Raw genomic sequence first — 56,069 nt, 5'->3', positions numbered from 1 at the left:
CGCCACCTATATCCGCAATTCCGTCATCTTCGGGGCCGGATTGTTCGTCGTGCTGTTCGTGGTGCAGGTGCCGTTCTATTTCGCCGCCATCTTCGCGCTGGCAGGCGCCTATCTGCTGCCGCGCATGTATGTGATGCGCAAACGCAAGAAATACCAGGACCAGTTCCTCACCGAATTGCCCAACGCCATCGAAGCCATCGTGCGCGGGGTCAAGACCGGCCTGCCGCTCAACGATTCCATGCGCGTCGTGGCCAAGGATACCAAGGAGCCGGTCAAGTCCGAATTCGGCCGGGTGCTCGACCAGCAGAGCTTCGGCTTTTCCATGACCGACGCCGTGCAGGTGCTGCTCGACCGCGTGCCGCTGCCGGAGGTGAATTTCTTCGTCGTGGTTATTTCGGTGCAGCAGCAATCGGGCGGCAACCTGTCCGAGGCGCTGGGCAACCTGGCCCGCGTGCTGCGCAACCGCAAGAAGATGAAGGAAAAGGTCAAGGCCATGTCCTCGGAGGCCAAGGCGTCCGCTGGCATTATCGGCGCCCTGCCCATCGTGGTGTCCACGCTGGTTTCCATCGTTTCGCCGGCTTATCTGCTGCCGCTCGTCAACACTTCGGTCGGGCAGCTCTGTCTGGGCATTGGCGTGCTGATGATGGCTACGGGCATTTTCGTGATGAACCGCATGGTGCAGTTCGAAGTCTGATCGGAAGGAGGCAAGATCATGGACATCGTCGATCTTCTGACCCGGAGCGACTTCCTGATCGCCGTACTGGCTGCCATCTCCGCTGCCGCCGTGGTCTTCACCTTCGGCTCCTCGCTCATCGTCAAGCGGGAGCTGAAAGGCCGCATCAGGCGGGTAGCGCTGGAGCGTGAGCGCATGCGGGCCGAGGAAATGTCGCGCCTGCGCGGCACCGGCGCACAGGATGGGCGCGCCTTGATCCGCGGCGGCCGTGAAGTCAAATCCTATATGAAGAGCGCTGTGGATCGCTTCGATCTGAAAAAGGCGTTCCAGGACGACAACACCATGGACCAGCTGGCCATGGCGGGCATGCGGGGGCAGGGGGCACTAACCGTCTTTCTGTTTCAGCGCTTCGTGACCCCGATAGTGGTCTTTCTCGTCGCCGCCCTTTATTTGCTGGTCATCGCGCCCGGCGATCGCCCCGCCTATCTCAACCTGGTCTACGCGATCGGGGCCGGCATCGTCGGCGCCTATCTGCCGGTGCTGATGCTCAAGAACCGTACGCAGAAGCGCCAGCAATCGATCCGCCGCTCCTGGCCCGATTGCCTGGACCTGCTGCTGCTTTGCGTCGAGGCCGGCATGTCGATGGAACACGCCTTCAAGCGTGTCGCCCGGGAAATCGGCGTGCAGAGCGCCGAACTTGCCGAGGAACTGACCCTCACCATGGCCGAACTGTCCTTCCTAGAAGATCGCACCCGCGCCTATGAAAATCTGGGCCGCCGCACCGGGCTGGATGGCGTCAGGGCGGTGATGACCGCGCTGATCCAGGCCGACCGTTACGGCACCTCGGTGGGTCAGGCGCTGCGCGTCATGGCCGAGGAAGGCCGCGAGCAGCGCATGATGGATGCCGAAAAGAAGGCCGCCGCCCTGCCGCCCAAGCTGACAGTGCCGCTGATCCTGTTCTTCCTGCCGGTGCTGTTCATCGTCATCCTTTCGCCGGCCATGATCCAGGTTTTCACCGGCACGGTCGCCTCCACGATGAGCGGTGGCTGAAGGTTCAATATGCTGCCCCTAAAATATCCGGCTGCAAAACCGGCGCGCGCCTGGCTGATCACCACCGGGGCCCTGCTGGCCATAGCCTTGCCCGGTTCAGTATGGCTTGAGCGTCTTTGGAATTGGACCCTGCCGCCTTATGGCGTGAATACGCTGGTGGCGCTTGCGGTCGTGATCGGTCTGATACCGGCATACTTCGTATTGCTGCGGCAAGAACCACCGGAGCCGGGCGATCCGGATTATCCGGATCAGTAGCTCAGCTCTTGTCGATGAGATCCCAGCGGTTCTGCTGGGTCAGCAGGGCGCGGATATAGGCCATGTTGGATTCCACCTGCGCAGCGGGCAGGTCGGCGCCATAAAGGGCGCGGGCTTCGCTGAACCGGCCTTGCAGGCCCACGACCAGCGCCAGGTTCTGCCTTGTCTGGGCAGAGGCGCCACGCATCTGCACCGCGCCGCGCAAATGCTGCTCGGCGCGGGCGAGGTCATTGGTCATGGCGTAGGAAAGGCCCAGATTGGCCTCGATGGAGGCCTGGCCGGGTGCGATCAATGCGGCTTGCGCATAGATCTTGCGCGCCATTTCGTGCTGGCCCATCTGGTCGAGCGTCGCGCCCTGCACCAGAAGCGCATTCCAGTCCGGCGCGTCGGGGCGGATGGCCTTGCCGATCACACTCAGCGACTGCTCGAACCGTCCGGCTGCCGTCAGAGCCTTGGCATAGGCAATGGTGACATTGATGTCGCCCGGATAGGCCAGCGTCGCCTGTTCGAGCGCCGCGATGGCCTGCTCGGACTGTCCAGCGCTGCGCAGGGCAGTGGCATATTGCACGACGACGACGCGATCCTTGGGATTGCGCCGGTAGCGTTCGGTCAATTCGGACAGGCTCGCCTGGCTCGGCGCGATGACACCACCATGGTCGGATCCCGCCATCTGCCCGCGATTGGAGGCGCAGGCCGATAGGGCGAGCGCCGCCACGCCTGCCAGCAGCAGGGGGCGCATGATCCGGGCGATGCGGCGAGTCTGCGACACGATAAGCTCCCGCCGGAATGCGGTTTTCCGGCTTTACCAATCCGCTGAACAATAGATCATTAACCCTAACGTCCGGTTAAACCGGTTGCTGCAGCGAGGCGTGGCCCCCCAAAACCGCGATGCACTTTTCGCCTCGATGCATTAGAAAAGAAGTCAGACAAAGGAGTTCGTCATGGCCAATCCAACCGCAATGCCTCTCATTTTCGTCACCGAGGGGGCGCTGGACGGCGCGGGACTGGACAAGGGCCAGCACGCCTGGGCTCTTGCGCATGGATTTTCCGGGCAGCGCGGCAAGTTGCTCGCCCTGCCGGGCAAGCATGGTGACATTGCAGCCTGGCTGTTCGGGGCCGGGCAGGAGGAAGGCCGTGCGCCCTTTTTGGCTGGATTGGCTGGCGCCGGCCTGCCGGAGGGCACCTATCGGTTCGAGGGCGATTATGGCGACCCGACGCTGGCCGCCATTGCTTTCCGCCTCGGGGCCTATCGCTTCGACCGCTATCGCGACGCCAAGCCCAGCGCCAATCTGATCCTGCCCGAAAAGGCCGACGAGGAAGAAGTCGACCGGCAGGTGGAAGCGGCCAGTCTGGCGCGCGATCTCATCAATACGCCCGCCAATGACCTTGGCCCCGACGCGCTGGAAAACGCGACCCGCGACTTCGCCCGCCGCAATGGCATGGATATTCGCGTCACTTCTGGCGACGACCTGCTCAATGCCAATTTCCCGATGATCCACGCCGTTGGCCGCGCCAGCGCCCAGCCGCCGCGCCTCATCGATCTGTCCTGGGGTGATGAGGCGCACCCCAAGGTGACGCTGGTGGGCAAGGGCGTGACCTTCGATACCGGCGGGCTCGACATCAAGTCGGCGGCCGGCATGTTGCTTATGAAAAAGGATATGGGGGGCGCGGCCAATATTCTGGGCCTGGCGCATGTCATCGTATCGGCGAAATTGCCGGTGCGGCTGCGCGTCCTGCTGCCTGTGGTGGAAAACGCCATTGCCGGCGCCGCTTTCCGGCCCGGTGACGTGCTACGCTCCCGCGCGGGGATGAGCGTGGAAATCGGCAATACCGACGCCGAGGGGCGGCTGATCCTGGCCGATGCCCTCGCGCTGGCCGACGAGGAAAGTCCCGACCTCCTGATCGACATGGCAACGCTGACCGGCGCGGCTCGCGTCGCCCTGGGCCCGGACCTGCCACCTGTCTATTGCACGGACGCCACCCTTGCCGGACGTCTGTTCGAGCTGGGGGCAGGGCTCGAAGACCCGCTCTGGCCCATGCCGCTCTGGTCGCACTACGAGAGCCAGCTGAACTCCAAGATAGCCGACATGAACAATACCGGCTCGGGCGGCTATGCCGGTTCAGTCATCGCTGCCCTGTTCCTGCGGCGCTTTGTCAGGAAGGCAGGCACCTGGCTGCATCTCGATATTTTCGGCTGGGCGTCCGAGGCGCGTCCGGGCCGCCCCTTTGGTGGCACCGATCAGGGGATCAGAGCGCTTTACGCCCTGATCCGCGAGCATTATTCGGCCTGATCGGCCTCATTGCTCTCCGGCGGGGCGTCGCTGCCGCCGCCGGTGAGCAATTCAATCGGATTGGGCAGGATGTCGCCCGGATTGGGGAGGAGTTCGCGCGGCACCACCTCGTCCACCGCTGTCATCTGCTCGACGGCGATCTCGGTGGCGGGGCCATGGCTCTTGGGAAACAGCAGTGGTGCCATGGCAAAGCCGACAAGGACTAGGGCCACCATGCCCCAGCCGGCCCATTTCTTGTGCTTTTCGATGAATTCGCCGGCCACCGGGCCAAAGAAATAGAACAGACCGCAGGGGATGAAATAGCGCATGCCGCGCCCGATCAGCCCATAGATCACGAAGGTCCAGATATCGAGCCCGGCGACGCCGGAGGTGATGGTGATCACCTTATAGGGAATGGGCGAAAGCGCGCCGATCAGGATCATCAGCGGGCCATTGTCGTTAAAGCTCTGGCGCAGCGCCTCGAAGCCGCCGCTGGCGCCATAGAAATCGATGATCGGCTTGCCGATGGAATCGAACAGGAAATAGCCGATGGCGTAACCGGCAAGCCCGCCCGTTACCGAGGCGATTGTGCAGATCGTCGCCAGCCGCCAGGCCCGCAGCCGGTCGGCAACGATCATGGGCGCGAGCATGATTTCCGGGAAAATCGGAATGATCATCGCTTCGAGGAAACACAATGCCGCCAGAATCGGTTCGGCGAAGCGATGCTTGGTTGCCAGTTTCAGTCGATCGTAGAAGCTGATCTTGGCGGGCGTTGCGGTTGTATCGGTCATCTAGTCTCGGGACAAAGTCGGATCGGACACTATGCTTGGACCGGTTTGCGCCATCACACCAGTGAAATTTGCGTGTCAGTAGCCGCGCTGGCGATCCACCACATTGACCAAGGGCTTGCCCGCCTCTGCATCGAGGATGACGCGCGAGAAATAACGCACCCCGCTGGTGACGGTGGAAATGGCCGCGATATGCGGCGTGACATAGCAGTTTTCGAGCGCCCATAGCGGGCTGCTGTCCGGCAGCGGCTCGATTTCGAACACATCGAGGCTGGCCGCGCCCAGTGTACCGTCGCCCAGCGCGCGCACGATGTCGGCTTCCTTCTGGTGCCCGCCACGGGCGGCATTGACGATAACCGGCCCGCCCTCCAGCCGGTCGCGGCGCAGCTTGGCGAAGGTCGCATAATTGAGAATGCCGCGCGTTTCTGGGGTCAGCGGCAAAAGATTGACCAGAATGTCGGTCCCGGCGAGGAAGTCGTCGAGCGCCTCGGCCCCGGCATAGCTGGTGACGCCTTCCACCTGCTTGGGAGTGCGGCTCCAGCTGCGGAGCGTGAAGCCGAGCGGCGCGAGGCGCTGTGCCGCATCCTGCCCCAATACGCCCATGCCCATGATGCCGACGCTGGTTTCCGCCGCGGCGGGCGGGTAAAACTGGCTCCAGCGCCGGGCCTGCTGGTCGGCGCGAAAGCGGGTGAACTGGCGGTGATGCATGGTGACATGGGCCACCACGTAATCGCTCATCCGCTGGCTGAGATCGTCGTCAACGAAGCGCACGATGGGCGCGTCGGGGAGGCGCAGATGCTGCATGAGCGCGTCGACGCCCGCACCCAGCGACAAGACGGCTTCGAGGTTGACGAGGTCATCGAATGCGTCCGGCGTCGGTTTCCACACAAAGACATAGCGCACCGCCGCCGGATCGAAATCATCTCCGCGCCGCACCACCGGATAGGGCGCGAGCTGTTCGGCAAAGGCGCTGGCCCAGCCAGCTTCATCGACATCGGAAAGGTGCAGCAAGAGCATGGGAATTCCTCAAGAAAAAGGCCGCGCTTTTGGCGCGGCCCGATGATCATTGTGTCAGCGGAAGCCTATTGCCCGACCGCCGGTGCAGTGGTCTGGTCGGTGGCGCCGCCTTCGGCAGGCGTACCTTCGACAGCAGTTTCACCCTCGGTCGTGGCTGGAGTTTCGGTGACCGCGGCGGGCGCAGTGACGGGAGCCGAGGCATCTGCCGGGGCGGTTACCTCTGCAGGAACCGCGTCGCTGGCCGGAGCTTCTTCTTCCGTTGCCGCGTCATCGGCGGCGGGCGCTTCGGCCGTGGGGAAGGGCACCGGGCTACCGGACAGAGTCTGGAGATAGGCCAGGATGTCGGCGCGCTCTTCGGGCGATTTCACGCCGGCAAAGGCCATCTTGGTGCCCGGGGCGTAGCCGCGCGGATTTTCGAGGAAGGCGTTCAGATTGTCATAGGACCAGACCTGGCCCTCGCTCTTCTGCTGCAGCAGAATATCCGAATAGGCGAAGCCGTCGGCATGCGCCTTGGAGGCATCGACGATATTATACAGGTTCGGGCCCTGCTTGTTGGGCTCGCCCTCGCCGAAATTGTGGCAGGACTGGCATTTGCGCACGGCGCTGGCGCCACGATCGGCGCTGGCGCTGGCCAGCAGCGCGGCCAGCGGAACGGAGGGAACCTCCTCCACCGGACCGGCGGAAGCGACGGCCTCCGGTTCGGGAAGGGCGTAGCCGGGGCCGCGGCCTTCAATAGGGCTGTAAATGGCCTCGGCCAGAAAGCCGATGCCCATGACGAACAACAGGGTGCCAAGGACGGCGCCTAGAATTTTGTTTAGCTCGAACGAATCCATTTGGTCTCTCTGCCTGTCCATCCCCTGCGGACATTGAACGAGGCTGGCCAAAAATCCGACCCCCGAAATAGGGAATCTGCCTCAACCGGCCAACCCGACGCGCGCGGAAGATAGTATCAAGCCCCACAAGGCGCAACAGGTCAAACCATCGGTGCGACACTTCGAGCCGACCGCATGGCGGTAAAATCTCTCCGGCGACGAGATTTTAGGCGAGAAGGCCATGAGAGCTGTGCTCGAATGGCGGGCGGACCGCATGGCGGTATAATCTCTCAGACGGAGAGATTACAGGCGACGAGGCCATGAGGCTGGGGGGCTTGTCCGAAGGACGAGCAGCGCCGGTGGCGCTGCGAAAACCCCGGCGGGCGACGAAAGCCATGCTTGACCGGCAGCGAGAATGGCAGGCCGGCCGCACAGTGATAAAGTCTCTTCGGCGGGAGAATTCCGTAGAGCGGCCACAGAAGCGGCTCCGATTGACACTGGCCTGCCCGCGCGTCAAAACGCGGCTGCCAATCGTGCACGGAACCTTTCTCATGACCAAAAAGATTGCCTTTCAGGGCGAACCCGGCGCTTTCAGCCATGCTGCGGCTCTGAATGTGTTCCCCGATGGCACCTTCCTGCCCAATGTGACCTTTGAAGAAGCCATGGCCGCCGTTCAGTCCGGCGCCGCCGACCGGGCCGTGCTGCCGGTGGAAAACTCGCTTTATGGCCGCATTACCGACATCCATCATCTCCTGCCCGAAAGCGGCCTGTACATCGTCGGGGAGACTTATCTGCGCATCGAAATGAACCTTTTGGCCGTGCCCGGCGCCAGCCTCGAGGACATCAAGGCGGTGCAATCGCAGCCCCCGGCCCTGGGTCAGTGCCGCAAATTCATCGCCGATCACAATCTGCGCACCATCAACGGTTCCGATACGGCCGGCTCGGTGCGCGAAGTGGGTGCGCGGGGCGATCGCAGCGTCGCCGCCATCGGTTCGCGCCTCGCCGGCGAGATCTATGGGCTCAATCTGTTGCAGGCCAATATCGAGGATGCGGGGCACAATACGACACGGTTCCTGGTCATGTCGCGTGACAAGCAAGAGGCGGCGAGCGGGGGAGACAAGGTCAAGACCACCTTTATTTTCCGCGTCCGCAACGTGCCCGCCGCGCTCTACAAGGCCATGGGGGGCTTCGCCACCAATGGGGTCAATATGACCAAGCTGGAAAGCTATATGGTGGGCGGCGCATTTACCGCTACCCAGTTCTACGCCGATATCGAGGGCCATCCCGACGACATCGGCGTGCAGCACGCTTTCGACGAGTTGAAATTCTTCACCGACAAATTCCGCATCCTGGGGGTCTATCCCGCATCCGAGGCGCGTTGACACGCGCCTTTCCCCCGCTATCGTCCGCCCATCATCATTAAGGAAAAGCCATGTCGCACGCCCAGCTCGCCCAGATCATCGACGCCGCCTTCGAGCAGCGCGCCGAGATCAATTTCGCCACCAAGGGCGAAATCCGCGATGCGGTCGACAGCGCGCTGCGCCTGCTCGACAGCGGCGAGGCTCGCGTCGCTGAAAAGGTCGGCGGCGACTGGCAGATCAATCAATGGCTCAAGAAGGCAGTGCTGCTCTCCTTCCGCCTCAATGACAATGAACTGATCTCGGGCGGCCCGGGCGGCTCGTCCTGGTGGGACAAGGTGCCCTCCAAGTTCGATGGCTGGAATGAAAGCCGCTATCGCGAGGCCGGTTTCCGCGCCGTGCCCGGCGCCATCGTGCGCGCCTCGGCCCATATCGGCAAGGGCGTGATCCTGATGCCCAGCTTCGTCAATCTGGGCGCCTATGTCGATGAAGGCACCATGGTGGACACCTGGGTGACGGTGGGCTCCTGCGCCCAGATCGGCAAGAACGTGCATATTTCGGGCGGCGTCGGCATTGGTGGCGTGCTGGAGCCCTTGCAGGCCGGCCCCGTCATCATCGAAGATAATTGCTTTATCGGCGCCCGTTCGGAAATCGTCGAAGGCGTGGTCGTCGGCGAAGGCGCGGTCATCTCCATGGGCGTGTTTATCGGCGCCTCGACCAAGATCGTGGACCGCAGCACCGGCGAAATCCATATCGGCAAGGTGCCGCCCTATTCGGTGGTGGTATCGGGCAGCCTGCCCGGCAAGCCGCTGCCGGACGGCACCCCCGGTCCCAACCTTTACTGCGCCGTCATCGTCAAGACCGTGGACGCCCAGACCCGTTCCAAGACCGGCATCAACGATCTGCTGCGCGATTGATCGCCTGCCGGCGCTGGTCGAGCCCGCGCCGGCGTCCTATCTTCTTGCCGTTAATGGCCTGATTCCAGGCCCGGAGGGGGACAGATGGACACTATAATTGCACTGCTGACGACGCGAGAGGGCCGCATCGGCCGCCAGCAATGGTGGATCGGCGTGGTGGCGATGATCGTGGTTTCGATCATTGCCTCCATCGTGCTGGGCATTTTGAGTTTCGGCAATCAGGCGCTGCTCGGCTGGCTCGCCGTTCTGCTCAATCTGGCGCTGCTCTATCCGGCCTATTGCATCGGCATCAAGCGCCGCCACGACCGCGACAATGACGGCACCGATCTCAAGATCCTGCTTGGCGGCTCCGTGATCCTCAATCTGTTGCAGGCCAGCGGCATCGGCGCCGACATGGTTGATGTCGGTGGGGGAATCATCATGCCGGTGCCGGCCCTGTGGCTGGGCCTCGTCAATCTCGCCTATGCCGTTTTCGCTATCTACATGTTCGTCCAGCTCGGCTTCCTCAAGGGTACGAGCGGGTCGAACAATTACGGCCTCGACCCGCTGGACGGCGCCGCCTGAACCTGATCGGAGCCTTCGTGACCATAGACCCGCTGCTGCTGCTCGAACGTCTCATTGCCTGCCCCTCCGTGACCCCGGAGGCGGCGGGCGCGCTCGACCTGCTCGAAGCTGAGCTCACCGGCATCGGTTTTGCCGTCAAGCGCCTGCGCTTCGAGGGGGATGGCTCCTATCCGGTGGACAATCTCTTCGCCACGCGCGGCGAGACTGGCCGCCGCCTGCTTTTCGCCGGGCACACCGATGTGGTGCCGCCCGGCGACGTGGCCCATTGGACCACCGATCCCTTCACCCCGCGCATTGCCGATGGCAAGATTTACGGGCGCGGCGCCGCCGACATGAAATCGGGCATTGCCGCCTTCGTTGCCGCCTGCGTCGCCATTCCGCCCGAGGCGGGGATTATCCAGCTCGCCATCACCAATGACGAGGAAGCCGACGCCATCAATGGCACGGAAAAACTGGTGCGCTGGATGCACGACAATGGCCATGGCTTCGATTTCGCCATTGTCGGGGAGCCAAGCTCAACCGAAAATCTGGGCGACAGCATCAAGATCGGGCGGCGGGGCTCTTTTTCCGGAAAGGTGACGGTGACCGGTACGCAGGGCCATGTCGCCTATCCGCACAAGGCCAATAATCCCCTGCCGGTGCTGGCGGCTATCGCCACTGCACTGTCGTCCGAGCGCATCGACGCGGGCACGGCGCATTTTCCGGCAAGCAATCTCGAACTGACCAGCATCGATGTGGGCAATCCAGTTTCCAATGTCATTCCGATGAGCGGCATTCTGCGCTTCAACATCCGCTACAACGATCTGTGGACGCCCGAGACGCTGGCTGGCTGGGTGCGGACCCGCATCGAGGGCGTCGAAGCGAACCAAACGAAGATCGATTTTGAGATTGCGGGTGTGCCTTCCCGCTCCTTCCTGTCCCCTCTCGGCACCGACATCGACACGCTTTCCGCCATTCTGGCCGAGCGCAATGGCAAGACGCCCGAATTGTCGACCGGCGGCGGGACGTCGGATGCCCGCTTCCTTGCCCAATATGGGCCGGTCGTGGAATGCGGCCTCGTGGGGCCGAGCATGCACAAGGCCGACGAGCATATCGCTGTGAGCGACCTCACCGGGCTCACCGAGATTTATACGAGTTTCATGCAGCGCTTTTTCGCCGGGGGTCCGGCGTGAAAATCTGGCAGATCCTGCGCGAGGCTTTTACCGGCTGGCTGCTGATCCTGCGCGGCGAAGCGGGCTGGGAAAACCATTTCCGGCTCAATGCGCCCGGTCTGGTCACGGCTTTGGCCCTCTATTACGTCTTTGCCTTCCTGGCCGTCATGCTCGCCTCTTTTCAGGTCGGCGTGCCGACGCTGGGCGGGTTCCTGGACATCATGGTGGTGCAGTCGCTCTGGCTGCTGGCGCTGCTGATCGGCGTCTTCGTCACGCGCAATTTCCTCAAGGCGGAGGGCTCGTCGCTCGGCCTGCTGGTGCCTGGCATCTATGCGCTGATCGCCTATCTGGTTCTGGGCTCGCTGGTATCGCTCACCTTCGGCGTGCTGCTGCCGCTATTGTGGATCGGGCTGGTCTGGATGCTCTATCGGCTCGGGCGGGCCGCAGCGGGCTGGAGCATCGGCGTATCGGCGGCTTTCGCTCTGTTGAGCGTCGTGCTGCTTGTCGGCCTGCCCATGAGTCTTTACATGCTAGCGGCAACTTTTGCTCCCATTGCCTGAGACGAGATTTATTCCTTGCCCCAGTCCAGCCCGACATTCATCGACGAAGCCCTGAACGCCGCCCGCGGCTGTTGGGCACTCGTTATCGGCCGCCGTGACGCCGGGGCCTGGTTCGATTTCTCCCAGCGCGGCCTGGTCGGCAGCCTGATCGCGGTGGTGCTGGCGCTGTTACTGGCCGGGTTCGGACCGATGCTGCTCGGCGTTCGGGTGCCGGCCGGCGCGCCCACCCAATCCATTTTCATGAACGCCGCCCTCTTCGTCGCCCAGGCCGGCATGGCTTTCATCGTGCTCAAGCAAATGGGCCGGCAGGATGGCTTCGTGCCCTATCTCGTGGCCAGCAATTGGGTGACGCTGGTCTCGGGCGTGCTGCTGCTGTTTTCGCTGCTGCTCGGGGAAGCAGGGTTGATCGTGCTCCTCGCCATCGTCGTCGTGGCTTTGACCACCTTCATCAATATCGGCCGCTTCGTCGTGACGTTGAAGCCGATGCAGATCCTGCTGCTGTTCATTTCCCAGGGCGTCGGGGTGTTCCTGGCCTTGGGCATTCTCACCCTGATCCTGCCCGTGCCCATGCCGGCGGCATAGGGGGCTTGTGGATCAGCGGGATGGGTCGACCGGACAGGGCGGGCAATGACGATGGCGGGGAGAATTCCCGCCACGAGGGCATTCACACCATGCTGAAACGCGTTAGTAGTCGACGCCGGTGAGGTAAAGCCCGCTGGCCGGGGCCATGGCGCCGCAGCGCGCCCTTTCGGCGGCGTCGAGGGCGGCGCGGAAATCGGTCGGACTCCACTTGCCTTCGCCGACGAGCTTGAGCGATCCGACCATCGAGCGCACCTGATGGTGGAGGAAGGAGCGGGCGCTGACCGAGATGGCGATGGTCTCGCCATCCCCTGCCACGTCAAAGGCGTCGAGCGTGCGGATGGGCGAGCTGGCCTGGCATTCCGCCGATCGGAAAGTGGTGAAATCGTGCTTTCCAAGGATGAGTTGCGCCGCTTCCTGCATCGGTGCCACCGCGAGCGGCACCGGCACGTGCCAGACCTGATTGCGCTCCAGCGCCGCAGGGGCGCGCCGGTTAAGGATGCGGTATTCGTAATGGCGAGCTTTGGCCGAGAACCGGGCTTCGAACTCCGCGCCGACGGTCTCGCATTCGATCACCGCGACCGGATGCGGTCGCAAATGATAGTTCAGCGCCTCGCGGATACGGAACGGGTCCCAGTGCTTTGAGAGATCGAAATGGGCGACCTGGCCCAGCGCATGCACCCCCGCATCGGTGCGCCCGGCGGCCTGCGTCGCCACGATCTCGCCGGAAAAGCGCGCAATCGCCTCCTCCAGCGCCTGCTGCACGCTCATTCGATCCGTCTGCCGCTGCCAGCCGCAAAACGGAGTGCCGTCATATTCGAGCGTGAGCTTGAAGCGCGCCATCAGCTGACTTTGGCCGGCAATGGTCCCGCGCCGCGCAGGAAAGTCGCGGCGTCCATGGCCCCTTTGCCTTCGCGTTGCACCTGCACCAGCCGCACTGCGCCGGAGCCGCAGGCAATGGTGAGATCGTCGCCGAGCAGCGTTCCGGGCGCGCCCGAACCGGTGGCGAGCGTCGAGCGCAGCGCCTTGATCCGCACTGATCTGCCGGCCAGGTCCATTTCGAACCAGGCGCCGGGAAAAGGCGACAATCCCCGGACAAGATTATGCACCGCTTCGGCGCTGAGGGAAAAATCGATGCGCGCCTCACCCTTGTCGATCTTGCTCGCGTAGGTAGCGCCATCTTCCGGCTGCGGGGTGAAGTCGAGGCTGCCCCGCTCCAGCGCCGCCAATGCCCGCCCCATCAGGTCGGCGCCCAGCCGCATCATCTGGTCATGCAATTCGCCCGCGACCATGTCCGGGCCGATGGCGATGATCTCGGTCGGGCCCATGGCGCCGGTATCGAGCCCTTCATCCATCTGCATGACCACGATGCCGGTCTGCCTGTCGCCCGCCATGATGGCACGCTGGATCGGTGCGGCCCCGCGCCAGCGCGGCAGGAGCGAACCATGTAGGTTAAGACAGCCATATTCGGGCGCGGCGAGAATGGGTTGGGGCAGCAGCAGCCCATAGGCGACCACCACCGCCACCTCCGCGTCCAGCGCGGCGAACTGGGCCTGCTCTGCCTCGCCCTTGAGCGAGCGCGGCGTGAAGACGGGAATGCCGAAGGCGTCCGCCGCCTCATGGACCGGACTTTTCCGCTCCGCCTGGCCCCGTCCTGCCGGCTTGGGCGCGCGGGTATAAACGGCCACGACCTCGTGCCCGGCCGAAACGATCTCGGTCAGCGTCGGAACGGAAAATTCGGGCGTACCCATGAAGACGACGCGCATGCCCATATTCCCTGGATTTTTCTGTATTGGCTCCGGCATTCATTGCCCGGGTCGTCCGGGCCATCCAATCGGGGCCGCATGGATCGCCGGAACAGGCCCGGCGACGACGATTTTGTCCTCAGCCGGCTGCCCGCTTGGCAGCCTTGTCGAATTTCTTGATCACCCGGTCGCGCTTCAGCCGGCTCAGATAGTCGATATAGAGCACGCCATCGAGGTGATCGAGTTCGTGCTGGATGCAGACGGCCAGTCGACCATCGGCGTCCTTGGTCACCTCCTGACCGTCCAGATCGGTATATTTCACTGTGACGGAGCTGGGGCGCTCGACTTCGTAATAGAGCTCGGGAATGGACAGGCACCCTTCCTCGGTAACCTGGATTTCCTCGCCGAAGGCGGTGATTTCCGGATTAATCATGACCAGCGGGGCCGGAGGCTCGTCTTCCCCGGCGAGGTCCATGACCACGATGCGCTTCATCACCCCGACCTGCGGCGCGGCAAGACCGATGCCCGGTGCGTCATACATGGTGTCCAGCATGTCCTTGGCCAGCGCCTTGATCTCGTCATCGACCGCGATAATCGGGTCGCAGACGGCGCGCAGGCGTGCATCGGGAATGACGAGAATGGGGCGGATGGCCATGGCAGAAAGTCCGGCGGAATGGGATTGCACCCGATATGGCGATTTATGCTGCCGTGGTCAACAGGAGCAGGGTGCAAACGCCATCCAACAAGAACATTTTGCGAACATCAGAATCGGGCTAACATGACGCTATGAGTGAACTCGATCGCATTGTCTTTACGCTCGGCGCGGTGCCGGTCAGCCTCGCCATGCTGTTGGTGGCGGCGGGATTTCTGCTGCTGGCGGCCATTGTCGTCTATCTGGCCCTCTCGGCGCGGGCAAATGCCGCGCGCATCGAGGCTATGGCCAGAGATGCGGCCGATGGCCTGCGCAGCAATTTCCTCGAACAGCTTGCCGGCCGGGATACGCGCATCCGCGAGCTTGAGGGGCAATTGGACCGGGAGCGTGGCCGCAGCACCGATTTGCAGACGGAGCTGGCGGCGATGCGCACCCGCCTCGATGAACAGGCCCGCCAGAACGAGGCCAATCTCAAGCGCTTCACCGATGCGCGCCAGCAGATGACCGATGAATTCAAGGCCATTGCCGGCGACGTGCTGCGAAGCCACAGCGAGACCTTTTCCAAGCAGAACCGCGAACAGGTCGACGTGCTGCTCAAGCCGCTCCAGGACAAGATCGGCGAATTTCACAAGGGGCTGATCGAGGACCGCTCGGCCATGAGCGAGCGCATCAGGGCGCTGGCGGAAAGCAATTTGCAGATCACCACCGAGGCGCAGAATTTGACACGAGCGCTCAAGGGCTCCTCGCAGACCCAAGGCGCATGGGGCGAGATGATCCTTGCCACCATTCTCGAGCAATCGGGCCTGCGCGAGGGCGAACAATACAAGACCCAGCAAAGCCATGGCGACGAGGATGGGCAGCGGCTGCGCACCGATGTCGAAATCCTTATGCCCAATGGCGATGTGCTGGTGATCGATTCCAAGGTTTCGCTCACCGCCTTCGAGGCCTTCGTCAACAGCGAGGACGAAGGGCGGGACCAGCATCTGCGCGCCCATATCGCCTCGGTGCGCACCCATATTGCGACGCTGGGCGACAAGTCCTATCACCGCGCCGCCCGCTCGAGCCTTGATTATGTGATGATGTTCGTGCCCATCGAATCCGCGCTCGCCACCGCGATCCAGAACGATGCCAAACTGGTGGAATTCGGCATGTCCAAGGGCGTGATGCTGACCACGCCGACCACGCTGATGACCGTGCTGCGCACGGTGCGCAATGTGTGGGACATCGAAAAGCGGCACCAGAATGCCGAGGAGATCGCCGAACGAGCCGGGGCGCTTTATGAGAAGGTGGCCGGGTTCCTAGCGAGCATGGATCAGGTGGGCGACGCCATCGACAAGAGCCAGCGCGCCTATGCCAAGGCCAGGGACCAATTGACTTCCGGGCGCGGCAATGTGGTGCGACAGGTGGAAATGCTGCGCGAACTGGGCGCCAAGACCAGCAAGGCGCTGCCCGCAGGCTGGGACGGGGGGAGCGATGACAAGCCTGCCTTGCGGCTGGTCGGCGAGGAGCCAGGCGACCTCAACTGATTGACCGTTTGTGAACTTGCGCCGCGCTGGCGCGTTTCTCCTTCATGCCTGTGCATAAAGGGAGACGATCATGGTTCACCATCACGGCCATACGGGGCGGCTCGTGCCCCAGGAAACCAATTTCGACAATGCCGACAATCCCGGCATTGCCCAGCCCTATAGCCAGAGCGAGATCGAAGACCTGCTCTATGGCGACGATCGGCCATTGGCGGAGCGGGTGGCGCGGCTGAAGGAAATCCGCAGCGAGGCGCTGGCCCGGGAAAGCGGCGATTTCGGCGACGAAGACCCCGCCGCCATGCTTGATGAGCTCGACCGCGCCATCGAGGCGCTGGAAGGCGATGCGGCCAATCTTGATGAAACCGGCGACGCCGCCGCGCTGATGTCCGCCGATCCTGCAGATCACCTCGATGCCCTCTCGCCCGACGACGTCGATGCCCGTCAGGTCCTGACCGGCGAGGACGATCTGGACGAGGATGAATGGCCCGAAGATGACGACAATGTCTGGCAGGGCAGCGAGGAATTCAAACCCGGCCTCAATTGACCCGGTCAGATCTCGGTGCGGGCCTTAAGTGCTTGATTAAGCGTGCCTTCGTCGAGGTAATCCAGCTCGCCCCCGACGGGGACGCCATGGGCGAGGCGGGTGATTTTGACGCCGGTTCCGGCCAGGCGGTCGGTGATGTAATGGGCGGTGGTCTGGCCCTCGACATTGGCATTCATGGCGAGGACGATTTCGGAATAATCGCCGGCCCGGGCGATGAGTTTGTCGAGGTTGAGGTCGTCCGGACCCATGCCATCGAGCGGAGAAAGAACGCCGCCCAAAACGTGGTAGCGCGCCGCTCCGACCCCGGCGCGCTCCAGCGCCCAGAGATCGGCAACGTCTTCCACCACAATGAGAATTCCGCTGTCACCGCGCCTGGGATCGGCGCAGATCGTGCAGGGGCTGACCGTATCGATATTGCCGCAAATCTCACAATTGCGCACCGCCGATACCGCCCGGTCGAGCGCGGCGGAAAGCGGCAGCATCAACTGCTCTTTCTTCTTGATCAGGTGCAGCACCGCCCGGCGCGCCGAGCGCGGGCCAAGGCCCGGCAAGCGTGCCAGAAGCTGGATCAGTTGTTCGATTTCTTGACCGCCGTTTGGCATTTTTCGTCACCGCACCGGCGAATTGGTTAGCACATTGCCAGCGCCGGGCGCCGCAACAAGGGGAAAGCCGCTCAGAACGGGAATTTCATGCCCGGCGGGATGGGCAGGCCGGCGGTGACCTCGGACATGCGGCGCTGCATTTCGACCTCGCTCTTGCCCTTGGCGTCATTGAAGGCGGCGACGATCAGGTCTTCGATCACTTCGGCGTCTTCCGGCTTGAGCAGAGCGGGGTCGATCTTGATGCCGCGCACATCGCCCTTGCCCGACAAGGCCACGACGACCATGCCACCACCGGAGCGGCCTTCGACCACCAATTCGGCCAGCTCGTTCTGCATGGCCTCCATCTTGGCCTTCATCTCGCCGGCGGCCTTCATCATGCCCATGATATCTTTCATTCGTCGTCCTCTTCAGGTGGGGGCGGGGGCAGGTCAGCCATGGCGGCGGCATCCTCGCGCACCGTCACATTGACCAGTTTGGCCCCGGGAAATGTTTCCAATATGGCCTTGACCAGCGGATCGTCATGCGCGGCGTCGGTGTCGGCCTGTTTCTTCTGCTCGGCTTCCTGACGGATGGTCAGCCCTTCGGGCGGCCGCGTCGAGACCATGACCAGCCAGCGCTGGCCGGTCCAGGCCTGCAACCGGGCGGAGAGGGTGGCGATCATGCCGGGATCGGCGCCATCGCTGAGGGCCACTTCGATGCGGCCCTGCTCGAAGGAAACCGGACGCATCTGGCCCTCGAGCGCCAGCTTGATCAACACGTCGCGCTTGGCGGCGGCCAGCGCGATCAGATCCTTGTAGCTGGCAATGGTTGCCAGCGCCGGCTGCGCCACGGCAATCGGGGTCGTGGCGGCGATGGGCGTGGTCACAGGGATAGGGGCGGACTGCACTGCTTCGACCCGCAGGGCCGATGCGCCACCGGTCGGGCCGGAAGGACCGCGCGGCGGCAGCGCCGGGGCGCTGGGGGCGGCGGCGGGCAGGTTGCCCTGCTGGGTGAGCCTTGTGATCACTTCGTCGGGGCTGGGCAGGTCGGCGGCATAGGCCAGCCGGATCAGCACCATCTCGGCGGCCTGCAAGCCATTGCCGGCGCGGGCGACCTCTTCATTGCCCTTGAACAGAATTTGCCAGGCGCGGGTCAGGGCGCGCATGGTCAGCCGGCCGGCAAGGTCGCGGCCCCGGCTTTTCTCGTCGGGGGTGAGCGCGGCGTCATCGGCGGCGGCGGGCACCACCTTGATGCGGGTGACCAGATGGGTGAATTCGGCGAGATCGGCCAGCAGCGTCTGCGGATCGGCGCCAAGGTCATATAGATCGCGCAGGGCAGTGAGCGCTTCGGCGATGCGGCCGCCCATCAAATCTTCGAACATGTCGATGATCCGCGCCCGGTCGCCCAGACCCAGCATGGTTTTCACCGTCGCGGCGCTGACATTGCCATTGCCATGGGCGATGGCCTGGTCGAGCAGGCTGAGACTGTCGCGGGCCGAACCCTCGCCGGCGCGCACGATCATGGCCAGGGCGTCGGGCTCGAAGCCGATCCCTTCCTGCCCGAGTATCTTTTCGAGATAATCGGACATGATCCCGGCGGGGATGCGCCGCAGATCGAAGCGCTGGCAGCGCGACAGGATGGTGATCGGAACCTTGCGGATTTCCGTGGTGGCGAAGATGAATTTCACATAGGGCGGCGGCTCTTCCAGCGTTTTCAGCAGCCCGTTGAAGGCGGCCGTCGAGAGCATGTGCACCTCGTCGATCACATAGACCTTGTAGGGCGCCGAAACCGGGCCGTATTTGACCGAGTCGATGATCTCGCGGATGTCGCCGATGCCGGTATTGCTGGCGGCGTCCATTTCCACCACGTCCACATGGCGGCCCTCGATGATGGCGCGGCAATGCACGCCCTCGCGGGACAGATCGAGCGTGGGGTGTTTTCCGGTCTCGTCCTCATAGTTGAAGGCGCGGGCGAGGATGCGGGCGGTGGTGGTCTTACCCACGCCGCGCACACCGGTCATGATGAAGGCATGGTGGATGCGGTTCTGCGCAAAGGCATTGCCCAGGGTCTGCACCATGGCGTCCTGTCCCACCAGGGTGGAAAAGTCGCGCGGGCGATATTTGCGGGCCAGCACAAGATAGGGCGATGTCTGGTTTTCAGCCATGCCGGAATGTCTCGCGCCCTGCTTTGGGGAATCTGCCTTCGTTCATGGCCGCACTTTAGGGCAAGCCTTGTGCGACCGCAAAAGCCAACAGGGCTTTGCGGGGCTTATCGGCTCACTTGTGAACAGATTGAGTAGGAGGCTGGCAAACGACCCGTGAGGATCTCGTTGGGGCTGCTTCCTTCCGGACCTGACCCGGTTGGCGAGGAACACGTCCGCGCCAACCTCCCGAGGGGCTATATGCGGATTTTGCGGGCCGGATGCAAGAGGCCAGTGCCGGAGCGGGGGATGGGAAGGGGACATTCTGGTTTTGGGCGAGGTGAAGATATAAGTTGCCGGACCACAAGTTTTCGATCGAAGCGGTACAGGTCACGGCGATGAAGATTTCGGTGCAGACGCTCAGCGTGTCAGATCGGCGTTTAGTCGCGGAATGGGCTGCCATATGCGCTGAGCGCGTCCTTTATTTGTTCGAAGCCGAACGCCCCGACGATGAGCGCCCTCGCGCCGCGATTGCTCGGACACGGGCTTTTTCCCGTGGAGAGTTGAACACCGCGTCGGAAATACGTGGACGGTTCGGCGGTGGCAGCGCGGGTCGCGATGCAAAGTCAGCAGCGGCCGCCGCGGCGGCGAGAGCGGCCGGTCAAGCATCGGCAATCTGCCACATGGGCGCACACGCCCTGGGGGCCGCTGCATACGCCGTGAAAGCGGCCAGCCTAGCCGCTTCAGATCAGGCCGAAGCCGCCGAAAAAGAGATTGCTTGGCAACTCGGACAGGCTACGGCGGAAGTGCAGGCTGCACTTTTGCAGCTTCCGCCAGTTGGCGAGAACAAGTCTGGCCCGCTCGGCCCGGGTCTCCTGGCTTCAGGTCAACTCGGTGAAATTATCTGCCAACTCCAAACCGGGCTTGCCAAAATCGGTGCGAACTGACCACACCGCGAATGGCAAGTATGAGGTATCGACCATTGGCGACGGGATCACCGAAATGAGGTCGATATCGGCCCGGTCGTTGTGGGATGGAAAGGGGACTGGCAGCTTTTAGCCATTGTCGGCAGAAAACGGCAGTGATGAGCGTGCCAGCATCATCCGCGATACTGGTCGAAACGTCGCTCAGAAAAACGTCGAAAGGCATTTTTGAGAGGCAGATGCCGGGCGCTTTGGGCGCCCGGCTCGGAACTTCACCTTAGCGTTCGCGGAAGTTCTTCGGACTGCCAGAGACCGAGGCCAAAGCCATCGGGGTCCAGAAAATCGGCGCTCCAGCCCCCTGGCGCTTCGCTGACCGGTGTGACGATAGTAACGCCCTTAGCCACAAGGTCCGCGACTACGTCATCGATGCCGCCATCGTCTACGGTAAAGATGATAGCCGGGGTATTCCCGCGAACGCCTTCCTGCTGAAAGAAGATTATCTCAAGGCCACTCTCTAACGAGCCCTGAAGCCAGAAGGGTTCTGCCCCTTCCATGCGCTGCAGATCGAGCCCGAAGCTCTCGTTATAGAATTTTTCCGTGCGCGCGATGTCGCTGACATAGTAGACAACGCTGGCGCTTTTCGGTCTGAAGCTCATGAGGAGCCCTCCTTTTCAGTTTACATTGCTTATTGCCGCCGATCCGCATTTTGTGAGCGCCGCACGATAAATAAATGTCCGTCTGGATCGTGGCTGGCAAAGGTGCCGCCCACCCGAAGCAGTTTAGGCAGCAAAGCATCGCGAATACGGCCATAGGCTATATCAATACTGAGGCCCGGCAGATCGGTCGGCATTGAAACGCCTGCCGCCACGGCACGGCGTTTCAATGCCACGATCCGTTGGCGCAGAGCCGTATCGGACAGTCCCAGTAGGTACGCAACTTCACGCCGGTTGTGGCCCGACAGGGTTAGTGCCGCGACGGACTTGAGCGATTTCGGTAGACAGGCCATGAAGGCAACAGTGTCGCCCGGCTCGCTCTTGTCCGGCAATTCTGCCTGGTATTGCCATTGTTTTTCCCGCCGCTGGCGGCGGATCGCGGCGCGGGCAGCCATGCGAGCTTGATTACGCACTGTGCCTGCCAGCCAGCGCACCGTCTCTACAGCATTAAAATCGGTGCGACCTGCGATCACGGCGGCAAGCATGGCTTCCTGCACAATATCCTCAACCAAGCCTGCGTCGCGACACTCCCGGCGTGCAATGGAGTGCAACTTCTTATAGAGGCATGTGCGCACGGAAAGAGCTGCTCCAAACTGGATTCGACGACGGTCAATAAGCCGACAATGATGGCCATCCAAGTCCAATCAGGCGGGTCTTAGTGCCTTGAGCATACGCCTCGCCGTATACAACAAGCAGAATGGGGAAAGTGTGCGCCGTTCTGACTTGCTTTTGTCTTGCGTCGGAAATCGAATTGGGGCGGCAGCTTTTGTTGAAATGCGCGAATGCAATGAACGGCTGGGATGAGGTCGATATCGGCCCGGCAGCTGTGGATGAAAAGGGGAGTGCCCGCTTTGTTCTGCTGCCCCGACATCGCACATTCGCCACGCGATTAGAGACGTCGGAAGGTACTGAACTGGAATTTTTGGACAGAATCCCAAGGCGTCACGTGGTCGTGGCGGCGGGTGTCAACTAACTTGAAATTGTCGCCAAGCAACGCAATCAAGCTTGCCGCATCGTGCCGAACGATAGGCAATCCGCTGCACTTTTCTGGCCCATCCGGTGCGAACGTGCCGAAAATGACGCGGCCGCCGGGGGCCAGCGCGGAGGACATGCGTTCGATATAGGCTTGCTGCTGCCGGGGCTCGGTCAGGAAATGAAATGCAGCCCGGTCGTGCCAGATATCGTAATTCTGGGGCGGGGACCAATCGACTGCGTCGGCGACGATCCACTTGACGTGCTCCGAATGTTGGCCGAGGCGTGCCTTGGCGACATTGAGGGCCTCGGGCGACAGATCCAGCACGGACAGGTCGGTGTGACCGGCGGCGACGAGGAAGTCGACCAGACGCGATGCGCCCCCGCCAATGTCGATTATCGCATCTGTGGGCCTGGCACCCACGAGCTCCATGAGAGCAACCGATGGCTCGGGACGTTCCTGGAACCAGCTTACCTGCTGCTCGCTCTTGCTCGAATAGACGCCCTGCCAATGCGCTTGTCGGTCCTGCATTATGCCACCTCATTCCAAAGGGCGGTGATGATGCTCACGGCTGCCGGCCCTAGCGAGACCATGCAGACGGGCAGAGCGCCACCAGACCAAAAGCACACACTTCCATAGCAATCTCCCGACCGCGCAGCACTCTGACGGTGATCAGGCGGCAATTCAACAGACAAGCGTGCTCACGGCAGCGTCCAAGACGATCAGAAGCGTCCCGGAACGACCGAGATGGGGATCGGATGCCAACGTACCACCATCGACCCCATCGCAGACATTCAAGATTGAAGATATCATCCCTGAAAGTCACCCTTGGGGGCAGCCGACGCCGGAGCTAGAAGCTGGAGGACCAGTCATCCGGCGGCGCGATCAACCTGATCCAGGCGGGCATCAAGCCCTTTGCCCCTGGTGATTCCCATGATCCCCATTTGCTGTGATGCTGGAGGGGGTGCAGTTGGCGAGGAGGCGCCTTGCGATAGGCTGGCGACCGGCCGCATCGATTGATAATAAGGGGCAATGTTCAAGCTACGCACCTCCACCAACCAAGATTTAGCGCGAGTCCTGGATATCTGGCGCAGTGCCGTGGACGCCACTCATGATTTCCTCGCGCGCGAGGATCGTGTGGCTATCGAAGCCGAAGTCGTGTCCTTCTTCCCCCACGTGAATTTCGTTCTCGCCAGCGATGAGGCCGACGTGCCGCAGGGCTTCATGTTCCTGCACGACGGGCACCTCGAAGCGCTGTTCGTTGCGCCTGAAAAGCACGGCTTGGGCATTGGCAAGTTGCTCATCGGTTCGGCATTGCGTGACAATCCGGGCCTTACCACCGATGTGAACGAGCAAAACCAAAGCGCCCTTGGCTTCTACGAGCACCAGGGCTTCGAGCGCACTGGTCGCTCTCCAGTGGATGGCCAGGGGCGTCCATATCCCCTCATTCACCTTCGCCATCGCTGACCATGTTCCTGCCCTTTCCAGCGTAGAACGCCTCGCCCCTGCCTGGCAGCATTTGGGATGCCGCCAAAGCTCTCGGAACGTCCACAATAGGGGGCGACACCTGTCACCGGAGACATATCCAGCCACGTTGGGCGGGCGGTCTCAGCGCTGGCGGCCCGCGACCGGCGCGTCGCGCCACTGGCCCGGCGCCAGCCCGTCGAGCGTCCAGTCCCCGATCCGCCAGCGCACCAGCCGCAGGGTGGGAAAGCCGATGGCCGCCGTCATCCGCCGTACCTGCCGGTTGCGCCCCTCGCTGATGGTGAGCGATAGCCAGCTGTCGGGTACGCTTTTGCGGTAGCGCACCGGGGGCGTGCGCGGCCAGAGATCGGGCGGATCGATGCGCGAAACCCGGGCCGGGCGGGTGGGGCCATCGTTAAGCTCGATGCCCCGGCGCAATCGGTCGAGCGCCGCTTCGTCGGGCTCTCCTTCCACCTGCACCAGATAGGTCTTTTCCAGCTTGAAACGCGGATCGGCGATGCGCGCCTGCAATTTCCCGTCATCGGTAAGCAGCAAGAGACCCTCGCTGTCCTTGTCGAGCCGCCCGGCGGGATAGACGTTCTTGACCGCAATATGATCGGCCAGCGTTTCGCCCTCGCCGGAAAACTGGGTCAGCACGTTGAACGGCTTGTTGAAGAGGATGAGGCGGGCCATGGCGACACGCATCCGGCATGGCGGCGTTTTCGTCAAGCCCGCCGGCATTGGCTGTTTCGTGACGATGCCGGGCAAAGGCCGGCCTTGCCCGAACCGGCCCGGATGGTTATCCCCTTTTGCAACAGACCAGTTCGCGCCCATCGAATGAGGAGCCTATTTTGGCCAAACGCCGCCACCGCACCTCCCTGCGCACATCGAGCCAGGACGTCGCCGTTTCGCGCAAAGCGCCCGATACGGCGCAGACGCGCAGCGCCGCCTACCGGCTGGCCTTCGCCGACGACGAGTTCATGACCTCGGAAGACACGCGCGGCATCCGCTTCCAGCTCGAATATCTCAAGCCCGAATTCCGCCTGCGCGAACACGGGATCAATTCCACCGTGGTCTTGTTCGGCGGTGCGCGCATCCCCGAGCCCGGCAAGCCGGCCTGGGCCGCCAAGAACGAAACGCAGAGAAAAAATCTCGAAGCGGCCTCGCGCTATTACGAGGAGGCGCGGCGCTTCGCCCAATTGGCCAGCCAGACGGCAGCCTCGATGGATTTCAAGGAATATGTGGTGGTCACGGGCGGCGGGCCCGGCGTGATGGAGGCGGGCAATCGCGGCGCCGCCGATATGGGCGCCCCCTCGATCGGGCTCAATATCGTGCTGCCGCACGAGCAGGCGCCCAATCTTTATGTCACCCCCGACCTCTCGTTCAATTTCCACTATTTCGCCACCCGCAAGATCCACTTCCTGTTGCGGGCCAAAGTGGTGGCGGTGTTCCCCGGCGGCTTCGGCACGCTGGACGAATTTTTCGAGACCCTGACGCTGATCCAGACCGGGCGCATGGACAAGGTGCCGGTGCTGCTGTTCGGCAAGGAATTCTGGACCAAGGTGATCAATCTGGAGGCTTTGGCCGAGGCTGGCACGATCGCGCCCAATGATCCCGACCTGTTCACCCTCGTGGACACTGCCGAGGAAGGCTGGGACTGCGTGCGCAAGCACTATAACCTGCCCGAAATGGGCGCGCCGGCCTGGATCGGCGGCTGAGGCGGCGCCTCGCCTTCAATAGCTTTTTTCCGGTAGCGGGATGAATTCGGTTTCGTCCGGCACCGGGCCGAAGCGGGCCTGTTTCCAGTCCTCCTTGGCCTGTTCGATCCGCTCCTGGCTGGAGGAAACGAAATTCCACCAGATATAGCGCGGCCCTTCGAGCGCAGTGCCGCCGAGGAACATCATGCGGGAGGGCGTCGCGGCGGTGACGGTGATGGCGTCGCCCGGCCGGAAGACCAGCAGGCGCGGGCCTTCGAAGGTGTCGCCGGCAATCCTGACGCTGCCGCTGACCAGATAGATGGCGCGTTCCTCATATTCGATGTCGAGCGGCGCACTCATGCCGGCGCCCAATTGCACCTCGACATAGAACCAGTCCGAAATGGTGGCGACCGGGGCGCTCTGGCCGAAGGCGCGCCCGGCAATGACGCGGGCGGAAAGCCCCGTATCGGTGACGAAGGGCAAGGCATCGGCGGAAAAATGCTGGAAGGACGGATCGATCTCTTCCTTGCCCTCGGGCAGGGCGATCCAGCTTTGCAGGCCCAGAAGCGTATGGCCGTCGGCGCGGTCCAGCTCGGGCGTGCGCTCCGAATGGGCAATGCCGCGCCCCGCCGTCATCAGGTTCATGGCCCCCGGGCGAATGTCCTGCACATTCCCTTCACTGTCGCGATGGGTGATCTTGCCGTCGAAGAGATAGCTGACCGTGGCCAGCCCGATATGGGGATGGGGTTTGACGTCCATGCCCTGTCCGGCCAGAAATTGCACCGGGCCGAAATGATCGAAGAAGATGAAGGGCCCCACCATCTGCCTTTTGCCATGCGGCAGGGCGCGGCGGACCGGAAAACCCCCTCCCAGGTCGCGCGTACGCGGCACCACCACAAGCTCCAGCGCGTCGCAGCTCTGCGTGTCGCCGGCAATGGGATCGTAATCGGGCAGCCAGGTCATGGTGATCTCCTTTCGCAGCGGATTTGACGCCGATCGGGGAGGGATGTCGAGGCGGCACAGATTTGTGACCGGGGGCGGGTGATTTCCATGACGGTGGAGTTCGCTGAACCAGCAGTAACCCCCATCCCGGCCCTGCGCTCAAGGGGGAGCGCGCAGGGGCCGAGGCTTCCGGGTGGTGAGGCGCAAACAGAACAGGTTGTGGGCTGACGGAGCTGATTTACCCCGGGCGCTGGGTGCTGCGGCCGCTCTGGTTGGATATGCCGCTGATCGTGGCGCGCAGGGCGGCGGGTTTGACCGGCTTGGTGATGACGGCGATGCCGCGATCCTCGGCCAAAGCGCGCACGGCGGGGCTGCGATCGGCCGTGACCAGGGCGGCGGGCAGGTGTCCGCCCAGATTGTGCCGCAGCCATTCGATGGCATCGAGCCCGGAGGTCTGGTCGAGATGATAATCCATCAGCACCAGATCGGGATACCAGCCTTCGAGCAGGTGTTCGCGGTCGATCTGCTTGAGCGAGAGGGCGGTGCGCACATCGCACCCCCAATGGACGAGCAGGCCCTCCATGGCCTCGAGGATGGCGCGTTCATTGTCCACGCAGAGAATGCGCAGGCTGAGCGTGCTGAAATCGGGCTCGGGGGCCGGTGCGTCGGGCCGGGCGGCGGGGCGCGCATGGCGCAGGGCGGGCAGGTAGATGGAGAAGCGCGAGCCATGGCCTTCGCGGCTGTCCAGTTCCAGGGTCAGGTCCAGCGCGCTCACCAGCCTTTGCACGATGGACAGGCCCAGCCCCAGGCCCTGCGCCATGCGCGCGCCGCGCTCAAGCCGGGAAAATTCGGCAAAGACCAGCCGGTGCTGGTCCTTGTTGAAACCGATGCCGCTGTCGATGACGTCGAGCCGCCAGCGATTGCCGCGCCGGCGCAGGCCCACCAGAACCTTGCCGCCAATCGGGGTATATTTGATGGCGTTGGAGACCAGATTTTGCACGATACGGCCCAGCAGCGCCCGGTCGGCCAGGATCGTGGCCCTGGTCGGCACGATGCGCAGGGAAATCGAGCGCTCCCGCGCCATGGGCGCGAATTCCACTTCGGTTTTCTTGAGCAGATCCTGCGCTTGCATCGGGGCGGGCGCCGGTTTGAGCGCGCCGCTATCGATGCGCGAAATATCGAGCAGGGCGCTCATGATGTCTTCCACCGCCGTCAGCGAGGCTTCGATGGAATTGGCCAGTTCGGCAAAGGCAGTGGACTTGGCGCGCTCGATCAGCGTCGAGGTGTAGAGACGGGCCGCATTGAGCGGTTGCAGCAGATCATGGCTGGCGGCGGCGAGAAAGCGCGTCTTGTCGTGATTGGACGCATCGGCCTTGGCGCGGGCGGCTTCCAGTTCGCCATTGACCTGCCGCAGCGTCGCCGTGCGCTCCTCGACGCGCCGCTCCAGGCTCTGGTTCATCTGCTCCAATTGCTGCTCAGCGCGCACCCGGGCCGTGACATCGGAAAAGCTGACCACCAGCCCCCCATCGGCCAGGCGGCTCGAATGGAATTCCAGCACCTGGCCATTATTGCCCTGGCGCTGGGTCACGGTTACGGGGGCCGCGGTCACTTCATTGATGCGCTGGATGGCCAGCCGCGCCGCGTCACCCGGGCCCAGATCGCCGCGTTCGGCCATGAAGAGCGCGATGTCGAACAGCGCGGTACCGGGACGAACCAGGTCGGCGGGCAGGGCGAGCAGGCTATTATAGCGCTGGTTGGATGCGGTCAGCCGCAGCCCGGCATCGAACACAGCAATGCCCTGGGGGACATGATCCATGGCCAGCTTGAGGGCCTCGGCCCGCTCTTGTGGGTGCAGCGTCATGAAACGGTTCGAAGGGCCTTATGGGGGTGATGCAATATGTATCGGCCCCCCAAACCATCAGTGCAAGACCATCCTTGGCCCCATTGATTTTGCTCGAAAAGCCCGGCAATCGTTAATTCTGGTTAACCTAAAGCCGCGCCAGGGCGGCGTGATTCAGCGTGAAGGGGCCTGCAATGAGCGGCTTTTTGAAGGAATTCCGGGATTTTGCCGTCAAGGGCAACATGATCGACCTTGCCATCGGCGTCATTATCGGCGCCGCGTTCGGGGCCATCGTGTCCTCCATCGTCGATGACATTTTCATGCCCCTGATCGGCATCATCATCGGCGGCATCGATTTTTCCGGCATCGTGCTGCAAGTAGGCGAGGCCAAGGTCAATCTCGGCCTGTTCATCAATGCCGTGGTCAAGTTCACCATCGTCGCCTTCGTGCTGTTCCTCGTGGTCAAGGGCATCAATTCGCTCAAGCGCGACGCCGCCCAGGAGCCGGTGGAAACCACGCCGGCCCCCAGCAAGGAAGAAGTCCTGCTCACCGAAATCCGCGACGCCCTACGCGCGCAGAACAAGGTCTGAGACGAAAAAGGCCGGCTTGGACCGGCCTTTTTTGCGCGCCGGTGTTAGGAATAATATCACTAGACAGGAATAAAATCCTGAGCTATCGTGGCAATCGTTAGGTGTTTCCGCCTACGAACTGTCCTGATGGGACGATGGGATCACCTAGGGCAAACTACATGAGAGCAGGATTCGGGCAGTAGGCTGTTTCTGGTGTCCGAGCAGACCGACGAATCCGGATTTTCAAGGCGTGTCAGGCTGATGCGGCTGAGCGTTTCGTTGTGACAAGTCGAGCAAGACTGGAGCGGGTTTTCAGGCCCCGGGCCTCTGGCTTCCGGGTGACATCGTGCTGAAAGGGACTAGGTATGAATACGCATTCCTATTATCACGCCTTTCTCAACCGGGACCGTCTGGTCCATGTCGTCGATGCGGATCTGGGGATCTGCGAGGCGCTGAGCGTGCTGTTTCGGCTCGAAGGCTTCCAGACCAGTTTCTCACGCGACGCCGCCAGCGCCATAAATGCGATGGAGCGACGACATCCCGATGTGGCGGTGATCAATCTGGTGGTGGGCGAAGACAGCGGGCTGGGCCTCTTGCGCCGGGTCAAGTCGCTGCGCACCGGGGCGCCGGTGATCATGCTGTCCAATAATCCGCAAGTGGATGCGGCAGTTACCGCCATGAAACTGGGCGCCACCGACGTGCTCACCAAGCCCATCGACAGCGAACACCTGCTCACAATCATCCGCGACGCGCTGCGCCGCGACGTTCATCTCGGGGCCATGAGTGACGGCCGCCGCCCGGTGGAAGTGCGCGGCTTTGCCCAGCTCACCCCGCGCGAACGCGAAGTGCTGCAATTGATCACCAATGGTCAGTCCAACAAGGAGGCCGGGCGCGAGCTGGGCATTTCCCCGCGCACCATTGAAGTGCATCGCGCCCGGGTGATGGAAAAACTGGGCGCCCGCAATACTGCCGACCTGATGCGCATTGTTTTGACGTCATAGCGTCAGCTATCGCTCCAGCGGAGCGATTGTCCTAGGCACCGGCGCCGGAAAGCAGGGCGGCGAGTTGATCGAATTGTTCGGGCAGCCCGAGAGCGGATCCCTGCAAAGCCTCTTCGAGGGCTTCGGCGGACGGATAGCGTTCGTGGAACTTGACCCGCGTCTTGCCACCCAGATCCTCAAACGTCACGCTGGTGACAGCGCCTTCTTCGCCCTCGTCATTGGTCCAGACAATGCGCACGTTCTCCACCACATCCAGATATTTGCCATAAAAGCTCATTTTGTTTGTGTCGCCGGTGCTGAAGTCCAGCCGGTATTTTCCGCCGGTGCGAACGTCCATTTCGCACGACACCAGTTCGACACCCGCAAGCGATTTCGGCATCCACCAGCGCTGGAACGGCCTTGGCTCGCTCCATGCCCTGAACACCACGGTCGGCGGTGCGTCGAAAATCCGAATGAAGGCCAGTTCGCGGTCACCAATCCGCTCGGCCGATGTGGAATTGGGCGTGCCACCGGCGCCGCTAGTTTTCTCGTCCATCGTCGTCCTCCTGTTTGATTTCGTTGATGATGCCGTCCAATGCATCGAAGCGAGCCTCGAAAAGCCGCCGATACCCCTCGATCCATTCCGCTTCTGCCTTGAGATCACGCTTGCCGAGCCGACAGGTGCGCACCCGCCCGATCTTCTCGGTGATGACGAACCCTGCCTGTTCCAGAATCTGAACGTGCTTTTTCATGCCCGTCAGCGTCATCTTGAACCTTTCGGCCAGACTGCTGATCGAGGCGTCCGCTTGCCCAAGCTGATGGATAATGCCCCGGCGGGTAGCATCGGACAGTGCGGCAAAGGATCGGTCGAGATTGGGATTTAAATACTGAACCATAAAGTTCAGTATGATCCTGCAGCATCAATGACGCAAGCGCATTCGCGCTTCGCCCTACGGCGTTCGCGACCAGCGTCTAGGTTCCGGCAATGACGTTTGGGGCCGAGACGGAAATGCCGGCCTTGGCAATCAGCATCAGGCCATGCCATCGAACGCCGTCACGGCAAAGTAGCGGGAACAGCCGCACCCGGGTCGAGGCTTTTACCCGCCCAGGCTAGGCAGGGTCAGATCGCCCGAGGTCAGTTTGCTAGCGGTGATGGCGGCGTCGGCCTTTTCGCGCGGCAGTTCGAGGGCCGTCCAGACGCTGACCAGCGCGTGGCGCAATTCGAAGATCATTTCATCGGTGTGAAGCGGCGTCGGGGTGATGCGCAACCGCTCGGTGCCCTTGGGCACGGTGGGATAATTGATCGGCTGGATATAGATATTGTGCTTGTCGAGCAGCATGTCGCTGGCGGCCTTGACGGCCCGGGCATCGCCCACGATCAGCGGCACGATATGGGTCTCGGTCTCCATGACGGGCAGGCCGGCATCGGCCAGGATCGCCTTGGTCAGCCGGGCCTGGCGCTGATGCATCTGCCGTTCGTGGCCATTGCCCTTGAGATGCTCGATCGAGGCGCGGGCGGCGGCGCAGAGCGCCGGGGGCAGGGCGGTAGTGAAGATGAATTCGGGCGCATAGGAGCGCACCGCGTCGATGATGGCGCGATTGGCAGCGATATAGCCGCCCATGACACCGAAGCCCTTGGCCAGTGTGCCCTCGATGACGTCGATGCGGTCCATCAGCCCGTCGCGCTCGGAAATGCCGCCGCCGCGTGGACCATAAATGCCCACGGCATGGACTTCATCGATATAGGTGAGCGCGCCGAATTCCTCGGCCAGATCGCAGATCTCCTGAATCGGGGCGATATCGCCATCCATCGAATAGACCGATTCGAAACAGATCAGCTTGGGGCGCTTGCGATCCACCTGGCTCAGCAATTCGCGCAGATGCGCCACGTCGTTATGGCGGAAAATCTTCTTTTCCATGCCCGACTGGCGCACGCCCTGGATCATCGAGGCATGGTTGAGCTGGTCCGAGAAGATGATGCAGCCCGGCATCAGCCGGGCAATGGTGGAAATGCCCGCCTCGTTGGAGACGAAGCCCGAGGTGAAGACCAGGGCGGCTTCCTTGCGGTGCAGATCGGCGAGCGAACGCTCCAGCTCGACCAGCGGGCGGTTGGTGCCCGAAATATTGCGGGTGCCGCCGGCGCCCACGCCCATGCTGCCGGCCGTTTCCTGCATGGCCTGGATGACTTTTTCATGCTGACCCATGCCCAGATAATCGTTCGAGCACCAGATGGTGATCTCGCGGGCATTGTCGGCTTCATCGCGATAGAGCGCCTTGGGGAATTTGCCGGCAATGCGTTCCAGATCGGCAAAGACCCGATAGCGCTTTTCCGCCCGCAGTGAGTCCACCGCATCTTCGAAAATGCCGCGATAGTCCATGAAAAACCGCTCCTTCGCTTACGTCCGAGAGGGGCAGAGGCCAGACCGGGCGAATATGAACGTTTCCTAATCCCGCCGCCGCCGCGTTGATATAGGTCAATTCGACGCGCGCCGTGAGGCTAAACCCTTGCCGAGACAAGGGCCGGAAGACAATATTGAGAGCAATTCTAAAGTTTGGCAGGCGATCTGCCAACCCGACCTCGCACCGCTCCACCCGAAAAACGCCGCCCCCCCGCGCCCCCGAATTAACCGGGCGATACGCAAAATGTTGATCGATTCGCGCTTGTGCGCTTAGATCAACTTCCCCTGGAGGGGGGATCAGGGGGGAGTTTCAGGGTGAAAAGCTTTTCGTCTTCGAGTTTCGCCGGGCAGCCTGACGATGCTCTTGTTCTGGCCCAGCAAGCCGTCTCGGCCCATCCGCAGGCCCTGTTCACCGATTTTCAGTGGTTTCTCTACGAAGCGCGGGACAGCGTATTTTTCACCGCCTTTTCCGCCCGGTCCTACGACAAGGAGGGGCTGGGCAATATGGTGGCCGAAATGGTGGCGCTGGCGCCGCAATTGACCCATGGTTTCGTCGGCGCCCAGCCGGGACAGCCATTTCCCAAACATCTGCTCGACGCCATCACCTCGCTCGAGGAGGTCGATGATTTCGACGGCTATCCCGACAAATGGCTGGGCAAATCCGACGATATCTTCGCCCGGCCCGACCTGCCCCTGTTCCGCGTCATGGCCGCGGTGCGCCGCGATGGGCCGGATGAAGCGGGGCGGGCGGCGATCCTGCAGGTGCGTTCCAGCCATGCGCTGCTCGAAGGCTCCGATTCGGCGCTGCTGACGCGCTCGCAAGTGGCGGCCCATGGCGCCCAATCGGACAAAAGCCACAAATTGCCCTGGCGGCAAAGGCTGGGCTCGGCGCTCAAGGGCGGGCTCTCTGCCATCATCTACATGGCCATCGCCAATCTTCTGGCCCCCAAGGACCAGCCCTGGGGCTTCAAGACCCTGGCGGTGGAGCGCCACCGGCTGCGCCAGCTCGCCAACAAGTTGGGCGTGCGGCAGCGCTCGCTGATGTTCGCGCTGGTCACCCACGCGCTCAATGGCGAGGGCCAGAAGAAGCACATGAGCGGCAAGACCATCGCCGCCGCCTACACCATGCTCGATAATCGCCGCAACAGCGCCGACGACGACTTTTTCCGCGTCCGGGCGCTGGAGGCCAAATTCGCCGTCAGCGAGGATTTCCTCGATTATGTCCGCATGGTGGACGACACGGTGGCCGGCATCGAGCAGAAGGACATCACCTCCTTCCAGGTGATGATGAACGCCATGTTCAAGGCGCTGCGCGGCATCAATCGCGTGCTGCCCTTCCTGCCCGGACGCCGCTTCTGGCGCTTCAATGGCGGGGTGGACATCGTGCTGACCCTGGTGCCGCCGCACCGCACCTATGGCCCCATGACCCATGGCATGATGGAGCCCTTGTTCTGCGGCGCCTGGCATCCGGCGGCCAATATCTGCACCTTTTGTCCGGGCCGCGATTTCGTGACCTTCAATTTCTCCATGGAACAGCGGCACCTGGCCAATGTCGACAAGGTGCTGGTCCTGCTCGAGGACATGGAGAAGCGGGAGGTGCCGCCTCACCGCATGACGCCATCGGTGGAGCGCCTGCATTGACCGGGAATAGCGCCGCTTTCGCCACCTATCCCAGCCTCAGGGGGCGTCCGGTAGTCATATCCGGCGGCGCTTCGGGCATTGGCGAAGCGCTCGTCCGGCACTTTGCCGCGCAGGGTGCCAAGGTGGGGTTCGTCGATATAGCGGCCGAAGCGGGAGAAAATCTGGCGGAGGAATTGACCCATTCCGGCCACGCCGTCCGTTTCATCGCCTGCGACGTCACCGATATTGCCGCCTATCGGGCCGCGATTGCCCGCTTTGCCGAGGCACATGGTGAGGCGCGCGTCCTCGTCAACAATGCCGCCCATGACCAGCGCCACGACTGGGCCGAGGTGACGCCGGACGAATGGGACCAGCGCATGGCGGTGAATTTGAAACACGCCTTTTTCGCCATGCAGGCGGTGGCGCCCGGCATGGCGCGGGCGGGTGGCGGCTCGATCATCAATTTCGGCTCGATCAGCTGGATGATCATGACCCCCTCGATCCCGCTTTACGAGATCGCCAAGGCCGCCGTGCATGGCCTCACTCGCTCCATGGCGCGCGAATTGGGGCGCTCGGCCATCAGGGTCAATTCATTGGTGCCTGGCGCGGTGATCACCCAGCGCCAACTCGACCTCTGGATCACGCCCGAGGATTTGCGCGACATCGAGGCCAGTCAGGCCCTCTCTGGACACATCGACGCCGACGATTGCGCCCGCATGGCGCTCTTCCTCGCCGCCGACGACAGCGCCATGATTTCCGGCCAGCATTTTCTGGTCGATGCCGGCTGGGCCAATACATAAATATTAGTCGCCGAACGATGGCTCAGAGGCGGTTTTCGACTTCATTTCGGCCATTCCGCTGACAATCCATGACACTTGAAGCGGCCAGCAGACGCCGTTTGGTGCTTTCATCCATTGTTGATCTCCTCCTTCACCCGCTGGACCAAACCCCGCGATCCATGGCAAACCTCAAGTCGGGGAACATCGGGCTAATACTTGCTCGGCGAATGGGGCTATAATAAATCATGCTTCACAGCGTCACGCTGACTAAGTTCAAACGCTTTAGCAACTCGACTTTCGAACTTCTGCCGGCTGGCATATCATTTCTCGCCGGCTCCAATAACTCCGGGAAGTCTACCCTGCTGCAGGCAATTGCCGTCTGGGAATTCTGCCGTTCGATCTTGGAGAACGAGCGAGGGAAAGAGAGCCTGCTCGCCGGCTACACTGGCCAAGGCTTGGGCCTTTCGGCCGAGGAATTTTCGCCTATTTCCGTCGCATCCCTCAAGCATTTGTGGACGAACCTGACAACGCAGATTGTTGGTGCGGACGGTTACTCTCTCGCGATTGAATGCAAGTGGCGCGACGCAGCGCACATAGAGAAGAACCTCAAGTTGGCATTGGCGCTGGCTAACGACCGGCTATTCGTCAAGCAGGTGAGTTCGAACCTTGTTGAGACGGATGCTCTTCCCACCGTGGCCTACCTACCGCCTTTCGCCGGTATCGTAAGCCGGGAAAACAGGATGTCCGCTGCCGACCGCCGCTCGATGATTGGGCGAGGGCTGGCCGGTGGGATCATCCGCAATCTGATCTTGGACATGCAGTCCGAGAATGAGAAAAAGCGAGCCATACTTAAGGCCGACCGCCCTAAAATCAAGAACTCCGACTTGGCTATCCTCCGTCGCGATGACCCCTGGGAAATTCTTCAGTCCACGATGGCCAAGGTGTTTAGCACTCAACTTGTGGTCGAACCGTTCAACGAGTTCTTCCATACCGCCATCCGCGTTGAGTGCGTGAAAGGTAGGCTCGACGGCGCGAAGTTCAAAAGACATACGAATTTCAAGTCTCGAGACCTAATGGCCGAGGGCAGCGGGTTCCTGCAATGGGTCAGCGTCTATGTCCTGGCACTTAGTCCAAACGTGCGCACTCTACTTCTCGACGAACCGGACGCGCACTTACATCCGTCGCTCCAGGCGCAGCTTGTCCAAGCGTTGGAAGAGATCGTCCGGAACAGCGGCAAGCAGGTTTTGATGGCGACCCATAGCACAGAAATCCTGCGTTGGGCTGAGCCGACATCCGTCATGGAGTTCCGAGGCAGCAGCGCGAGATATCTTTCCCAACCTGAGCAGAAAATTTCTCTGTTCCTAGGCCTTGGCAGCGACTACGCGCCGAAGCTCGACCCGCTCCGCAAGCACAAGCGAATGCTGATCGTGGAGAACGACAGCGATGCGAGAATGCTAAAGGAACTTGCGGGAAGATCTGGCCTCGACTGGCCTGCCAACCTCGTCGTTTGGCCGTGGACAGGCAGCAGCAATGAGCGGAAAAACCTGTACCTGCAGCTTAAAGTGGACGTTCCCGATCTTAAGGTATTGAGCATCCGCGATCGCGACGACCAAGAACTTGATACGGTTGACGAGCAGAGCCTGCGAGACAAATCAAATAACAACAACGACCCAAACCTACTCATCAGGGTGTGGCGTCGACGACATATCGAGAACTACCTGCTTTGTCCCGCCGCTATCGCCAGAGCATCCGGAAAGACACTCGACGAAGCGAATGAGCTGCTCGCGATCCATGCGCTTACTATCCCGGTGAATTTCACTGATAAGGTAGTCCCTGCGGTGCTTCTTGACGCACGCGGCAAGGAGATAACGCAGAAAAATGCCGACAGCGTAAAGGCAAGATTTGGGATACCGCCGATACAAATCGCAAAAGCTATGGAGGGCAATGAAGTCTGCGAGGACGTGAAAGAGTTGATTAGTCAGATCAACCAGATGTGCCAAGCTTGAGGCAGTGCTTATTCGCCATTCAGGGGCCATTAATTGTAAGGCCGGCGCCACCGAAAGGTGCGCATGGTGAATGATAGCCATTGCCGTCGAAAGTAGCGGACGGACCCCAAGCGGCCCCAACACTGCTAGTCGAGGAACGTCCGCTTTGCTGTCCGACCGACATAAAGCGGACTGTCGTCATTCCACCCCCTTTTTGACACTTGAGACGCCCGGACCGGACCGACCGCTTTCAGGCACTCGAAACGCCAGCCTGAACGGCAGAAATGGTGAAGGGTTTGGGATGCCGCTTGGCGTCGCAAAGCCACCCATGCAGGAACCCGCGGTCCGCATGCGCTGCGCTATGGGGTTTTCCGATTTGGTGTGGTCGGTTGGGTGCCAAGAGCGGAGGCATATGGCGTGGCCAGCCCTGCAAGTGGACGGCGTCCGGGCTGCGTTCGAGCGTGGGCAGCGGCAGTGTTGACGAGATCGGCGGGCATAACGGTGATCGCTGCGGTGCTGGGCGCGAACCGTCCCATCGGCCGGTGACGTGGCGCGGCCGTATGAACAAGCGGGTCATGCCGGGTCATGGATGGTCTCCCGGTTTGTCTGCCGCGCTGCAGGCGGCGCGCGCGGCCTGCAGCCTCGGGCGAAGGTTTCGATGATGATCATGGTGCCGCCACAGCAGGGGCATGGTGGCCGCGGATCGGCGGTCTCCTGAGTTACCCCGGCGTCGTCGGGCGCCGGCGCGACCTCGAGCAGACTGCGGGCCTGGGCAAGGCTGTCCTTGCGAGCGGAGCCGGCGAGCAGACCGTAGTGCCGGATGCGATGGAAGCCGCGTGGCAGGGTGTGCAGTAGGAAGCGGCGGATGAACTCATTGGCGGCCAGGGTCATGACCTGCTTCCGGTCGGCGCCGGTACAGCGATAATCCTTGTAGTGGAAGGTCACGCCGGTCTGGTCGAACGTGATGAGGCGGCTGTTGGAGATCGCCACCCGATGGGTATAGCGCGAGAGATAGGCGAGGACCGCCTGTGGCCCAGCGAAGGGTGGCTTGGCGTAAACCACCCAGCGCTTCTTGCGGGTCGGCGCGAGGTGACGCTGGAAGGCGCGGCGATCGCTGAGCCCTGCCAGCTTGCCGAAGAAGGCGAGCCGGCCGGCATCGTGCAGCTCGATCAGCCGGGTCAGGAACAGACGGCGAAACAGGGCGCCGAGCACCCGCACCGGCAGGAGGAAGGCTGGTCGCGATGAGAGCCACCGCCCATCCGGCGCAATGCCGCCACCCGGCACGATCATGTGGATGTGCGGGTGGTGCATCATGGCCGAGCCCCAGGTGTGCAGTACGGCGGTGATGCCGATGCGGGCGCCCAGATACCGGGGATCGGCGGCGATCGTCAGCATGGTCTCGGACGCCGCCTTGAACAGCAGGTTGTAGACCAGAGCCTTGTTGTGGAAGGCGATATCGGCGACCTCGGCCGGCAGGGTGTACACGACGTGGAAGTAACCAACCGGCAAGAGATCGGCCTCGCGGGCTTCGAGCCAGGCGCGTGCAGTGGCGCCCTGGCACCGGGGACAATGCCGGTTGCGGCAGCTGTTATAGGCGATGCGCTGATGCCCGCAGTCTGTGCAGGCCTCGACGTGACCGCCAAGTGCAGCGGTGCGACAGGTCTCGATCGCCGACATGACCTTGAGCTGGTCCAGGCTCAGATGCCCGGCATGGGCGCTCCGATAGGCTGAACCGGCAGCACGGAAGATATCGGCGACCTCGATGGTGGCGCGCACCCGATCACGTGGGTGGAGGCTTGTCCGCCATCAGCGCCATCAACCGGTCGAGTGGGCTGGCGACCGCCTGGATCGTGCGGGTCGAGACCTTGGTGTAGAGCGCGGTTGTCTCAAGCTTGGAGTGCCCGAGCAGCACCTGGATGACGCGGATATCGACATCCTGCTCCAGCAGATGGGTGGCGAAGCTGTGCCGCAGCGTGTGCGGGCTGACCTTTTTGCGGATGCCAGCGACCTCGGCGGCCTCCTGCACTGCGCGATGCAGTTGCCGCGACGATATTGGATCGGTGCAGGAGCGGCCCGGGAACAACCAGCCATGCGGCAGCATCACGCCCGACTGCTTGCCCTGGCGCCACCACAGTCGCAGCAGTTCCAGGAGCTGCGGCGAGAGCATGGCATTGCGGTCCTTGCGCCCCTTGCCCTGCTCGATCCGGATCAGCATGCGGGCGCTGTCGATATCGTCTATCCTGAGGTGCGCCACCTCGGAGACGCGCAGGCCCGCGCCATAGGCGACACCGAGCGCGGCCTTGTACTTGATGGTTGGCGCCGCCTGGAGCAGCCTTGCCGCTTCCTCCACGCTGAGCACATCGGGCAGCTGGCGTTGATAGCGGGTGATCACCAGCGCGCGGGCCAGATCCCGCCGCTTGAGCGTCACCTCGAACAGGAAGCGTAGCGCCGAGACCGCACCATTAATCGTGGAAGGGCTGACGCCGCTCTCATGCTGATGGAGCTGGAAACGCCGGATATCTTTGGTGGTGGCGGTATCGGGTGTGCGGCCCAGAAACGCAGCAAAGCGCCGCACATGCCGAATGTAGTCCTGCTGGGTATGCGAGCCAAGCCCGCGCATCAGCATATCCTGCTGCATGTGTTGGCGGAGCGGGGTGACGGAAACGTCGGTCGATAAGGTCGCCATGGCAAGTTCCTCTCGTTGAAAGAAACTCCACGGTCAGATCGCTACCGCCCTCCGCTCAAAGGCCAAAAATAACACCCGGCACAATCCGCGTGCACCCTCCCGCGAAGCGGGTTCGTGCATGGGGCGCGTTGCTGCCTGGCGGGCTCCAGCCCATTGCCGCCGTCTGCTCGTCCCTGACCACGAACGCGAAACGCAGTCGTCCTATCGCGGTTGCGCGTGGCGTGCTTCGCTCCGGAGGGTCCAGGCGCGCTTTCTGCGCGCCCGAACTTGACCTCTAGCTCCTCCGGTCTCGGAGGACGATGCGAGTGGGCCTTGGTCACCCCCAGCGCACGCCCGTACGGCTCGGGGACGGTTCGGGCTGGGTCAGCCAGCGGCCGAGCAGTTGAAAGCTCCGCCACGCCTTGCTCAGGTGCCAGCGCAGGGTTGTGGCCAGGATCGCGCGCGTGCTCATCGCGAGGCCTCCCACTGCGCCACGGCGTCGGGCCCGGCCGGGAAGCGCTGCTGGCCCGTGGTGTCATTGGCGGCCCGCCACACGGCCTCGGCCACATCGATTTCCCGCGTCGTGACACTGGGAACAGCAAAGGCCTCGAAGATCGGCCGCGCAAAATCGGCATAGGCTGGCGGGATCAGGTCAGCGATCGGCAGTTCGACATTGGCCCCAAACCGCGTGGTGGGCGCATAGCCGGGCTCGACCATCTTGACGCCAATGTCAAAGGCAACCAGTTCCTTGGCCAGAGACCGGGAAAAGCCTTCGATGGCGGTCTTGGTCGCGGTATAGGCGGCCGCAAAGGGCGAGGGCGACAGCACCACGCTTGAGGTGACGTTGACGATGACGCCGCCGCCCTGCTGCCGCATCATGGGCAGGATGGCCTGGATCATGGCCATGACCCCGAATGTATTGGTTTCGAACAGACGGCGCACCTGCGCCATGGGGGAGGCCTCAAAGGCGCCCACCATGCCGATGCCGGCGTTGTTGACCAGCACATCAATGGGGCCGGCAGCCGCCAGGCAGGCCGCAATGCTGTCGGCATTGGTGACATCGAGCGGCAGCACGCTCATGCGGTCGGACTGCGGCAACAGGTCCGGCTGCGGCCGGCGCATGGTGGCAATGACCTTCCAGCCCTGGTCGTGGAAGTAGCGGGCCGTTTCCAGGCCATAGCCGGAGGAGGTGCCGGTGATAAGAACGGTTTTCATGAGAAATTTCCTTTGGTTGGGATGGAATTGGGGCCGGATTCGCCCCGGGATTCAGGCGATGGACTTGAGGACGCGCCTAAGCCAGGCGCTGCGGGCAGCGCGGGCTGCCGTGGAGACACCAGCATCGGGGAACATGGCATCAAAGCCGTGGAAGCCACCGGCCCAGATGTGCAGTTCGGCCTGTCCGCCCGCCGCCCAGATCCTGCTGGCATAGGCGACGTCCTCATCACGGAAGACTTCGGCCGTGCCGGCGTCGATATAGGTGGTCGGCAGATCCGCCAGATTGGTTTCGAGCGCCGGCGAGATGTAGCTGGAGATCTCGCCCGTCTGGCCGGCAAGCACCGCCTGCCAGGCGAAAAGGTTCTTCTCGCGCGTCCAGACGCCGGGCTCGCCGGCATATTGTTGGCTGGACGGCGTCGCATTGCGATGGTCCAGCATCGGGCAGATCAGGATCTGCGCGGCAATAGGCGGGCCGTTGCGATCGCGCGCCATCAGCACCGTGCCCGCCACAAGGCCGCCACCGGCGCTGGCGCCAGCCACCACGATCCGGTCGGGATCAATGCCGAGGTCCCCGGCATGGGCGGCGAGCCACATCAGGCCCTGGTAGCAGTCCTCCACCAGCGTGGTGCCCGACACTTCGGGTGCCAGGCGATAATCGATGGTCACCACTACCGCGCCATGCTGGTCGAGCCAATCGAGCGGGATATCGAGATTGGCGAAGCGATCGCCCATCACCATACCACCACCGTGCAGCCAGTAGATGCAGGGGGCATTCTGCGTCGGGGTCGTGGGCCGGAGCACCGTAACGGGCAGACCGGCGCCATCGGCGGCAGTCACCGTGATCTCGCGGCGCTCGAGCGCACGGCCATTGAGGTAGGTTTCTGCGGGCACCGCGTACCGGCGCATCTGCGCCAAAAGATCGGGATTGAGATCAACGCCGAGCGGGAAATCGGCGAGCTTGGTGCTCAGTTCAGGGTCAAGGGCGGGACGAGGAATGGACATGGTGGTTTCCTTGAAGAGAGGGGGGATGCGCGCCCGGGCAGCGGGCGTGATTGCGGAGCGGGGAACGAGACGATCTTCGGTCAGGCCAGGATGGCCTTGCCGCCCACGGGGATGGCGTCGGAGTAGATGGGCTCCCCGGCAATCAACGGAGCCAGCTGGGCAACAAAGGCCTGCGCCGCCGAGCTGGCGAAGAATTTTGCGTGTGCGTCCTGGCTGCTCCAGCCTTCTGCAACGCTGACCAGATCGGGATTGCTGGCCGAGCGGCTGACCAGGAACACCAGGCAGTCGTCATTGCCCAGCGACGGGGCGGCCAGGAGGAGCGCGGCTAGGGCCTCGCCCTGACCAGGGTGAGCGGGAATGGCGGCGTGAAAGCCGTGTTGGATCGTCATGGGTCTTTTCCTTGTTGGTTTGGGTAAATTGCGCAGCACGGGGGCCCGTGCTGTAGGGGCTTGTGCTCAGCTTTGCTGGGGCAGGACGCCCAACTGCTGCAGGACCGTCATCGTGTCCGGCCAGATCCAGAGTTCTGCGACCTTGCCATCGGCAATGCGGAATACCCCGGCACCAGTCGCGGACAGCACGCCGCTGGACCCCATGGCCCCGAGATAGGGCGCCGACTGCGTCCCCTCATAGCGGCCCCGATAGGCGACCTTGTCCCCTTCAGCGATCAGCTCGACGATCGGGTGGGTGAGGTTCGGCACGGCGGTGACGAGCCCGACGGAGAATTCCCGGGCCGCGTTGAGGTCCATGTCCGGAGAGCCGGCAATATGGAGCACGAAGTCCGGCGTCACCCATTCGGCGGGCGGGGATTTCTGAGCATCAAGGCCTTCGAAGTAATGGCGAGCGATCTGCTTGTTCTGTTCAGACATGATGGTCTCCGGTGGTTCAGGTCAGGCGGGCTCTGTCGTCCGCCGATGACTGCACTGAACCACTGGTGGCTGTTCCGACGTTAGGGGCATCCTCCCGCGTTCTTGCACAATTCTCTCATTACGTAGAAATTTGCACGACCTCGTCACTGGTCTGTGCTAGCAATGAACCTGCCAATGTGGAGAGCGCGCCATGCCGCTGGATGAACTGCGCAGCCTGATTGACCGCCATGCGCGGGGAGACATGACCACCCCGATCGACGGGCTACTCATCGCCCGTCACGATGTCTCTGAGCTGGAATCCTCGATGACCAGTTCGGTCATGGCGCTGATCGCCCAAGGCAAAAAGCGCCTGGCACTCGGCGGCAGCGTCTATGAGTATGGCCCGGGAGATTACCTGGTTTCTTCCCTGGACCTGCCAGTGACCGGCCAGTTCATCGATGCCAGCCCGGATTGTCCGGCACTGGGCTTTGGCATGGTGCTGCACCCCGCCAGCATTGCCGAACTGCTGCTGCAGGCGGGCGCGTCCGATCTGCGTGATGGCCGCGGCAGCCCGCCAAGCGGCATGATGGTGAGCACGGCGCCGGCCGCGCTGCTGGACGCAGTGACACGCCTTGTCCGCTTGCTCGATTCTCCACGCGATATTCCCGTTCTTGCCCCGCTGATAAAGCGCGAAATCCTCTGGCTGCTGATCGTTGGGGACCAGGGGGCGGCCGTGCGGCAGCTCGGTCTGGCCGACAGCAATCTCAGCCATATTGCCCGGGCGGTGCGCTGGATCCGCGACCACTACACCCGCGCGTTCCGCGTCGAAGACGTGGCGGCGATCTGCGGCATGAGCGTCTCGGCCTTTTATCGCAACTTCCAGGCGGCAACCGCGATGAGCCCGATCCAGTTTCAAAAGCAGATCCGGCTGCAGGAAGCCCGGCTGATGCTGGCTGCCCAGCATGCCGATGTGGCGGCCATCGGCTATCATGTCGGCTATGACAGCCCGTCTCAGTTCAGCCGCGAATATCGCCGCCAGTTCGGCGCGCCGCCCAGCAAGGATGCGATCAGACTGCGCAGCACGCCAGCAATGGCGGCGGCGGTGTTCTAGCAACCGGCCGGTACGAGCGTCCAACGAGAGATGGAACATGCCGCGCCGCTCGGCTAAGCGACGTTTAGCTGTCGTCTAGGATTGAATGCGGGGCTGGCTTCCTGTCCTTGGGCGCAAAGCGGTCGGGCTGAGATCCACCGCGGTCCTGGTTCTTCGTCCGCCAAGTTGAATGTCCGCTCTTGGGATACAGCCGAGCCGATACCAGTGGCCGGAGTGGGGCGCTTCGCCGACGGAGCACAAGCGGTTGCCGGCGAAGCCTCCTTGCTCAGATTTCGGTGGCCTCTGACAACGACAAAGCGTCGTCGACATCCACGCCAAGGTAACGAACCGTGTTCTCGATCTTGCTGTGGCCAAGCAGTATCTGGATGGCCCGAAGGTTGCCTGTGGCTTTGTAAATGAGCGACGCCTTTGTACGGCGCAGAGAATGGGTGCCATACTCCTCAGGCGTCAGCCCGATGGCCGTGACCCACTCGTCCACCAGCCTTGCGTATTGACGGGTACTCAGGTGACCATCGGGCACCACACGGCTCGGGAAGGCGAAGTCGTCGATCGTGCCACCGCGTCGCTCGAGCCAGGCGAGCAGGCTGGCTCTTGTGTCCGCGGTGATCTCGAACTGTACAGGTCTGCCTGTCTTCTGCTGGACCACCATCGATCGCGAGCGGATCGCAGGTCCTGCCACCAGTGTGCCGATCTTGATCTTCACCAAATCGCAGCCTCTAAGCTTGCTGTCGATCGCAAGGTCAAAAAGTGCTCGGTCCCTCATCCTTCCCTCTCGGTCGAGGAAGAACCGGATTGACCAGATTTGTCTTACCTTCAATGCACGTTTGGCGCCAACCTGCCTGCCGGCATTCCAAGCTGGTCTTCCTGCAGCAGCAGGGTCGTACTGTGAGATACCCATTACCTTTCTCCTCTGGCCGAAGCGGCCATGGAGCCAAGTCAACGAGATGCTAACCTGGATGGAAAGCCACCCCCTGCCATTCGTCTGCACCACCAACCTAGTCGAAAAGCTGGACGCCGCAACGCAGCGCCGTTTCACCTTTCGCATCCGGTTCGATCATCTCTCGGGCGATCAACTCGATTCGGCATGGCGCGCCCATTTTCCTCTGCCAATCCCCGATGGGCTGTTACGTCTCGACCGGCTTGCGCCGGGTGATTTCGCGAATGTGGCCCGCAGGATGCACGCATTGGGCGAGACCCGCCCGCAGGAGATCCTGCGGGAACTGGCCCGCGAAGCGGAAGCAAAAGAAGGGGCGACGCGCCCAATCGGCTTTGGCCGTTGACACCCCTATGCCGCGCCGCGAAGCTGGCGCGGTATTTGGCCGGAGGTACCATGCGCTACGCCCGTCAGGAAGATCTGCAGAAACTGGCTCTGACGATGCAGGGCTCGGCCGAAGGGATTTGCCTTGTCGATATCGAGCGCGAATTCAGCGTGTCGCGCCGGACGGCAGAACGCATGCGCGACGCTGTGCGCAATGCCTATCCGCAGATCGAGGAAATCCTCAGCGACAGCGGTCGGAAATACTGGCGCTTTCCGCCGGGCTCTTTGGGAAGAATGGTTGAGCCGACACTGGACGAACTGACCGCCGGACACAGAGCAGCCGCCATCGCACGGCGTGAAGGCGATGATCTGACCGCCGAAACGCTGGAGCGTCTGCTTGCGAAGGTGCAGGCAATGTTTCGTGCAGATCGACGCCGGACGGTTGCGGCCGATCTGGAGGCTCAGCTTATGGCCGATGGGGTCGCCTTCCGCCCGGGTCCACGCGAGAAAATCGCACCCGAGATACTCTCGGCCCTGCGCGAGGCAATTCTTGCGGGCGTCATGGTTTCGACCGACCACCGCGCTCGCAGCACGGGCAAACTGTCACGCAACGCCCGCCTTGGTCCTGTCGCCATGCTCTTCGGGCAAGGCCGCCAATACCTGCTGGCCTGGAGTGAGTACCAGGATGATCTGCGCCTGTTCGCTCTGGCCGGGTTTGAGCGGGTTTCGCTGGAGCCTGACGTCTATACCCGGCCCGAAGGGTTTGATTTGCAGGAATGGCTGTCCGAAAGCTTCGGTATCTGGCGCGATAATGATCCACAGGATGTCGAATGGCGTTTCCTGCCAGACGTGGCGGACGAGGCGGCGGGATATGTGTTCCACCCGAAGCAGACATTGGAACGGCTGGAGGATCGATCGCTGGTCGTGCGGTTCAGGGCCGGTGGACGGCAGGAAATGGAGTGGTATCTGGCTCGATGGGGGGATCGGGTGGAGGTCCTATCGCCAGGATAGCCGGAGATAAGTCTTCAGCGAACCACGTGACCCAGAGAATGCCCTGCGATTGTGCTCGCATCAATGCCGTGGCAAAGATTCATACGACCGGATTTGACGTATCCCTGCTCTATTAAGCAGAGACCCGGTTCAAGGAGATACATTTGTCCCGCACGAGCACCACCCACCCCCTTCGCATTGACAGCCTGCCGCTTGCAAACGGCCAGATCGGCCTCACACTTTGCCCAGGCAAGCAGGGGGACAGCGTGTTCGGCGCAGTTTGGGCCCGTGATCTGGCGCTTGATCTTGATGCGGTTGCGTCCTGGGGCACGGATATGGTCCTCACGCTGATCGAGGACCACGAGTTCGACATGCTGGCCGTCCGCGGGCTGGGCGAGGCGTTGAAAGCGCGCGGCATGGAATGGCTGCATTTCCCGATCCGTGATGTCGATGTGCCTGCCGCCGACAGTGCAGGACTCTGGCGCGGGCTGTCGCGCCGGATCCATGACAGACTCGAACGTGGCGGCAAGGTTCTAATCCATTGCCGGGGCGGTCTGGGCCGTGCCGGGACGATCGCGGCCCTGCTGATGATCGAACGGGGGCAGAGCGCGGCGCGGGCTATTACCGAAGTGCGTTCTGTTCGGCCCGGCGCCGTTGAAACCCGCGCACAAGAGCAATGGTTGCGGGATCAGGCCAGTGGGTCGAGCGACAGCGCCAAGACCTTGCAGGCTTGCTTGCTGGGCGGCGCCATGGGGGACAGTCTCGGCGCCGACATCGAATTCCACTCTCTGGTGGCCATCCAGGCGCGCTTTCCGGCGGGGGTCACCGACTTGCCCCCCTATGGCGGACAGCGGGGCGCTATCACCGATGACACGCAGATGACATTCTTCACCGCCGAGGGCATGATCCGCGCACGGATCCGAGGCCAGTTGCGCGGCATTTGTCACCCGCCTTCCGTCGTTCATCACGCGCTGCTGCGATGGTACCGGACGCAGGAAGGCCATTCGCGAGCAGAGACAGATGATATAGGTCTGATCGAGGACCGCAGGCTTTGGTCAAAATGCGCCCCGGGCATGACATGTATGTCGGCCCTGGGTGCCAGCGGCGGTTTCGGCGACCCGGCCCGCAATGACAGCAAGGGCTGCGGCACGATCATGCGGGTCGCCCCAGTTGCTCTGATCGCGCCGCGCGATCAGGTGAGAGCCTGGGCGATCGAGACCTCGGCCCTGACCCATGGCCATATCACCGGCCAACTCGCAGCCGCCGCCTGGGCGGAGATGCTGGCCGATGTCGCAGCGGGCGAGCCGCTGGAGCGGGCCGCCGAGCGGATCGCCACGGAGTATGCCCGGATGGACGGTGGCGATGAGACCGCCCACGCCATTCACGCAGCTCTTACGGCGCGGCAAGACGGGCGGCCCGAAACCGTCGAAAGCCTGGGCGGCGGCTGGACGGCCGAAGATGCGCTGGCCATCGCACTTTACGCCTGCCTCCGGGGGAGCGGCCTGGACGAGTGCCTGCGCATCGCGGTGACCCACGGCGGCGACAGCGATTCCACCGGCGCGATTGCAGGCAATATGTTGGGCGTCATGACCCCCGATGCCGTGCTGTCGCATCCATGGGCGACCGTCATTCAGGGTGCCGATATTATCGGCCGCCTCGCGCGCGATCATGATCGGCTGTTACACCATCCGGACGCAGCCGATGCGCTATTCGAATTCTATCCGGGGGGGTAATCAAATGCCAGATCTGCAAGAACTTGCGGGCAACAACCGCCGGTGAGATGACGCGTCAAACGCCACTTATCACGCCGCTTTCTGTATTGACCCTCGCGCGCCGGATACGCTTCATGAAAGAAGCAAGACATTTCAAAAAGAGCTGTTTAAACATATGTCTCAATTCGATTACTTCCGCGAAAAGCTGCGGTGTCTTCGTGATCAGGACCCGGTGCTTGATAGATTTTCATCGACACCATGAAATCTGCAGCTGATTGGGACTGGGGCACCGCCCATTATCCGGTGATTGACTGATCCATAGCGCCGGCGCGCCCCACATTCGGACTGAAACAAGCATGCATTACCCGTTCCTCGTCATCGATCCACGTTCCGGTTTGCAGTATCGGCTGACAGATACCGGCTTGGCCGAGCTATCTCTGGCTCCGATCCCGCCGGAGTGGTCGCCGGGGCGCGCCATATCCGAGGTGCCTGATCCTGTCTGGGCGGATAGCCTCGCCAATGCACCGGTCGAGACGATTTCGGCGGTGACGACGGCGCTGGAAGATCTGGTGCTGGCCACGCCTGACTTGCGGGTGCCTGTAGTCGATCACCTGTCTGACAGCCGGGCAAAGCGGCACCTCTCGGCACTGATCGGTCTATGGCGGACATTGGGGGACGGTCTGCCCGAAGGTCTTGCACCGCTGCGCCATGTGCTGAACCTCTCCAATGGGCGCTTTCTCGACCCGGTTCCGGTGGTCGAAGGCTCGATCGATCCGCTGGCGCCTGCCGCGATGCAGACACTTTATGCCCGGTTGAAGGAGGAGTTCGGTTCGGTTCCGGCTTCCCCTCGACTCCGAGCGGCGGCAGTCGGCAGCCGGCTCCACGCCCTACAGGGCGGGGTGACCGCACAGCAGCTCGAAGCCGCGCCTCTCGATGGCAGCCTCGCTTTCTTCGGTCTGCGCGATCCGGCGGCTGCGGCCGACTTCTCCGCCGCCCGCGCCCGTGCGCTGATCGATGACGGCCTTCCGGCGCGCGAGATTTCCGTGCTTACCGCAGGTGATCCGCGCCAGATCGCCCGCGCTTTTGCCGCCCAGGGCGTGCCGCTCTCGGGTCTGCCCGCAGCTTTGCCCCAACGCGATATCATCGGTGAGACCGCGCTGCATCTGACGCTGGCCAAACGCCCGCCGACCCCAGCGATGGTACTGGCGAGCCTCGCGCTTTCGCCATTGATGCCGTGGTCCGGCCAGACCGGGCGCGATCTGTCCGAAAGTCTGATGGGCGGTGACTTCCGCGGCGCGATCTTGACCGCCACTCCTGCGCACAAGGAACTTTGGGACGACATCCGCGCCTCGGCTAGCAGCTTGGCGCAGTTGCGTTTTCTGCTCGATCGCATTTGCGATCAGCTTGCGCAGGGCGATCAGGTCCGGGCGCGTCTGCCGGTCCCGCCGGGCGAAGGCGCCCCCGACTGGGAGGCGATCTTGCGCGGTATTCAGGTCATGCCGCACACCAGCGCCGAGCCGGACCGCAATCTGGAAGGCGTCAGCCTGTGGGCTGCCCATGAAAGTCCTTGGCGGTCCTGTCGGCACCTGATCGTGACCGATTTCACCGACGGGCTTTACCCCACCCGGCCGCGCGCCAACCCATTGTTTCTGGACAGCGAGATTGCTGCGCTCCGCAAAGCCACCGGCCTAGCATTGCGTGGCCGGGCCGAGGGGCTGGCGCAGGGGCTTTCGCTCTTCGACCAGCAGCTGCAGGCGGTGACGGACAGCATCACCTTCCTCGTTCCGTGGCGCGATCTGTCAGGTGGGCGCTTGCAACCCTCGGCGGGGCTTTCGCTAGTGGCGCGGGCCATCTCCGGCGTCGAGGATGCCAGCGACCTGATCACCGATCTGTCGCGTCTTTCACCCGGCGACTGGCCGGTCGCGCATCATCATCTGCCGCCTTTGGCTGAGGCTTTCGAACTGCCTGAGGCGCTGGATTTTGCGAGCCAAGACCTACTCTCCTTGCGGCGCAAGGATGATGGCACGGCGAAACCGCAATCGCCCTCGCGGCTGGAAACGCTGCTGGTCAGTCCGCTCGCCTGGCTCCTGGGCGAGGTGGGGGCCGAGGACATGTCCTGGTCGGCCGAGGAACTGGACGTCATGGCCAAGGGCAATATCGCGCATGACGTTTTCGAGCATGTTTTCCTGAAGGATCAGCCCATCCCCGATCCCGATGCACTGGCCGCCGTAGTGCCCGAAGCCTATGAGCGCGCTCTGATCCGCCATGCCGGCTACCTGCGCAGCCCGTCATGGGAAATGGAGCGCAGGGGGCTTGAGCGCGAGGTCATGGCCGCCGCTCTGCGCTGGCGCGAGCATCTGCTGGCGCTCAAGGCAAAGATTATCGGTAACGAGATCTGGCTGGCCGGTGAGGCGCATGGCATCAACCTGCATGGCAAGGCGGATGCGATCATCGAGCTGCCGGATGGCGCGCTGCTGATCGTTGACCACAAGAAAAGCAGTACTTCGGGGCGGCGTAAGCGGATGGAAGCGGGTTGGGATCTGCAGGCAGGCCTTTATCGGGACATGATCGCGCGACCGCATCGGCGCGAGGGCGACGGGATGGATCCCTTGATCGGCCGCAAGGTCGCCGTTGCCTATCATCTGATGAATGACGGCGGTCTTTTGACATCCGGCCTGCCGCTGACTGATGGCTCGCCTGCCCGCGACATGGGCGATGCAGTGAATGAAGGCGCTGTAGAAAAACTGGCCGAGCGGCTGGCGGAACTCGGCGCAGGCCGGGTGGTGCTAAACACATCCGAGGATGAAGCCTTCTTCAAGAAAGAGGCCGGCTTCACCCCCTATGCGCTGACTGATGGCTCGGCCTTCGTCACCGCCTTCATCCGTCAGATCGAGGAGGAATGACCATGGATCAGGGACTGGTCATCGTCCCCGCCGGCGCCGGCGCGGGCAAAACCCACCGCATCAAGACCCAGCTTTCCGACTGGGTGAAGCGCGGCGTGGTGCAGCCTGAACGCATCCTTGCCGTCACCTTCACTGAGGCCGCAGCGGGCGAGTTGCGCGAACGGATCCGCGCCGGGCTTTTGGCTGATGGATTGGTTTCCGAGGCGATGGTGGTTGAACGTGCCTATGTCTCCACGATCCACGGGCTTGGCCTCAGGCTTCTGACTGAGCACGCGCTGGCGGCGGGTGCCTCACCGCAGCCGCGCCACCTGGGCGATGCCGAGCGTGACCTTTTGATCCGTCAGGCCCTGGCCCATGCCAAATCGCTCGACCCGATCAAGGCCGAGCCCGAGCGTTTCGGCTATGAGGCGAACTGGCAAAAAGGCGCGACGGTCGAGGACAACTTGCGCGGTAGGGTGCTTTCGATGATCGACCTTCTGCGCGGCCTTGGTGACAAGGGGCGAGATCCCGGTCTGATCGCGCAAGCGCTCTCGCGGCTTGATGAGGTTTACGGCGAAGTGCTGACGGATCCTACTTCCGCCGGTGCTGCGCTGACTGCCGCAGTTCTGGCGATGGTCGCGGCCTTTCCCGAAGGCGGCATGGCCACCGTTACCGCCAAAGGCCCGCGTGAGACGCTTGAGAAGAACCTTGTTCTTTTCCGCCGCGTGTCCCGTGATCCAGGGCTGCTCGGCCGGGACTGGGGCCTCTGGCAAGGCCTGCGCGGATTGTTCACCTCGAACAGCCGCACGAAAACACCCGACGGCTATGACGATCTGGCGACCGCCATCATCGAGGCAGCTGATGTCCTGCACGCCCATCCCGGTCCGCTTGCGGATGCGAAGCTGCATCTGTCGTGTCTGATCGCCTGTGCGCAAGAGGTGATGGAGGCCTATGATGCCCGTAAGAAGGCCTTTGGCCTGATCGATTTCGCCGACATGATCGTGGGGGCCGAGCGGCTCTTACGGACAGATCCGGCTGTGCGGCGGGCCGTGCTGGATGAAATCGATTGTGTCATCATCGATGAATTCCAGGACACCAACCCCGTGCAATTCGCGCTTTTGTGGCAACTCGGTGCGCATGCGCCTCGCACGCTGCTGGTGGGCGATGTGAAACAGTCAATCATGGGCTTTCAGGGTGCCGATGCGCGGCTTTCGCAGGCCTTGGCGGCGGCGAACCCCGATGCAACGCAGCCGTTGGACCGCAACTGGCGATCGACGCCTGCGGTGATGGACTTCGTCAATGCGATGGGTGCGAGCCTCTTTGGTGCGGGCTACAATCCCCTGCTGCCAACCCGCGATCCGGTCGCTGGTCCGGCCATTGAAGTGCTGAATGCGGCCAAATCGCGCGGCGTACGTACAGCATCGAAGCCGCAGGAGCATATCGCCGAGCGTGTCGCCCGCATCCTGACCGACGGCGATACCATCACCGATCGTTACACGCAGGCGACGCGCCCGGTACGGCCCTCGGATATCGCGCTCCTCGTATGCCGCCACACTACCGCCGCCCGCTATGCCGAGGAGCTGCGCGCTCGCGGCGTTCCCGTGCGCATCAGTGAAGATGGCTGGGCACAAAGCCCCGTCGTCACCGCAGCCCGCGCCGCGCTGGCCTTTGCCGCGAACCCCGCCGACATTCATTCGGGGCTCTTGTTGCGCACGCTTGGCCCCGATCCGTTGCCCCTGCAAGCGGCGCTTTCCTCACAGATCGAAGGGCGGTTGGCGGATGATCCGGTGCTGATGCGGCTTGTAGCCCTGTCGGCCCGGCTGGCAAGTCTGCCGGTTGCTGCGGGCCTCGATCTGGTGCTTGATGCCGCCGACCTGCGGCTTTGGGCCGATAGCCAGCCCGATGCGGCCCAGTCCCGCGCTGATCTTTTGCGGCTCGAGGCCGAGGCCGGTGAGTTCGAGGCCGCGCATCGCGACCTCAAGGCTGCCTCGGGCTTCCATGGCGAGACCGCGAAAGTGTTCCTCGGTTGGCTCGATGCCCGCGCGGATGAGCGTGACTTCGATCGCCGTCCTGATCCGGCAGCCAACAGTGCCGAGGCGGTCGAGATCGTGACCTGGCATGCCTCAAAGGGGCGCGAATGGCCGATCACCGTAGTGGCCGAGTTCGACAATGGCATCGAGGAATGGGCCGGCTCTACCGCAACGCGTTTCGATGCGCTCGACCGGATCGACGATATGGCCGTTGTGCTTGGCTCTGCCGCGCTGATCCACACGCCTGGCTTTGCGGCCCCCGAGGCCGAGCGTCGCTTCATCGAAGACCGCCGCCCGGATTTTGAGGCCAATGCGAAAAATCTCATTTATGTCGCGCTGACCCGTGCCCGTGACCGGCTGGTGCTGGAATGGCCAGGCTTTCTCAAGGATCGCGAGGAAGACGCGCTCGAGGCAAAAAACCTGTTCCACATTCTTGAGGACAGTTGCGCCCCGCAGATCGCGGCCGGCTGCCTGCGGATCGGTGGCGTGGACTGCCCTGCGGTCATCACGCAACTGCCCGACCAGGCGGGCTTTACCGAATATGCGAATGGGGCCACCACTGTGGCTTCCCGCTTCGGTCCGGCGACGGCTTTGCCCGCAGCGCCCCTGACGCCCTGGCGACTGCAACCGTCACAAACCCGCAGTGCGGGTGCTGCGCCGGAAACCTGCAGTATCGACCTTGGTGCGCCATGGCCCAAGACGCTTAACGACGCCACACGCGGCACGGCCCTCCATCTGGCCTTGCGTACCTGCCTGACCCGGCCTGAACTCATCCCGGCACTGGCCGCTGCCACCGGGCTCGAGGAAACCACGATCACGCTGGTTTCCGAGCGCGCCGAGACGTTGAGAAACTGGCTGGCGGCCGAGGGCTATACCGACCTGCGCGCCGAAATCCCGGTCCTTGGGTTCTCGCCGGAGGGGGCCGAAATCCCCGGCACCATCGATCTTCTGGCCGTTGGATCAGGGGGATGCATACTTATCGACCATAAATCCGGCGGGGAGGGCGAGGGCTTCGGTTCCTACTGGCCACAGCTGTCAAGTTATGTGGCACTGGTGGCAAAGCTGTTCCCGCACCACCCGCTGAAAGGGGTGGCGGTGTTCTGGGTCGACCACGGGCGGCTAGAACTGGCCGGGCCACAATCCGCCGGCGGATCCCAGGACGCCGCCTTATAGCAAGCAGGTGACAATGCCCGCATTGGGAGGCGTCTCTTTTTAGGCAATGCCGAAGCCGAACGTGTGATCGGCACAGCGCTTAGGAATTATATCGCGAGGCACCAGATGCGACCGTTTTTCCCCTAACTTGGGGCATAGCCATCGCAACATGTCCATTTTTCGGGAAGGTGGCGGAGATTGTTGGTCGCCTGACGGCGCTCCAGGGCGACTGCACGTCCGCAGCAACGCGCGATGAGGAGAACTACGTTTTCGCCATAGCCCTATGATATCGCCCCTCAGCATAAATGGGACGCTACCGACCGCCTCGCTTACGGTTGCAATGACGATGGGTCAAACGGGCATTTTCTGGAATCGTCGCGCCACCTCGCCAGTAATGCTTGATATGATCCACCTCGGCGTCCTCTGGTGAATGGATATGTTGGCCGCAGATCGCACATGTCGGATCAGTATTGTGAAGATCAACCTTCAGCCGACGACTGAAAGCCCGAGTTTCGCTAGGTGGAACCGCAATGGCCGAGTCCAAGTGTCGGCGCCATGTATCAGCTCGATAACGAACACGATCCGGTTTATCGGTCGTGCGCCCTATGTAATCGACGAATGTGTCATCGTTCGTCATTACATCCAGAAACTCCTCTCGGATCGCATCCGCAGCAGGAACTATCTGGCGCTTTTCAAAGAAGGCAAATGTGTAGAGGATCGTATCCCAGAGCGCGACATTGAGCTTCGATTCCCATTGACCTTCAGGGCTGCGATCATCGCCTGTAGACCAGCGGCGGAATGCATTTGGACCAAACACGGTCCACGCACATTCAATCGCATTTTCGAACATGCTCTTCAGCCCTGCAATTTCACTCGGCGCTGCATGACGATGGGCAATCATCTCGCGGTTCATGAACTGCTTCATCCCACCTTTAAAGTTGAGATGGGAGTTTCGCTTCATAGCAAAAAACCGCAAGATAAGCTGACGATCTTCCATTCGTTTATGCGGCGATTCAGCATGGCGGATTTTCAATAGGAATGGATTTTCTGCCAGATCATTGAGCATGTCATTGTAGGGGCCGCGATACATGCAATTGCGAAGCTCAGCATCTTTCAGCTGAACCGACCCACAATTAAGACGCTCAAAAACCTCAAACTTCAAATCCGGGTGGGACTCCTTCTGAAGGATGACCGCTCGCAATGTGTAGTTGAGAATTGCGTTCTGATCTGCCTTCGACAAATCTTTGAACGCTTTCCCTTTTATGTCGCTGCGGACGTTCATCTGCCCGAGCCTGAAGCTCGCTCCATCCGGAAATTTGCCGACAACAAAACTGTACAACGATGTTAATCGTTGCTGACCATCGACTACCTCCCAGTCCCCCTCAGCGGTTTCAGCCAAGTAGACGACTGGGAGAGGGATCCGCATCAGAACCGACTCGACCAGCGCACTCGCCTTAGCGGCGGACCAAACGTAGTCGCGCTGAAATTCTGGTTGTAAGATGAGACCGTTCCGGCCGATCCGTGCAACTAGTGCGTCAATGGAGAGGTCTAATGACTGGGTCGCGAGTCGACGTTCGCCATTTGCAAGATCGAGCGGCGTCTCATCAACGGTATCTTCTTCAAGTTCGGCATTAATATCCGCAGTTCCGTCCACGCTGAACTCCCATCACACGTGCTTCGCGATCAGTGCCGGCGCTGCGCGCGCCTGTCGATCATCAGCCCGAAGCCGTTCTTAGCCTCGCGTGCCGACATGATTTTCATGACTGATTCCCGCACCGCCCCATTGCGCCAATTAAGGCGAAATGGCTCTTTTGAGCAACCGGAAAGGGCGCGGCAGGGAAGGCAATAGATGATGGCAGGATTGAGACCGCACGTTGCGAGGTAGTCGGTTGGTGGCTTTTCAATGAGTCATGATCCGATTTCACACCGTGCGAGCAGGACGTCGCACGGTGCAATCCGCCGATTTTGTGCCATTGCACGCCATCATGCGCTGTCCTTTCTACGCTCAAAAATCCCGCCCATTTTTGGGTGCTGGCCGAAATGTCTGGCATTCGGGATTGCCCTATGATAGGTTACATGTAACTTACTGCATGGAGGTCAATTTGGCAGCGACATCGAAGGCCAAGCCCGTCCGGGAAAAGGTGCGCGAGCATCGCGACCGGCTGCGCGCGCTCGGGCTGCGTCCGATCCAGATTTGGGTGCCGGATGTGCGCGCTCCCTCGTTCCAGGAGCAGGCCCACCGTCAATCGCAGGCGGTCGCCGCCAGCGCCCACGCACGCGAGGATCAGGCCTTCATCGACGCCGTATCCGATTGGGGCAACGAGTGAGGCGCGGCGAGGTCTGGACCGTTTCCGGTGGCAACGACTATGCGGGCAAGCCGCGTCCTACCGTGATCGTACAGGACGACAGTTTCGACGCCACCGACTCGATCACGATTTGCGCCTTCACCACCGACCCGACTGACGCGCCGTTGTTCCGCCTCGTGGTGGAGCCGAATGAGCGCAACGGCCTGCGTTCCGCCTGCCGCCTGATGGTGGACAAGATCACCACTGTTCCCAGGACCAAGCTGGGCGCGCAAGTCGGACGGCTCGACGATGAGGACATGGTGCGCCTCAATCAGGCGATGACCGTGTTCCTCGGCATGGCGGTGACACCGAGGGCCGGAAGGGGGAAGCAGTCATGATCGTCGAGGCTACGCTCCGACTGAGCCGCAAAGGACGGTTATCGACGGCACATAGGTGTTTGGGATTGGCCGAGCTTGGGCGATCCTTGGCGCATGTCCAAGATGCGCGCCGATTGCCGCGCCAAACGTCGCGGGCGCGCCCGAACCGGCGCGCTGCCGAACGACCTTTACGCCTACGCCGAGGCCAAGCCGCTGCCCGCATCGGGCGTCCGCCGAAGCACGATCCAGGACATGGGCCTTCACCGATGACTGGCCTAAGCGCGTGCCCGTCAGTTCGTCCCATCGGCCTCGCTGTGGTCGAGTATCTGGAAGAGCGCCGCAAGACCGCGACGGGTGTCCGTCGTCAGATCATTTGGCGCAGTTTGGGTCTTGGATTAGCGGAGTATCGGCCTCGTCTTTGGGTTGATGTTATGCGGCGAGCTTGCGGTGCTGCAAGCGCCGATGCTGGATGGTTTGTCGTT

56 protein-coding genes, 1 other RNA gene and 1 pseudogene (1 of these 58 running past the window's edge) are annotated in these 56,069 nt (G+C 62.5%); 30 read left to right on the top strand and 28 right to left on the bottom strand.

Features of this window, described 5'->3' with window-relative positions:
- The 3 genes in view from H0482_RS14095 to H0482_RS14085 are tightly spaced (at most 18 nt apart) and all read left to right on the top strand, a layout consistent with a single transcriptional unit that may run on beyond the window.
- Positions 1-694, top strand: partial view of a type II secretion system F family protein gene (locus H0482_RS14095; RefSeq protein WP_193730717.1) — the 3' portion only. The gene continues 278 nt to the left of window position 1, outside the view; only the last 694 of its 972 coding nucleotides appear in the window; its start codon lies beyond the left edge, outside the window; it ends in the stop codon at positions 692-694.
- Positions 695-712: 18 nt separating this feature from the next.
- A complete protein-coding gene (locus H0482_RS14090; protein WP_193730716.1) occupies positions 713-1,723 on the top strand; it encodes a type II secretion system F family protein in 1,011 nt (336 codons plus the stop codon).
- Positions 1,724-1,732: 9 nt separating this feature from the next.
- On the top strand, positions 1,733-1,978 hold the full coding sequence (locus H0482_RS14085; protein WP_193730715.1) for a hypothetical protein: 246 nt from the start codon (positions 1,733-1,735) through the stop codon (positions 1,976-1,978).
- Between the two features lies 1 nt (position 1,979).
- Here H0482_RS14085 and H0482_RS14080 read toward each other — a convergent pair whose 3' ends face one another.
- A complete protein-coding gene (locus tag H0482_RS14080) occupies positions 1,980-2,747 on the bottom strand; it encodes a tetratricopeptide repeat protein (RefSeq protein ID WP_193730714.1) in 768 nt (255 codons plus the stop codon).
- Positions 2,748-2,919: 172 nt separating this feature from the next.
- Here H0482_RS14080 and H0482_RS14075 point away from each other — a divergent pair, with 172 nt between their 5' ends.
- Positions 2,920-4,269, top strand: coding sequence for a leucyl aminopeptidase family protein (locus tag H0482_RS14075; RefSeq protein WP_193730713.1), 1,350 nt, complete (start codon positions 2,920-2,922; stop codon positions 4,267-4,269).
- Here H0482_RS14075 and H0482_RS14070 read toward each other — a convergent pair.
- From H0482_RS14070 to H0482_RS14060, 3 genes are all read right to left on the bottom strand, one after another.
- Positions 4,257-5,039: a YqaA family protein gene (locus H0482_RS14070; protein WP_193730712.1), complete on the bottom strand. Its 783-nt coding sequence runs from the start codon at positions 5,037-5,039 to the stop codon at positions 4,257-4,259. The two genes, H0482_RS14075 and H0482_RS14070, sit on opposite strands and share 13 nt — an antisense overlap.
- A 75-nt stretch (positions 5,040-5,114) precedes the next feature.
- Positions 5,115-6,053: a 2-hydroxyacid dehydrogenase gene (locus H0482_RS14065; protein ID WP_193730711.1), complete on the bottom strand. Its 939-nt coding sequence runs from the start codon at positions 6,051-6,053 to the stop codon at positions 5,115-5,117.
- A gap of 65 nt (positions 6,054-6,118) precedes the next feature.
- The gene (locus tag H0482_RS14060) at positions 6,119-6,886 is read right to left on the bottom strand and encodes a c-type cytochrome (RefSeq protein ID WP_193730710.1); all 768 of its coding nucleotides are present in this window, start codon (positions 6,884-6,886) and stop codon (positions 6,119-6,121) included.
- A gap of 530 nt (positions 6,887-7,416) precedes the next feature.
- Between H0482_RS14060 and H0482_RS14055 the strand changes: the two genes are divergently transcribed.
- From H0482_RS14055 to H0482_RS14030, 6 genes are all read left to right on the top strand, one after another.
- Entirely contained in the window at positions 7,417-8,247 is an 831-nt protein-coding gene (locus H0482_RS14055; protein WP_193730709.1) for a prephenate dehydratase, read from the top strand.
- 50 nt (positions 8,248-8,297) lie between these two features.
- Positions 8,298-9,140 (top strand): 2,3,4,5-tetrahydropyridine-2,6-dicarboxylate N-succinyltransferase, encoded by an 843-nt coding sequence (gene dapD, locus H0482_RS14050; protein WP_193730708.1) that lies wholly within the window; start codon positions 8,298-8,300, stop codon positions 9,138-9,140.
- An 84-nt stretch (positions 9,141-9,224) separates the two neighbouring features.
- Positions 9,225-9,704, top strand: a complete 480-nt coding sequence (locus H0482_RS14045) for a DUF805 domain-containing protein (RefSeq protein WP_193730707.1) — start codon at positions 9,225-9,227, stop codon at positions 9,702-9,704.
- 17 nt (positions 9,705-9,721) lie between these two features.
- On the top strand, positions 9,722-10,876 hold the full coding sequence (gene dapE, locus H0482_RS14040) for a succinyl-diaminopimelate desuccinylase (protein WP_193730706.1): 1,155 nt from the start codon (positions 9,722-9,724) through the stop codon (positions 10,874-10,876).
- Positions 10,873-11,415: a hypothetical protein gene (locus H0482_RS14035; protein ID WP_193730705.1), complete on the top strand. Its 543-nt coding sequence runs from the start codon at positions 10,873-10,875 to the stop codon at positions 11,413-11,415. The genes dapE and H0482_RS14035 overlap by 4 nt, the downstream gene beginning before the upstream one ends.
- A gap of 15 nt (positions 11,416-11,430) precedes the next feature.
- Positions 11,431-11,997, top strand: coding sequence for a hypothetical protein (locus tag H0482_RS14030; RefSeq protein ID WP_193730704.1), 567 nt, complete (start codon positions 11,431-11,433; stop codon positions 11,995-11,997).
- A gap of 102 nt (positions 11,998-12,099) precedes the next feature.
- Here the strand turns inward: H0482_RS14030 and truA are convergent, their stop codons facing one another.
- The 3 genes from truA to def all read right to left on the bottom strand — a co-directional run bounded on the left by truA (position 12,100) and on the right by def (position 14,394).
- Positions 12,100-12,837 (bottom strand): tRNA pseudouridine(38-40) synthase TruA, encoded by a 738-nt coding sequence (truA, locus tag H0482_RS14025; protein WP_193730703.1) that lies wholly within the window; start codon positions 12,835-12,837, stop codon positions 12,100-12,102.
- Positions 12,837-13,760, bottom strand: coding sequence for a methionyl-tRNA formyltransferase (gene fmt / locus H0482_RS14020; protein ID WP_193730702.1), 924 nt, complete (start codon positions 13,758-13,760; stop codon positions 12,837-12,839). The genes truA and fmt overlap by 1 nt, the downstream gene beginning before the upstream one ends.
- 118 nt (positions 13,761-13,878) lie before the next feature.
- Entirely contained in the window at positions 13,879-14,394 is a 516-nt protein-coding gene (gene def / locus H0482_RS14015; RefSeq protein WP_193730701.1) for a peptide deformylase, read from the bottom strand.
- A 131-nt stretch (positions 14,395-14,525) separates the two neighbouring features.
- Between def and H0482_RS14010 the strand changes: the two genes are divergently transcribed.
- Together H0482_RS14010 and H0482_RS14005 are read left to right on the top strand one after the other, a co-directional pair.
- Positions 14,526-15,917 (top strand): DNA recombination protein RmuC, encoded by a 1,392-nt coding sequence (locus H0482_RS14010; protein ID WP_193730700.1) that lies wholly within the window; start codon positions 14,526-14,528, stop codon positions 15,915-15,917.
- A 70-nt stretch (positions 15,918-15,987) separates the two neighbouring features.
- A complete protein-coding gene (locus tag H0482_RS14005) occupies positions 15,988-16,458 on the top strand; it encodes a hypothetical protein (RefSeq protein ID WP_193730699.1) in 471 nt (156 codons plus the stop codon).
- 5 nt (positions 16,459-16,463) lie between these two features.
- On the opposite strand, the gene recR is transcribed toward H0482_RS14005, so the two are convergent.
- The 4 genes and pseudogenes from recR to ffs all read right to left on the bottom strand — a co-directional run bounded on the left by recR (position 16,464) and on the right by ffs (position 19,430).
- Positions 16,464-17,060, bottom strand: coding sequence for a recombination mediator RecR (gene recR / locus H0482_RS14000; protein ID WP_193730698.1), 597 nt, complete (start codon positions 17,058-17,060; stop codon positions 16,464-16,466).
- 71 nt (positions 17,061-17,131) lie between these two features.
- Entirely contained in the window at positions 17,132-17,455 is a 324-nt protein-coding gene (locus tag H0482_RS13995) for a YbaB/EbfC family nucleoid-associated protein (protein ID WP_193730697.1), read from the bottom strand.
- Positions 17,452-19,212, bottom strand: a pseudogene (locus H0482_RS13990) (DNA polymerase III subunit gamma/tau); the annotation flags it as partial. The gene H0482_RS13995 and the pseudogene H0482_RS13990, both read right to left, overlap by 4 nt.
- Before the next feature lie 121 nt (positions 19,213-19,333).
- An RNA gene (ffs, locus tag H0482_RS13985) (signal recognition particle sRNA small type) lies at positions 19,334-19,430 on the bottom strand.
- 102 nt (positions 19,431-19,532) lie between these two features.
- Between ffs and H0482_RS13980 the strand changes: the two genes are divergently transcribed.
- Positions 19,533-20,126, top strand: a complete 594-nt coding sequence (locus tag H0482_RS13980) for a putative immunity protein (RefSeq protein ID WP_210319190.1) — start codon at positions 19,533-19,535, stop codon at positions 20,124-20,126.
- A 248-nt stretch (positions 20,127-20,374) separates the two neighbouring features.
- On the opposite strand, the gene H0482_RS13975 is transcribed toward H0482_RS13980, so the two are convergent.
- The 3 genes from H0482_RS13975 to H0482_RS13965 all read right to left on the bottom strand — a co-directional run bounded on the left by H0482_RS13975 (position 20,375) and on the right by H0482_RS13965 (position 22,319).
- Complete coding sequence (locus tag H0482_RS13975) at positions 20,375-20,758, bottom strand: VOC family protein (protein WP_193730695.1); 384 nt, start codon at positions 20,756-20,758, stop codon at positions 20,375-20,377.
- A 29-nt stretch (positions 20,759-20,787) separates the two neighbouring features.
- Entirely contained in the window at positions 20,788-21,390 is a 603-nt protein-coding gene (locus H0482_RS13970; protein WP_330998272.1) for a sigma factor, read from the bottom strand.
- Positions 21,391-21,704: 314 nt separating this feature from the next.
- Positions 21,705-22,319, bottom strand: a complete 615-nt coding sequence (locus H0482_RS13965; protein ID WP_193730693.1) for a class I SAM-dependent methyltransferase — start codon at positions 22,317-22,319, stop codon at positions 21,705-21,707.
- A gap of 501 nt (positions 22,320-22,820) precedes the next feature.
- On the opposite strand from H0482_RS13965, the gene H0482_RS13960 reads away from it, so the two are divergent.
- Positions 22,821-23,255, top strand: a complete 435-nt coding sequence (locus tag H0482_RS13960; protein ID WP_193730692.1) for an acetyltransferase — start codon at positions 22,821-22,823, stop codon at positions 23,253-23,255.
- Between the two features lie 141 nt (positions 23,256-23,396).
- Here H0482_RS13960 and H0482_RS13955 read toward each other — a convergent pair whose 3' ends face one another.
- Complete coding sequence (locus H0482_RS13955) at positions 23,397-23,945, bottom strand: pseudouridine synthase (protein ID WP_193730691.1); 549 nt, start codon at positions 23,943-23,945, stop codon at positions 23,397-23,399.
- On the opposite strand from H0482_RS13955, the gene H0482_RS13950 reads away from it, so the two are divergent.
- Both H0482_RS13950 and H0482_RS13945 read left to right on the top strand, forming a co-directional pair.
- Complete coding sequence (locus H0482_RS13950; RefSeq protein WP_193730821.1) at positions 23,944-24,093, top strand: hypothetical protein; 150 nt, start codon at positions 23,944-23,946, stop codon at positions 24,091-24,093. The two genes, H0482_RS13955 and H0482_RS13950, sit on opposite strands and share 2 nt — an antisense overlap.
- 10 nt (positions 24,094-24,103) lie before the next feature.
- On the top strand, positions 24,104-24,970 hold the full coding sequence (locus H0482_RS13945) for an LOG family protein (RefSeq protein WP_210319189.1): 867 nt from the start codon (positions 24,104-24,106) through the stop codon (positions 24,968-24,970).
- Positions 24,971-24,985: 15 nt separating this feature from the next.
- On the opposite strand, the gene H0482_RS13940 is transcribed toward H0482_RS13945, so the two are convergent.
- The gene (locus tag H0482_RS13940) at positions 24,986-25,912 is read right to left on the bottom strand and encodes a pirin family protein (protein ID WP_193730690.1); all 927 of its coding nucleotides are present in this window, start codon (positions 25,910-25,912) and stop codon (positions 24,986-24,988) included.
- Between the two features lie 217 nt (positions 25,913-26,129).
- A complete protein-coding gene (locus tag H0482_RS13935) occupies positions 26,130-27,752 on the bottom strand; it encodes an ATP-binding response regulator (RefSeq protein ID WP_193730689.1) in 1,623 nt (540 codons plus the stop codon).
- 173 nt (positions 27,753-27,925) lie between these two features.
- Between H0482_RS13935 and mscL the strand changes: the two genes are divergently transcribed.
- Together mscL and H0482_RS13925 are read left to right on the top strand one after the other, a co-directional pair.
- The gene (gene mscL, locus H0482_RS13930) at positions 27,926-28,321 is read left to right on the top strand and encodes a large-conductance mechanosensitive channel protein MscL (RefSeq protein WP_193730688.1); all 396 of its coding nucleotides are present in this window, start codon (positions 27,926-27,928) and stop codon (positions 28,319-28,321) included.
- A 344-nt stretch (positions 28,322-28,665) separates the two neighbouring features.
- A complete protein-coding gene (locus H0482_RS13925; RefSeq protein WP_193730687.1) occupies positions 28,666-29,301 on the top strand; it encodes a response regulator transcription factor in 636 nt (211 codons plus the stop codon).
- Positions 29,302-29,332: 31 nt separating this feature from the next.
- On the opposite strand, the gene H0482_RS13920 is transcribed toward H0482_RS13925, so the two are convergent.
- From H0482_RS13920 to hemA, 3 genes are all read right to left on the bottom strand, one after another.
- Entirely contained in the window at positions 29,333-29,836 is a 504-nt protein-coding gene (locus H0482_RS13920; protein ID WP_193730686.1) for an SRPBCC domain-containing protein, read from the bottom strand.
- Positions 29,820-30,176 carry an ArsR/SmtB family transcription factor gene (locus tag H0482_RS13915; RefSeq protein ID WP_193730685.1) on the bottom strand — a complete coding sequence of 119 codons (357 nt, stop codon included), beginning with the start codon at positions 30,174-30,176 and terminating at the stop codon, positions 29,820-29,822. Before H0482_RS13915 ends, H0482_RS13920 begins: the two co-directional genes overlap by 17 nt.
- A gap of 201 nt (positions 30,177-30,377) precedes the next feature.
- A complete protein-coding gene (gene hemA / locus H0482_RS13910; protein WP_193730684.1) occupies positions 30,378-31,658 on the bottom strand; it encodes a 5-aminolevulinate synthase in 1,281 nt (426 codons plus the stop codon).
- Between the two features lie 336 nt (positions 31,659-31,994).
- Between hemA and H0482_RS13905 the strand changes: the two genes are divergently transcribed.
- The 3 genes from H0482_RS13905 to H0482_RS13895 all read left to right on the top strand — a co-directional run bounded on the left by H0482_RS13905 (position 31,995) and on the right by H0482_RS13895 (position 36,084).
- The gene (locus tag H0482_RS13905) at positions 31,995-33,320 is read left to right on the top strand and encodes a hypothetical protein (protein WP_193730683.1); all 1,326 of its coding nucleotides are present in this window, start codon (positions 31,995-31,997) and stop codon (positions 33,318-33,320) included.
- Positions 33,317-34,099: an SDR family NAD(P)-dependent oxidoreductase gene (locus H0482_RS13900; RefSeq protein ID WP_193730682.1), complete on the top strand. Its 783-nt coding sequence runs from the start codon at positions 33,317-33,319 to the stop codon at positions 34,097-34,099. Before H0482_RS13905 ends, H0482_RS13900 begins: the two co-directional genes overlap by 4 nt.
- Positions 34,100-34,323: 224 nt before the next feature.
- Positions 34,324-36,084 (top strand): ATP-dependent nuclease, encoded by a 1,761-nt coding sequence (locus H0482_RS13895; protein ID WP_193730681.1) that lies wholly within the window; start codon positions 34,324-34,326, stop codon positions 36,082-36,084.
- Between the two features lie 552 nt (positions 36,085-36,636).
- Here H0482_RS13895 and H0482_RS13890 read toward each other — a convergent pair.
- The 6 genes from H0482_RS13890 to H0482_RS13865 form a co-directional block, all read right to left on the bottom strand.
- Positions 36,637-37,839, bottom strand: a complete 1,203-nt coding sequence (locus tag H0482_RS13890) for an IS91 family transposase (protein WP_193730680.1) — start codon at positions 37,837-37,839, stop codon at positions 36,637-36,639.
- A gap of 4 nt (positions 37,840-37,843) precedes the next feature.
- The gene (locus tag H0482_RS13885) at positions 37,844-38,749 is read right to left on the bottom strand and encodes a tyrosine-type recombinase/integrase (protein ID WP_193730679.1); all 906 of its coding nucleotides are present in this window, start codon (positions 38,747-38,749) and stop codon (positions 37,844-37,846) included.
- A gap of 447 nt (positions 38,750-39,196) precedes the next feature.
- Positions 39,197-39,943 carry an SDR family oxidoreductase gene (locus H0482_RS13880; RefSeq protein ID WP_193730678.1) on the bottom strand — a complete coding sequence of 249 codons (747 nt, stop codon included), beginning with the start codon at positions 39,941-39,943 and terminating at the stop codon, positions 39,197-39,199.
- 51 nt (positions 39,944-39,994) lie between these two features.
- A complete protein-coding gene (locus H0482_RS13875) occupies positions 39,995-40,945 on the bottom strand; it encodes an alpha/beta hydrolase (RefSeq protein WP_193730677.1) in 951 nt (316 codons plus the stop codon).
- 80 nt (positions 40,946-41,025) lie between these two features.
- Positions 41,026-41,334, bottom strand: coding sequence for a putative quinol monooxygenase (locus H0482_RS13870; RefSeq protein ID WP_193730676.1), 309 nt, complete (start codon positions 41,332-41,334; stop codon positions 41,026-41,028).
- 66 nt (positions 41,335-41,400) lie between these two features.
- A complete protein-coding gene (locus H0482_RS13865) occupies positions 41,401-41,811 on the bottom strand; it encodes an ester cyclase (protein WP_193730675.1) in 411 nt (136 codons plus the stop codon).
- Between the two features lie 190 nt (positions 41,812-42,001).
- Here H0482_RS13865 and H0482_RS13860 point away from each other — a divergent pair, with 190 nt between their 5' ends.
- Positions 42,002-42,901, top strand: coding sequence for an AraC family transcriptional regulator (locus tag H0482_RS13860; RefSeq protein WP_193730674.1), 900 nt, complete (start codon positions 42,002-42,004; stop codon positions 42,899-42,901).
- Between the two features lie 265 nt (positions 42,902-43,166).
- Here the strand turns inward: H0482_RS13860 and H0482_RS13855 are convergent, their stop codons facing one another.
- Entirely contained in the window at positions 43,167-43,694 is a 528-nt protein-coding gene (locus H0482_RS13855; RefSeq protein ID WP_330998271.1) for a tyrosine-type recombinase/integrase, read from the bottom strand.
- On the opposite strand from H0482_RS13855, the gene H0482_RS16945 reads away from it, so the two are divergent.
- The 5 genes from H0482_RS16945 to H0482_RS13835 all read left to right on the top strand — a co-directional run bounded on the left by H0482_RS16945 (position 43,594) and on the right by H0482_RS13835 (position 52,946).
- The gene (locus H0482_RS16945; RefSeq protein WP_330998274.1) at positions 43,594-44,181 is read left to right on the top strand and encodes an ATP-binding protein; all 588 of its coding nucleotides are present in this window, start codon (positions 43,594-43,596) and stop codon (positions 44,179-44,181) included. The genes H0482_RS13855 and H0482_RS16945 overlap by 101 nt on opposite strands.
- Positions 44,182-44,231: 50 nt before the next feature.
- Positions 44,232-45,170 (top strand): helix-turn-helix transcriptional regulator, encoded by a 939-nt coding sequence (locus H0482_RS13850; RefSeq protein WP_193730672.1) that lies wholly within the window; start codon positions 44,232-44,234, stop codon positions 45,168-45,170.
- 143 nt (positions 45,171-45,313) lie between these two features.
- Positions 45,314-46,882, top strand: coding sequence for an ADP-ribosylglycohydrolase family protein (locus H0482_RS13845; RefSeq protein ID WP_193730671.1), 1,569 nt, complete (start codon positions 45,314-45,316; stop codon positions 46,880-46,882).
- Between the two features lie 335 nt (positions 46,883-47,217).
- Entirely contained in the window at positions 47,218-49,764 is a 2,547-nt protein-coding gene (locus H0482_RS13840) for a PD-(D/E)XK nuclease family protein (RefSeq protein ID WP_193730670.1), read from the top strand.
- Positions 49,761-52,946 (top strand): UvrD-helicase domain-containing protein, encoded by a 3,186-nt coding sequence (locus H0482_RS13835; protein WP_193730669.1) that lies wholly within the window; start codon positions 49,761-49,763, stop codon positions 52,944-52,946. The genes H0482_RS13840 and H0482_RS13835 overlap by 4 nt, the downstream gene beginning before the upstream one ends.
- A gap of 292 nt (positions 52,947-53,238) precedes the next feature.
- On the opposite strand, the gene H0482_RS16940 is transcribed toward H0482_RS13835, so the two are convergent.
- A complete protein-coding gene (locus H0482_RS16940) occupies positions 53,239-54,579 on the bottom strand; it encodes a GmrSD restriction endonuclease domain-containing protein (RefSeq protein ID WP_193730668.1) in 1,341 nt (446 codons plus the stop codon).
- 448 nt (positions 54,580-55,027) lie between these two features.
- Here H0482_RS16940 and H0482_RS13825 point away from each other — a divergent pair, with 448 nt between their 5' ends.
- The 3 genes from H0482_RS13825 to H0482_RS13815 all read left to right on the top strand — a co-directional run bounded on the left by H0482_RS13825 (position 55,028) and on the right by H0482_RS13815 (position 55,857).
- Positions 55,028-55,252: an antitoxin MazE family protein gene (locus tag H0482_RS13825; RefSeq protein WP_210319186.1), complete on the top strand. Its 225-nt coding sequence runs from the start codon at positions 55,028-55,030 to the stop codon at positions 55,250-55,252.
- Positions 55,249-55,608: a type II toxin-antitoxin system PemK/MazF family toxin gene (locus H0482_RS13820; RefSeq protein WP_193730666.1), complete on the top strand. Its 360-nt coding sequence runs from the start codon at positions 55,249-55,251 to the stop codon at positions 55,606-55,608. Before H0482_RS13825 ends, H0482_RS13820 begins: the two co-directional genes overlap by 4 nt.
- A 93-nt stretch (positions 55,609-55,701) precedes the next feature.
- Entirely contained in the window at positions 55,702-55,857 is a 156-nt protein-coding gene (locus H0482_RS13815) for a hypothetical protein (RefSeq protein ID WP_193730665.1), read from the top strand.
- The last annotated feature ends 212 nt before the right edge of the window (positions 55,858-56,069 follow it).

This window comes from Devosia faecipullorum, from assembly GCF_015158295.1.
Classification (GTDB): Bacteria; Pseudomonadota; Alphaproteobacteria; order Rhizobiales; family Devosiaceae; genus Devosia; species Devosia faecipullorum.
This window is presented reverse-complemented; position numbering and strand designations above follow the sequence as displayed.

What these genes read in the sequence shown, in the direction of transcription:
- H0482_RS14090 (WP_193730716.1), top strand. Translation starts at nt 713, where the DNA reads ATGGACATCGTCGATCTTCTGACCCGGAGCGACTTCCTGATCGCCGTA.
- H0482_RS14085 (WP_193730715.1), top strand. Translation starts at nt 1,733, where the DNA reads ATGCTGCCCCTAAAATATCCGGCTGCAAAACCGGCGCGCGCCTGGCTG.
- H0482_RS14075 (WP_193730713.1), top strand. Translation starts at nt 2,920, where the DNA reads ATGGCCAATCCAACCGCAATGCCTCTCATTTTCGTCACCGAGGGGGCG.
- H0482_RS14070 (WP_193730712.1), bottom strand. Translation starts at nt 5,039, where the DNA reads ATGACCGATACAACCGCAACGCCCGCCAAGATCAGCTTCTACGATCGA.
- H0482_RS14065 (WP_193730711.1), bottom strand. Translation starts at nt 6,053, where the DNA reads ATGCTCTTGCTGCACCTTTCCGATGTCGATGAAGCTGGCTGGGCCAGC.
- H0482_RS14060 (WP_193730710.1), bottom strand. Translation starts at nt 6,886, where the DNA reads ATGGATTCGTTCGAGCTAAACAAAATTCTAGGCGCCGTCCTTGGCACC.
- H0482_RS14055 (WP_193730709.1), top strand. Translation starts at nt 7,417, where the DNA reads ATGACCAAAAAGATTGCCTTTCAGGGCGAACCCGGCGCTTTCAGCCAT.
- dapD (WP_193730708.1), top strand. Translation starts at nt 8,298, where the DNA reads ATGTCGCACGCCCAGCTCGCCCAGATCATCGACGCCGCCTTCGAGCAG.
- H0482_RS14045 (WP_193730707.1), top strand. Translation starts at nt 9,225, where the DNA reads ATGGACACTATAATTGCACTGCTGACGACGCGAGAGGGCCGCATCGGC.
- truA (WP_193730703.1), bottom strand. Translation starts at nt 12,837, where the DNA reads ATGGCGCGCTTCAAGCTCACGCTCGAATATGACGGCACTCCGTTTTGC.
- fmt (WP_193730702.1), bottom strand. Translation starts at nt 13,760, where the DNA reads ATGCGCGTCGTCTTCATGGGTACGCCCGAATTTTCCGTTCCGACGCTG.
- def (WP_193730701.1), bottom strand. Translation starts at nt 14,394, where the DNA reads ATGGCCATCCGCCCCATTCTCGTCATTCCCGATGCACGCCTGCGCGCC.
- H0482_RS14010 (WP_193730700.1), top strand. Translation starts at nt 14,526, where the DNA reads ATGAGTGAACTCGATCGCATTGTCTTTACGCTCGGCGCGGTGCCGGTC.
- H0482_RS14005 (WP_193730699.1), top strand. Translation starts at nt 15,988, where the DNA reads ATGGTTCACCATCACGGCCATACGGGGCGGCTCGTGCCCCAGGAAACC.
- recR (WP_193730698.1), bottom strand. Translation starts at nt 17,060, where the DNA reads ATGCCAAACGGCGGTCAAGAAATCGAACAACTGATCCAGCTTCTGGCA.
- H0482_RS13995 (WP_193730697.1), bottom strand. Translation starts at nt 17,455, where the DNA reads ATGAAAGATATCATGGGCATGATGAAGGCCGCCGGCGAGATGAAGGCC.
- H0482_RS13975 (WP_193730695.1), bottom strand. Translation starts at nt 20,758, where the DNA reads ATGAGCTTCAGACCGAAAAGCGCCAGCGTTGTCTACTATGTCAGCGAC.
- H0482_RS13965 (WP_193730693.1), bottom strand. Translation starts at nt 22,319, where the DNA reads ATGCAGGACCGACAAGCGCATTGGCAGGGCGTCTATTCGAGCAAGAGC.
- H0482_RS13960 (WP_193730692.1), top strand. Translation starts at nt 22,821, where the DNA reads ATGTTCAAGCTACGCACCTCCACCAACCAAGATTTAGCGCGAGTCCTG.
- H0482_RS13950 (WP_193730821.1), top strand. Translation starts at nt 23,944, where the DNA reads ATGGCGACACGCATCCGGCATGGCGGCGTTTTCGTCAAGCCCGCCGGC.
- H0482_RS13955 (WP_193730691.1), bottom strand. Translation starts at nt 23,945, where the DNA reads ATGGCCCGCCTCATCCTCTTCAACAAGCCGTTCAACGTGCTGACCCAG.
- H0482_RS13940 (WP_193730690.1), bottom strand. Translation starts at nt 25,912, where the DNA reads ATGACCTGGCTGCCCGATTACGATCCCATTGCCGGCGACACGCAGAGC.
- H0482_RS13935 (WP_193730689.1), bottom strand. Translation starts at nt 27,752, where the DNA reads ATGACGCTGCACCCACAAGAGCGGGCCGAGGCCCTCAAGCTGGCCATG.
- mscL (WP_193730688.1), top strand. Translation starts at nt 27,926, where the DNA reads ATGAGCGGCTTTTTGAAGGAATTCCGGGATTTTGCCGTCAAGGGCAAC.
- H0482_RS13925 (WP_193730687.1), top strand. Translation starts at nt 28,666, where the DNA reads ATGAATACGCATTCCTATTATCACGCCTTTCTCAACCGGGACCGTCTG.
- H0482_RS13920 (WP_193730686.1), bottom strand. Translation starts at nt 29,836, where the DNA reads ATGGACGAGAAAACTAGCGGCGCCGGTGGCACGCCCAATTCCACATCG.
- H0482_RS13915 (WP_193730685.1), bottom strand. Translation starts at nt 30,176, where the DNA reads ATGGTTCAGTATTTAAATCCCAATCTCGACCGATCCTTTGCCGCACTG.
- hemA (WP_193730684.1), bottom strand. Translation starts at nt 31,658, where the DNA reads ATGGACTATCGCGGCATTTTCGAAGATGCGGTGGACTCACTGCGGGCG.
- H0482_RS13895 (WP_193730681.1), top strand. Translation starts at nt 34,324, where the DNA reads ATGCTTCACAGCGTCACGCTGACTAAGTTCAAACGCTTTAGCAACTCG.
- H0482_RS13885 (WP_193730679.1), bottom strand. Translation starts at nt 38,749, where the DNA reads ATGGCGACCTTATCGACCGACGTTTCCGTCACCCCGCTCCGCCAACAC.
- H0482_RS13880 (WP_193730678.1), bottom strand. Translation starts at nt 39,943, where the DNA reads ATGAAAACCGTTCTTATCACCGGCACCTCCTCCGGCTATGGCCTGGAA.
- H0482_RS13875 (WP_193730677.1), bottom strand. Translation starts at nt 40,945, where the DNA reads ATGTCCATTCCTCGTCCCGCCCTTGACCCTGAACTGAGCACCAAGCTC.
- H0482_RS13870 (WP_193730676.1), bottom strand. Translation starts at nt 41,334, where the DNA reads ATGACGATCCAACACGGCTTTCACGCCGCCATTCCCGCTCACCCTGGT.
- H0482_RS13865 (WP_193730675.1), bottom strand. Translation starts at nt 41,811, where the DNA reads ATGTCTGAACAGAACAAGCAGATCGCTCGCCATTACTTCGAAGGCCTT.
- H0482_RS13860 (WP_193730674.1), top strand. Translation starts at nt 42,002, where the DNA reads ATGCCGCTGGATGAACTGCGCAGCCTGATTGACCGCCATGCGCGGGGA.
- H0482_RS13850 (WP_193730672.1), top strand. Translation starts at nt 44,232, where the DNA reads ATGCGCTACGCCCGTCAGGAAGATCTGCAGAAACTGGCTCTGACGATG.
- H0482_RS13840 (WP_193730670.1), top strand. Translation starts at nt 47,218, where the DNA reads ATGCATTACCCGTTCCTCGTCATCGATCCACGTTCCGGTTTGCAGTAT.
- H0482_RS13835 (WP_193730669.1), top strand. Translation starts at nt 49,761, where the DNA reads ATGACCATGGATCAGGGACTGGTCATCGTCCCCGCCGGCGCCGGCGCG.
- H0482_RS13815 (WP_193730665.1), top strand. Translation starts at nt 55,702, where the DNA reads ATGTCCAAGATGCGCGCCGATTGCCGCGCCAAACGTCGCGGGCGCGCC.